General features: G+C 60.3%; 51 protein-coding genes and 3 pseudogenes (2 of these 54 only partly in view). 24 read left to right on the top strand and 30 right to left on the bottom strand.

Annotated elements, in window-relative coordinates:
- The 5 genes from JMV15_RS12820 to JMV15_RS12800 form a co-directional block, all read left to right on the top strand.
- Positions 1–667 carry the 3' portion of a fimbrial biogenesis chaperone gene (locus JMV15_RS12820; RefSeq protein WP_020302375.1) on the top strand. The gene continues 107 nt to the left of window position 1, outside the view, so 667 of the gene's 774 nt are visible here — the last part of the coding sequence; the start codon falls outside the window, past its left edge; the stop codon is at positions 665–667.
- A 6-nt stretch (positions 668–673) separates the two neighbouring features.
- Positions 674–1,432, top strand: a complete 759-nt coding sequence (locus tag JMV15_RS12815; RefSeq protein WP_020302376.1) for a fimbrial biogenesis chaperone — start codon at positions 674–676, stop codon at positions 1,430–1,432.
- Between the two features lie 144 nt (positions 1,433–1,576).
- The gene (locus tag JMV15_RS12810; RefSeq protein ID WP_038448543.1) at positions 1,577–4,141 is read left to right on the top strand and encodes a fimbria/pilus outer membrane usher protein; all 2,565 of its coding nucleotides are present in this window, start codon (positions 1,577–1,579) and stop codon (positions 4,139–4,141) included.
- Positions 4,138–5,094: a fimbrial protein gene (locus tag JMV15_RS12805; protein WP_014716561.1), complete on the top strand. Its 957-nt coding sequence runs from the start codon at positions 4,138–4,140 to the stop codon at positions 5,092–5,094. The genes JMV15_RS12810 and JMV15_RS12805 overlap by 4 nt, the downstream gene beginning before the upstream one ends.
- Positions 5,095–5,111: 17 nt before the next feature.
- Positions 5,112–5,627: a fimbrial protein gene (locus JMV15_RS12800; protein WP_014716560.1), complete on the top strand. Its 516-nt coding sequence runs from the start codon at positions 5,112–5,114 to the stop codon at positions 5,625–5,627.
- Between the two features lie 93 nt (positions 5,628–5,720).
- Here JMV15_RS12800 and JMV15_RS12795 read toward each other — a convergent pair whose 3' ends face one another.
- The 3 genes from JMV15_RS12795 to JMV15_RS12785 all read right to left on the bottom strand — a co-directional run bounded on the left by JMV15_RS12795 (position 5,721) and on the right by JMV15_RS12785 (position 7,477).
- Positions 5,721–6,662 carry a phasin family protein gene (locus JMV15_RS12795; protein WP_014716559.1) on the bottom strand — a complete coding sequence of 314 codons (942 nt, stop codon included), beginning with the start codon at positions 6,660–6,662 and terminating at the stop codon, positions 5,721–5,723.
- Positions 6,663–6,674: 12 nt separating this feature from the next.
- Positions 6,675–7,097, bottom strand: a complete 423-nt coding sequence (locus tag JMV15_RS12790) for a phasin family protein (RefSeq protein WP_014716558.1) — start codon at positions 7,095–7,097, stop codon at positions 6,675–6,677.
- A 104-nt stretch (positions 7,098–7,201) separates the two neighbouring features.
- Positions 7,202–7,477: a polyhydroxyalkanoic acid system family protein gene (locus JMV15_RS12785; protein WP_014716557.1), complete on the bottom strand. Its 276-nt coding sequence runs from the start codon at positions 7,475–7,477 to the stop codon at positions 7,202–7,204.
- A 145-nt stretch (positions 7,478–7,622) separates the two neighbouring features.
- Here JMV15_RS12785 and ubiE point away from each other — a divergent pair, with 145 nt between their 5' ends.
- From ubiE to JMV15_RS12730, 12 genes and pseudogenes are all read left to right on the top strand, one after another.
- A complete protein-coding gene (gene ubiE / locus JMV15_RS12780; RefSeq protein WP_003171186.1) occupies positions 7,623–8,393 on the top strand; it encodes a bifunctional demethylmenaquinone methyltransferase/2-methoxy-6-polyprenyl-1,4-benzoquinol methylase UbiE in 771 nt (256 codons plus the stop codon).
- Positions 8,393–9,016 (top strand): ubiquinone biosynthesis accessory factor UbiJ, encoded by a 624-nt coding sequence (locus tag JMV15_RS12775; RefSeq protein ID WP_014716556.1) that lies wholly within the window; start codon positions 8,393–8,395, stop codon positions 9,014–9,016. Before ubiE ends, JMV15_RS12775 begins: the two co-directional genes overlap by 1 nt.
- The gene (gene ubiB / locus JMV15_RS12770; RefSeq protein WP_019820016.1) at positions 9,013–10,617 is read left to right on the top strand and encodes a ubiquinone biosynthesis regulatory protein kinase UbiB; all 1,605 of its coding nucleotides are present in this window, start codon (positions 9,013–9,015) and stop codon (positions 10,615–10,617) included. Before JMV15_RS12775 ends, ubiB begins: the two co-directional genes overlap by 4 nt.
- A 41-nt stretch (positions 10,618–10,658) precedes the next feature.
- Positions 10,659–11,051, top strand: a complete 393-nt coding sequence (hisI, locus tag JMV15_RS12765; RefSeq protein ID WP_003187884.1) for a phosphoribosyl-AMP cyclohydrolase — start codon at positions 10,659–10,661, stop codon at positions 11,049–11,051.
- Between the two features lie 2 nt (positions 11,052–11,053).
- A complete protein-coding gene (locus JMV15_RS12760; RefSeq protein WP_003187881.1) occupies positions 11,054–11,386 on the top strand; it encodes a phosphoribosyl-ATP diphosphatase in 333 nt (110 codons plus the stop codon).
- 27 nt (positions 11,387–11,413) lie between these two features.
- Positions 11,414–11,692, top strand: coding sequence for a twin-arginine translocase TatA/TatE family subunit (locus JMV15_RS12755; RefSeq protein ID WP_003187877.1), 279 nt, complete (start codon positions 11,414–11,416; stop codon positions 11,690–11,692).
- Positions 11,693–11,702: 10 nt separating this feature from the next.
- Positions 11,703–12,110, top strand: coding sequence for a Sec-independent protein translocase protein TatB (tatB, locus tag JMV15_RS12750; protein WP_003187876.1), 408 nt, complete (start codon positions 11,703–11,705; stop codon positions 12,108–12,110).
- Positions 12,107–12,898: a twin-arginine translocase subunit TatC gene (gene tatC / locus JMV15_RS12745; protein WP_003187874.1), complete on the top strand. Its 792-nt coding sequence runs from the start codon at positions 12,107–12,109 to the stop codon at positions 12,896–12,898. Before tatB ends, tatC begins: the two co-directional genes overlap by 4 nt.
- A complete protein-coding gene (locus JMV15_RS12740; RefSeq protein WP_014716554.1) occupies positions 12,895–13,602 on the top strand; it encodes a 16S rRNA (uracil(1498)-N(3))-methyltransferase in 708 nt (235 codons plus the stop codon). The genes tatC and JMV15_RS12740 overlap by 4 nt, the downstream gene beginning before the upstream one ends.
- 190 nt (positions 13,603–13,792) lie before the next feature.
- Positions 13,793–14,851: pseudogene (locus tag JMV15_RS28685) on the top strand (methyl-accepting chemotaxis protein); the annotation flags it as partial.
- Entirely contained in the window at positions 14,837–15,709 is an 873-nt protein-coding gene (locus JMV15_RS28680) for a methyl-accepting chemotaxis protein (protein ID WP_370694792.1), read from the top strand. The pseudogene JMV15_RS28685 and the gene JMV15_RS28680, both read left to right, overlap by 15 nt.
- Positions 15,710–15,844: 135 nt before the next feature.
- Positions 15,845–17,752 carry a methyl-accepting chemotaxis protein gene (locus JMV15_RS12730; protein ID WP_014716552.1) on the top strand — a complete coding sequence of 636 codons (1,908 nt, stop codon included), beginning with the start codon at positions 15,845–15,847 and terminating at the stop codon, positions 17,750–17,752.
- Positions 17,753–17,865: 113 nt separating this feature from the next.
- On the opposite strand, the gene JMV15_RS12725 is transcribed toward JMV15_RS12730, so the two are convergent.
- From JMV15_RS12725 to hutC, 21 genes and pseudogenes are all read right to left on the bottom strand, one after another.
- Positions 17,866–18,600, bottom strand: a complete 735-nt coding sequence (locus JMV15_RS12725) for an amino acid ABC transporter ATP-binding protein (RefSeq protein ID WP_014716551.1) — start codon at positions 18,598–18,600, stop codon at positions 17,866–17,868.
- A complete protein-coding gene (locus JMV15_RS12720) occupies positions 18,593–19,552 on the bottom strand; it encodes an amino acid ABC transporter permease (protein WP_014716550.1) in 960 nt (319 codons plus the stop codon). Before JMV15_RS12720 ends, JMV15_RS12725 begins: the two co-directional genes overlap by 8 nt.
- Positions 19,553–19,682: 130 nt before the next feature.
- Positions 19,683–20,480: a transporter substrate-binding domain-containing protein gene (locus JMV15_RS12715; RefSeq protein ID WP_014716549.1), complete on the bottom strand. Its 798-nt coding sequence runs from the start codon at positions 20,478–20,480 to the stop codon at positions 19,683–19,685.
- 219 nt (positions 20,481–20,699) lie between these two features.
- On the bottom strand, positions 20,700–21,500 hold the full coding sequence (locus tag JMV15_RS12710) for a transporter substrate-binding domain-containing protein (protein WP_014716548.1): 801 nt from the start codon (positions 21,498–21,500) through the stop codon (positions 20,700–20,702).
- Between the two features lie 179 nt (positions 21,501–21,679).
- A pseudogene (mdoH, locus tag JMV15_RS12705) lies at positions 21,680–24,258 on the bottom strand (glucans biosynthesis glucosyltransferase MdoH); the annotation flags it as partial.
- The gene (locus JMV15_RS12700) at positions 24,251–25,987 is read right to left on the bottom strand and encodes a glucan biosynthesis protein G (RefSeq protein ID WP_014716546.1); all 1,737 of its coding nucleotides are present in this window, start codon (positions 25,985–25,987) and stop codon (positions 24,251–24,253) included. The gene JMV15_RS12700 and the pseudogene mdoH, both read right to left, overlap by 8 nt.
- 267 nt (positions 25,988–26,254) lie before the next feature.
- Positions 26,255–26,692, bottom strand: a complete 438-nt coding sequence (dtd, locus tag JMV15_RS12695; RefSeq protein ID WP_014716545.1) for a D-aminoacyl-tRNA deacylase — start codon at positions 26,690–26,692, stop codon at positions 26,255–26,257.
- On the bottom strand, positions 26,689–27,660 hold the full coding sequence (gene pip / locus JMV15_RS12690; RefSeq protein WP_014716544.1) for a prolyl aminopeptidase: 972 nt from the start codon (positions 27,658–27,660) through the stop codon (positions 26,689–26,691). The genes dtd and pip overlap by 4 nt, the downstream gene beginning before the upstream one ends.
- A 103-nt stretch (positions 27,661–27,763) precedes the next feature.
- Positions 27,764–27,883 (bottom strand): annotated as a pseudogene (locus tag JMV15_RS28370) (alpha/beta hydrolase); the annotation flags it as partial.
- A gap of 146 nt (positions 27,884–28,029) precedes the next feature.
- The gene (hutG, locus tag JMV15_RS12685) at positions 28,030–28,830 is read right to left on the bottom strand and encodes an N-formylglutamate deformylase (RefSeq protein WP_019820006.1); all 801 of its coding nucleotides are present in this window, start codon (positions 28,828–28,830) and stop codon (positions 28,030–28,032) included.
- Positions 28,831–28,842: 12 nt separating this feature from the next.
- Positions 28,843–30,048, bottom strand: a complete 1,206-nt coding sequence (hutI, locus tag JMV15_RS12680) for an imidazolonepropionase (protein WP_014716541.1) — start codon at positions 30,046–30,048, stop codon at positions 28,843–28,845.
- A gap of 15 nt (positions 30,049–30,063) precedes the next feature.
- Entirely contained in the window at positions 30,064–31,473 is a 1,410-nt protein-coding gene (locus JMV15_RS12675) for an amino acid permease (RefSeq protein ID WP_019820004.1), read from the bottom strand.
- 161 nt (positions 31,474–31,634) lie between these two features.
- Positions 31,635–33,173, bottom strand: coding sequence for a histidine ammonia-lyase (gene hutH / locus JMV15_RS12670; protein ID WP_020302387.1), 1,539 nt, complete (start codon positions 33,171–33,173; stop codon positions 31,635–31,637).
- Positions 33,174–33,199: 26 nt separating this feature from the next.
- On the bottom strand, positions 33,200–34,708 hold the full coding sequence (gene hutH / locus JMV15_RS12665) for a histidine ammonia-lyase (RefSeq protein ID WP_014716538.1): 1,509 nt from the start codon (positions 34,706–34,708) through the stop codon (positions 33,200–33,202).
- 121 nt (positions 34,709–34,829) lie between these two features.
- Positions 34,830–35,654 (bottom strand): quaternary amine ABC transporter ATP-binding protein, encoded by an 825-nt coding sequence (locus tag JMV15_RS12660; protein WP_014716537.1) that lies wholly within the window; start codon positions 35,652–35,654, stop codon positions 34,830–34,832.
- Positions 35,651–36,502 carry an ABC transporter permease gene (locus tag JMV15_RS12655; protein ID WP_014716536.1) on the bottom strand — a complete coding sequence of 284 codons (852 nt, stop codon included), beginning with the start codon at positions 36,500–36,502 and terminating at the stop codon, positions 35,651–35,653. The genes JMV15_RS12660 and JMV15_RS12655 overlap by 4 nt, the downstream gene beginning before the upstream one ends.
- A 71-nt stretch (positions 36,503–36,573) precedes the next feature.
- Positions 36,574–37,539, bottom strand: coding sequence for an ABC transporter substrate-binding protein (locus tag JMV15_RS12650; RefSeq protein WP_014716535.1), 966 nt, complete (start codon positions 37,537–37,539; stop codon positions 36,574–36,576).
- A gap of 69 nt (positions 37,540–37,608) precedes the next feature.
- Positions 37,609–39,054 carry a purine-cytosine permease family protein gene (locus JMV15_RS12645; RefSeq protein WP_014716534.1) on the bottom strand — a complete coding sequence of 482 codons (1,446 nt, stop codon included), beginning with the start codon at positions 39,052–39,054 and terminating at the stop codon, positions 37,609–37,611.
- A gap of 148 nt (positions 39,055–39,202) precedes the next feature.
- Positions 39,203–40,873, bottom strand: a complete 1,671-nt coding sequence (gene hutU, locus JMV15_RS12640) for a urocanate hydratase (protein WP_014716533.1) — start codon at positions 40,871–40,873, stop codon at positions 39,203–39,205.
- A 401-nt stretch (positions 40,874–41,274) separates the two neighbouring features.
- The gene (locus JMV15_RS12635) at positions 41,275–41,835 is read right to left on the bottom strand and encodes a HutD/Ves family protein (RefSeq protein ID WP_014716532.1); all 561 of its coding nucleotides are present in this window, start codon (positions 41,833–41,835) and stop codon (positions 41,275–41,277) included.
- Positions 41,832–42,542 carry a histidine utilization repressor gene (hutC, locus tag JMV15_RS12630; RefSeq protein WP_224796965.1) on the bottom strand — a complete coding sequence of 237 codons (711 nt, stop codon included), beginning with the start codon at positions 42,540–42,542 and terminating at the stop codon, positions 41,832–41,834. Before hutC ends, JMV15_RS12635 begins: the two co-directional genes overlap by 4 nt.
- 147 nt (positions 42,543–42,689) lie before the next feature.
- On the opposite strand from hutC, the gene JMV15_RS12625 reads away from it, so the two are divergent.
- Positions 42,690–44,054 carry a formimidoylglutamate deiminase gene (locus JMV15_RS12625; RefSeq protein ID WP_014716530.1) on the top strand — a complete coding sequence of 455 codons (1,365 nt, stop codon included), beginning with the start codon at positions 42,690–42,692 and terminating at the stop codon, positions 44,052–44,054.
- 126 nt (positions 44,055–44,180) lie between these two features.
- On the opposite strand, the gene JMV15_RS12620 is transcribed toward JMV15_RS12625, so the two are convergent.
- Together JMV15_RS12620 and JMV15_RS12615 are read right to left on the bottom strand one after the other, a co-directional pair.
- The gene (locus JMV15_RS12620) at positions 44,181–44,750 is read right to left on the bottom strand and encodes a lipocalin family protein (protein ID WP_014716529.1); all 570 of its coding nucleotides are present in this window, start codon (positions 44,748–44,750) and stop codon (positions 44,181–44,183) included.
- Between the two features lie 30 nt (positions 44,751–44,780).
- Positions 44,781–45,035 carry a hypothetical protein gene (locus JMV15_RS12615; RefSeq protein WP_003187823.1) on the bottom strand — a complete coding sequence of 85 codons (255 nt, stop codon included), beginning with the start codon at positions 45,033–45,035 and terminating at the stop codon, positions 44,781–44,783.
- A 220-nt stretch (positions 45,036–45,255) separates the two neighbouring features.
- Here JMV15_RS12615 and JMV15_RS12610 point away from each other — a divergent pair, with 220 nt between their 5' ends.
- Together JMV15_RS12610 and JMV15_RS12605 are read left to right on the top strand one after the other, a co-directional pair.
- Positions 45,256–45,528 carry a type II toxin-antitoxin system Phd/YefM family antitoxin gene (locus JMV15_RS12610; RefSeq protein WP_003171142.1) on the top strand — a complete coding sequence of 91 codons (273 nt, stop codon included), beginning with the start codon at positions 45,256–45,258 and terminating at the stop codon, positions 45,526–45,528.
- Complete coding sequence (locus tag JMV15_RS12605) at positions 45,525–45,848, top strand: type II toxin-antitoxin system RelE/ParE family toxin (RefSeq protein WP_201491574.1); 324 nt, start codon at positions 45,525–45,527, stop codon at positions 45,846–45,848. The genes JMV15_RS12610 and JMV15_RS12605 overlap by 4 nt, the downstream gene beginning before the upstream one ends.
- A 57-nt stretch (positions 45,849–45,905) precedes the next feature.
- Here the strand turns inward: JMV15_RS12605 and JMV15_RS12600 are convergent, their stop codons facing one another.
- Together JMV15_RS12600 and JMV15_RS12595 are read right to left on the bottom strand one after the other, a co-directional pair.
- Positions 45,906–46,916, bottom strand: a complete 1,011-nt coding sequence (locus JMV15_RS12600; RefSeq protein WP_003187818.1) for a class 1 fructose-bisphosphatase — start codon at positions 46,914–46,916, stop codon at positions 45,906–45,908.
- A gap of 216 nt (positions 46,917–47,132) precedes the next feature.
- A complete protein-coding gene (locus JMV15_RS12595; RefSeq protein WP_020302392.1) occupies positions 47,133–49,583 on the bottom strand; it encodes a glycogen/starch/alpha-glucan phosphorylase in 2,451 nt (816 codons plus the stop codon).
- Between the two features lie 236 nt (positions 49,584–49,819).
- On the opposite strand from JMV15_RS12595, the gene JMV15_RS12590 reads away from it, so the two are divergent.
- Positions 49,820–50,254: a YkgJ family cysteine cluster protein gene (locus JMV15_RS12590; RefSeq protein WP_003187815.1), complete on the top strand. Its 435-nt coding sequence runs from the start codon at positions 49,820–49,822 to the stop codon at positions 50,252–50,254.
- Between the two features lie 221 nt (positions 50,255–50,475).
- Here JMV15_RS12590 and typA read toward each other — a convergent pair whose 3' ends face one another.
- Positions 50,476–52,296, bottom strand: coding sequence for a translational GTPase TypA (typA, locus tag JMV15_RS12585; protein ID WP_014716526.1), 1,821 nt, complete (start codon positions 52,294–52,296; stop codon positions 50,476–50,478).
- A 139-nt stretch (positions 52,297–52,435) separates the two neighbouring features.
- Positions 52,436–53,890, bottom strand: a complete 1,455-nt coding sequence (gene thiI / locus JMV15_RS12580) for a tRNA uracil 4-sulfurtransferase ThiI (protein WP_014716525.1) — start codon at positions 53,888–53,890, stop codon at positions 52,436–52,438.
- A gap of 334 nt (positions 53,891–54,224) precedes the next feature.
- Here thiI and glnA point away from each other — a divergent pair, with 334 nt between their 5' ends.
- From glnA to glnL, 3 genes are all read left to right on the top strand, one after another.
- Entirely contained in the window at positions 54,225–55,631 is a 1,407-nt protein-coding gene (gene glnA / locus JMV15_RS12575; protein ID WP_003187811.1) for a type I glutamate--ammonia ligase, read from the top strand.
- 205 nt (positions 55,632–55,836) lie between these two features.
- Complete coding sequence (locus JMV15_RS12570) at positions 55,837–56,373, top strand: chorismate mutase (protein WP_014716524.1); 537 nt, start codon at positions 55,837–55,839, stop codon at positions 56,371–56,373.
- Positions 56,374–56,736: 363 nt separating this feature from the next.
- On the top strand, positions 56,737–57,377 hold the 5' portion of the coding sequence (glnL, locus tag JMV15_RS12565) for a nitrogen regulation protein NR(II) (RefSeq protein WP_014716523.1). The gene runs 445 nt beyond the window's last position; only the first 641 of its 1,086 coding nucleotides appear in the window; its start codon is at positions 56,737–56,739; the stop codon falls past the right edge of the window.

Here is a 57,377-nt window from a genome sequence, read left to right as displayed (position 1 = left end):
CTACCCTGCCGAACGGCAGGAAGTGATCGTACGCCTGGAAAACAAGGGCAATCGCCCGGCATTGGTGCAAACCTGGCTGGACGACGGCGACCGATACTCAACAGCCGCCACTGCAAAAGCGCCGCTGAGTACGTCCCCCCCAATCTTCCGCATTGAGCCGCACCAGCAACAGGCGTTGCGCCTGCGCTACTCGGGCGAGCCTTTGCCTGCCGATCGTGAAAGCCTGTTTTGGCTCAACGTACTGGAAGTGCCGCCGAGTGCCGCAAAGGGTGACGAGAATAACCAGATCGAATTGGCATTTCGCACCCGCTTGCGCGTATTCCTGCGCCCGCAAGCGTTGCCTTATCCGGTGGCAAACGCAGCCTCGAAACTGCAATGGAAACTGATCGCCCACGATCACGGCTACGCCCTGCAAGCCACTAACCCGACGCCCTATCACGTCTCGCTTGCTTCTATCGAACTGCTCAGCGCCGGCCAGCGTTTTGCCAAAGCGCCGAACCAGAGCGCCAACGACAGCCTGCTGCTGCCGGCCGGCGATGTAAAACGCTTTGCGTTGCCGCTGTTGCGCGAATGTCCGCGTACCCCGGCCAAGGTTGAGTTCACCAGCGTCAGCGATTTCGGTGCCCGCGTACGGCATTCGGCAGCGCTGCCTGGCTGCACGGGATAAACCACCATGAATGTATTTTCGATTTTTGCGCAGACCACCTTGCTGACCTGCACGCTGGTGGGCGCAACGGCGCTGCAGGCGAGCGTGATCATCAACAGCACGCGCGTGGTTTATCCGCAGAACGACAAAGAGGTCACCGTCAGGCTGGAGAGCAAGAACCAGGCACCGGTATTGGTCCAGACCTGGCTGGATAATGGCGATGAGCAGTCGACGCCACAGGTGGGCGGCATTCCTTTTGTGGTGACCCCGCCCATCTTCCGTATGGAACCGGGCAAGCAACAGGTGGTGCGCGTGGCCTATACCGGCGAATCCTTGCCGACCGCACAGGAAAGCCTGTTCTGGTTCAACTTGCTGGAAGTGCCTGCGCAATCTCCAAATGCGCAACAGGGCAACCAACTGCAGCTGGCGTTTCGCTCGCGGATCAAACTGTTCTTCCGTCCGCATAACCTGCTCTACGGAGTCGAAACGGCACCCGGAAAACTGCAATGGCGACGCATCTCAAGCGCACAGGGCCAGGGCCTGGAAGTCTTCAACCCGACGCCCTATCACGTGACCTTTGAAGCCGTCGAGGTGCTGGAGTCCGGGCAACGACATGCGCGTAAAACCGCGTCGTCGGGCAGTGAAAACATGGTACTGCCCGGCGGCCGCCTGCGCTTTGAGCTGCCCACGCTCAAAGCATCGGCCAATACCGAGGCGACCGTAGAGTTCCAGACACTCGATGACTATGGCGTGAAGGCCGTCCATAGCGCCAAGGCCCCGCCATGACAGCCCCCAGAACAGACCTTCCAGCGTAGGGCGCCCTGACTGGCGCTACCACGCCCCTACTTTTTCATGTCGATGCCCACTGACGCGGGTAGGGACGCCCTATGCCGACAGTCGACCGACACCTGTTTTTCGAGAATGCTGAACATGAGTTTCAACACGCCAACCGGCGTAAAAGCACGTCATCGCTTCAAGCGGACCCTGCATAGCCTGCTGTTGATCAGCGGCGCTCAAGCCGTCAGCGCCCATAGTGCCGAACAGGTCGAATTCAATCCGGCTTTCTTTCCGGGTGGCAAGGCGGGCTTGCAGGTCGATATCGCCAAGTTCAACCAAGGCAACGTCGTCCTGCCTGGCAGCTATCGCGCCGATGTGCACCTTAACGGCCAGTGGATCGGGCGTGAAACCCTGTCCTTTTCCAAGATCGCGGGCCATGACACCGCCCAGCTGTGCCTGGAGCCCCAGGCGCTGCTCAGGTTTGGCGTTATCGTCGATAGCGTCGAGGCAGCAGCCCTTTCCAGCTGTGCCGACATCGCCAGCTACCTGCCCGGCGCCAGCAGCCAGTTCGATTCGGGTGAAAGTCGCCTCGACCTGCAAGTTCCGCAGATATACCTGGCGCGCCAGCCACGCGGCTACGTCGACCCGCAACACTGGGATGGCGGCGTGGATGCCGCGTTTGTGCGTTACAACACCAATACCTTCACCACGCGGACCGGCGGGCGCACCCAGGGCTCCAGCTACCTCGGCCTGAACACCGGCCTCAACCTGGGGAACTGGCACTGGCGCCACAACGGCAGCTACAGCCGCACCCATACCGCCTCGGGGTACCAAAGCAGCGCCACCTATGTGCAGCGGGATTTGAGTGCCTTGAAGTCCCAACTGGTGCTTGGCGAAATCTATACCCCCGGCGAACTGTTCGACAGCGTGCGTCTGCGCGGCGCCAGCCTGTCTTCCGATGACCGGATGCTGCCCGATTCACTGACCGGCTTTGCCCCGGTAGTGCGCGGGGTTGCCGAGACCAACGCACGGGTCACTGTGCGCCAACGCGGTGTGTTGCTGGATGAAGTCTCCGTCGCGCCCGGCCCGTTCGTGCTCAAGGACCTGTTCCCCACCGGTTACGGCGGCGACCTGAATGTCACCGTCACCGAAGCCGACGGTCGTACCCGTGAGTTCATCGTACCGTTTGCCGCCAACGCCAACCTGCTGCGCCCCGGCTACAGCCGCTATTCGCTGAGTGCCGGCCTGCTCGATGAAGTCGGCCTGCACCACCCGCCCAGGCTGATGCAAGCGACTTACCAGCATGGCCTGAGTAATCTGCTGACCGGTTATACCGGTGCCGTGATGGGTGAGGATTACCGTTCACAGTTGCTGGGGGCCGCGTTCAACACACCGTTGGGCGCACTTTCTCTGGACTTGACCCAGTCGAACGCGCATCTGCCAGGGCATGGTTCACGCGCGGGTCAAAGCGTACAGCTGCGCTACAGCAAGAACTTCGCGAATACGGGCACCCACTTCGCGCTGGGCGCCTACCGCTACTCCACCGAAGGCTTCTTGAGCGTGAGCGACGCAGCACGCATCCGCGACCTTGCGCTGGACGGGCTCAAGCTCGACACCGTTTCGCGCCTGCGTGACCGAATGGACATCAGCCTCAACCAAAGCGTCGGCGACGGCTCGGTGTACCTGACCGGCTCCTCGCAAAACTATTGGAACCGCAACAATGGCAACCTGACGTTTACCGCCGGCTACAGCAGTACGTGGAAGGGTTTGCATTACACCGTCAGCGCGCAGCGCACCCGGGACTTGCTGAGCGAACGCGTCGACAAGCAATTGGACTTTACCGTCAGCCTGCCACTGGGCAGCGGCGCACGCTCGCCCACACTGACCAACACCGTCTACCGTGGCGATCAAAGCAGCGGCGAGCGCCTGAGCCTGGGCGGTACGCTTGGCGGGCGCAATGAATTGAGCTACGGCCTGAGCAGCAGCCGTGCTCAAGGCAGCGGCTATGCCACTAGCGCCGACATGAAATACCAGACCTCTCAAGGCGTGCTGTCGGCAAGCTACGGCCAAAGCAACGCGTACCAATCGACCTCCCTGGGCATGACCGGTGGCATCGTCGCCCACCGTGGCGGTGTGACCTTCGCCCCAGAGTTGGGCGACACCATCGGCATCGTCCAGGCTCCCGACGCCCTCGGCGCACGGATCAATGGCAACCACAGCGCGCAGATCGGCAAAAGCGGCTTCGCCGTGGTGCCGAATCTCACGCCTTACCGCCAGAACGTGGTCGAGTTGGACCCCAAGGATCTGTCCTCGGATGTCGAGCTCAAGACCGCCGCTCAGAACGTCGCGCCACGAGCCGGCTCGGTGGTGCAGTTGCAATTCGAGACCGTCAGCGGGCAGGCCATGTTGATCACGGCGCTGCGGGAGGATGGCACGCCATTGCCGTTCGGCGCGGATGTGTTCGATGAAAGCGGCGCCAGCGTCGGGATCGTTGGCCAGGGTGGCAAAGCCTTTGCGCGTGTGTCACGCGGGCAGGGGCAGTTGACGGTCAAGTGGGGCCCGGACGCCACGACCCTGTGCACGCTGCGCTATGACGTGAGCACAGGTTTCACTGCCGAGAACACCAACCGCTTGCGCCACCTGAACGCAGGTGCCTGCCAGCATGCGCCGCAAGCGCCTACCGCCAAAAGCCCCATGACAATACGGAGTTCACAATGAAGCCGTCGATCTCGCGCCTCTTGACCCTGCTGGTGCTTGGCCTGCCCATCGCGGCCCAGGCGGAGTGCGATAGCTATATGGACTCCGAGCACGGCCTTTCCCTTCCGGCCACTATTACGGTACCGGCCAACCTGCCCGATGGCAGCATCATCACCCAGCAGCCATTCAGTGGAGTGGTTCCCGGCCGTTTCTTCAATTGCCACAGCTTGACCCTCAGACAGGTCACCTCCCGCAGGTACCCGCAACTATTGCCAAGCCTGATCTATTCCACTGAGGCTCCTGGCATCGGCATCCGCATAAAAATTACCGATGCCCGAGGAGTGACCAACTTCTACGCGCTTGAAAATATTACCAATCAGCTGCCCACTGGACGCCATCCCATCTTCACCAATGCCGAGGCGATCTTCTACAAAACCGGCCCGGTGACCGGAGGGGTAGTGCCGGCGGGAAGCATCTACAAATACACAATGATGACCCGTATAGGCCAGCGCCTGGGCCGCTTTGAGCTCAACCTCAACAACTCGGTCAGGTTCGTAAGCCCTGTTGCTACCTGCAACCTTGAGGCAGGCGACGTCAACCGCTCCATCGCCCTCGACCCGGTGCAGGTCAGTGCTTTCAACAGCAGCCCCTACGCTGGCGCACACAACTTTGAGCTGACGGCCAATTGCAGCGATGCCGCCAACGTCACCTTTCGTTTTTCCGGCCCGCCCTCGCCTGAAAATGACCTGCTCTTCGCCAATACAGGCACCGCTGGAGGCGTGGCGCTGTGGCTGTATTCACGTATCAACGGAACGAATCAAACGATCCCTGCCAATGGCAGCGACAACGAACGCACGCTGGTTGTGAGCGGCAATCGCGCGGTACTGCCACTCGGCGCTGCGTACCACAAAAGCGGCACGGTCGGCCAAGGCACGCTGATCAGTACCGCTACCGTCAACATCACCTACAACTGAAACCCTGAGGATTAACGATGCGTCTCTCAATACTGCCCCTGCTATTGGCGTTCACGGCCAGCCTGGGCGCTCCTGTCGCCTTCGCTGCTACCACCGGCACCCTGACCTTCCAAGGCGTGGTCAACGCGGGCACGTGCAACCTGATCGCCGGCGATGTAAACCGCACCATCACTCTACCGCCCGTCAAAGTGTCGGACTTCGATAGTGCCGACTCCGCTGGAGAACACGATTTCGAGCTTGCCGCTGACTGCGACTCTGACGTCAAGAACGTGATCTTTCAATTCGCTGGCACACCCTCCGCCGGCAACGCAGAGCTCTTTGCCAATACGGGAACTTCGGGCGGCACCGCTCTTTGGCTGGCCAGCGCAGGCATCATCCCCGCCAACGGTACGGAGGCCCAGCGTAGCCGTACGGTTGCAACGAGCAGCAGCAAGGCGGTACTGGCGCTCAAAGCGGCTTACCACAAAACCGGCGCGGCGATTTCCCACGGCACGCTGGCCAGTGCCGTCACCGTTTCTATCACTTATAACTGATGGGCTTGGTGTAGCGCCCGCGACGCCTGATTGCTGTGGCCCATAAAAAATGCCCGACCTTTATAGGCCGGGCATTTTCTGGTCCCGCAAAAATCAGGACTGACTGGATGGCGTCGGGGTTACCGGCGTTGCAGTCGGGGTAGCAGCGGTGGGCGACGGCGCGGACACCGAATTGGCTGCAGAAGCAGTCGGAGCCGGCTTGGCCGCCACGGCAGGCTTTGGCGCTGCTGGCTTTTTCGCCGCGGCAGGTTTTTTGGCCACCGCAGGTTTTACCGCCGGTTTGGCTGCTGCTGGTTTCGCGGCGGATTTTGCCGCAGCTGGCTTGGCAGCGGGTTTGGCGGAAGCTGGCTTGGCAGCGGATTTGGCAGCAGCCGGTTTAGCCGCAGGTTTCGCTGCTGCTTTAGCAGCCGCTGGCTTGGCGGCAGGTTTGCTGGCCGGTTTGGCAGCAGCTGTTTTGGCCGCTGGCTTGGCCGCAGGTTTCGTCGCGGCTTTGGCTGGCGCCTTGGCCGCAGATTTTGCAGCCGGTTTAGCGGCAGCTTTAACCAGAGGCTTGGCAGCGGCTTTGGCTGCTGGTTTTGCAGCTGCAGTTTTGGCCGCTGGTTTTGCCGCAGGTTTTGCCGCGGCAGTCTTGGCTGGAGCCGCTTTGGCGCCAGTGAGTTTTTCGATTTGCCTGGTCAAGGTATCGACCTTGCTGTGCAACGTCTTCAACTCAGCCTTGCTAGGCACGCCCAGTCGCGAAATAGCACTGTTGAGGCGCTTGTCGAAGGTTTCTTCCAACTTGCCCCACGTGTCAGAAATGCTCGACTTGGCGGAACCGGCCGTTGCCTTGGCCGCATCAACTTTTTTCCCCACTGTACTCTTGGTCAACTTCTCGGCTTTCTCGCCGTCCTTGACCAGAGTCTCGAAGTATTTACCGCCGTCACTGCTAACCTTCGAGTACACGCCTAAACCAGCAAGCCAGATTTTGCGGGAATATTTTTCAACTTCCCCGACCCACGAGCTGCCTTCTTTCTGAGTAGTCTTTTTAACAGCCATCCCGATGTCTCCTTAGTGTTTACGCGCGACACGTTCGAGCAATGCCGTCAGCTCTTCGAGCTTAGCAGAGAGTGTCTCCACGTCATGTTTAGACGCAATGCCGATTCGATTCAAGGCACTTGCAACACGCGTGTCAAAAGCTTTTTCAACTTTATCCAGCTGAACTTCAACCAGGCTCCTGACGCCGGAGACATTACTCTTTACCTGGTCAATCTGACTGTTGGCGGCATCAAGTTGTTCAACTACAACTTTTTTACCTTTACTTTCAACATGTTGGCCGCTCTTAACCAGCTCTTTGAAGTACTCGCTGCCCTCACTGCCGACCTTCGCATAGGCACCAAGACCCGCCAGCCAGATCTTGCGGGCATAGCTTTTAACCTCACTCAGGGGAGTGGTTTGAACGTCGATTTTTTTCTTCAAAATAACTTTGGCCATGGTGCACCTCACACAAAAAGGGGGGGAGGACGGCCCGCAGGAGTTGAGGGCTTGGGCACAAAGTAGGGTTTAAAATTAGAATCGGCACCCTAAGAGCAGCCAGGTCAGGCCAACGCTTTATCCAAGGCCTTTTCGATTTCGGACTTTATCGTGCCACTCATGGCCGACATCAACAGGCCGAGTTCGACATCGATGCGCAGTGAGTTGTCGGCCACCGCAACCGTGCCTTTAACCCCGGAGCGCTTGAGCTTCAGGGTGTCGCCAGCCCATGAAGACTCCACCCCATATTTATCCTCGAGTTTGCGCGCCAATTGCTCAGCCTTGGCCCGCGCCTGTTCTTTTCCCAGGGTATGTTCACGCTCAACGGTAATACGGGCCATTGCAATGACTCCTCTATATAACGACTCAGAACACCCGCCATGCGGCAAAAGGTCTCGATGAGCGCCTATCTTACCTGCAGCCTTGCCAAGACAAAGTAGGCCTTGGGGATTATCATGTCCCGCATTCTCTTTTGGTGACAGCGATATGACTGATCAGCGCAAAGGCAGCGATGCCGAACCCACCACTCACTTCGGCTTCAAGAACGTCCCGGAAAGCCAGAAAGCGGAAAAAGTCGCTGAGGTGTTCCACTCCGTGGCGGCCAAGTACGACCTGATGAACGATGTGCTCTCCGGTGGCATGCACCGCCTGTGGAAGCGCTTCACCATCGAGTTGTCGGGCGTACGCACCGGCAACCGGGTGCTGGACATCGCCGGTGGCACGGGCGATTTGGCGGCCAAGTTCTCCAAGCTGGTTGGCCCCACCGGCCAGGTGGTATTGGCCGATATCAACGGTTCGATGCTCAAGGTTGGCCGCGACCGCCTGCTCGACAAAGGCGTGGCCGGCAATATCGAGTTCGTTCAGGCCGATGCCGAGAAGCTGCCCTTCCCCGACAACCATTTCGACTGCGTGACCATCGCGTTCGGCCTGCGTAACGTGACTCACAAAGAAGACGCGATCCGCTCGATGCTGCGCGTACTCAAGCCGGGTGGCCGCCTGCTGGTGCTGGAATTCTCCAAGCCGACCAACGCGCTGATGTCCAAGGTCTACGACACCTATTCGTTCGCCTTCATGCCATTGATGGGCAAGCTGATCACCAACGACGCCGAGAGCTACCGCTACCTGGCCGAGTCGATCCGCATGCACCCGGACCAGGAAACCCTGAAGTCGATGATGGTGGAGGCCGGTTTCGACCGCGTGACCTACCACAACATGACCTCCGGCATCGTCGCCCTGCACCGCGGCATCAAGCCCTGATGCTGCTGCAAGGTCTTCTCGCCAGCGTCGAGCACGGCCTCAACCGTGTACTGCGCCTGGACAGCACCGCCCTGGCGCGGCTCGCGCACCTGACCGGCAAAGTCATTGCCGTCGACTGCCGAAGCCCCGCCTTGCAGCTGTTTATCCTGCCCAGCGATGAAGGCCTGCTGCTCGCCACTCAATGGGCCGCTGAGGCCGATTGCACTCTGCGTGCGCCAGCCTCAAGCCTGTTGCACCTGGCACTGAGCCGCAACAAGACCGCCATCCTCCACGGCCCCGAGGTGGAACTGGAAGGCGACAGTGCGGTGCTGATGGACCTGGCCGCCGTGCTGCAAGACCTGGAGCTGGACTGGGAATACGAACTGTCGCGCTGGATTGGCCCCGTCGCCACCCAGTTGATCAGCGGGCACCTGCGCAGCCGCTCGCGCTGGTACCAGCAAGGGTTCGCCAGCCTCAACCAGAACCTTGCCGAATACCTGAGCGAAGAATCGCGCACCCTGGTCGGGCAACGGGAAGCGCAAGCGCGCTTTCGCGAGCTCGACAAGGCCAAAATCGACCTGGAACGCCTCGAGGCCCGCTTCGAGCGCTTGAGCCGTTCCCTTGATCCAAGCGATAACGCATGAAGCTGCTCGCCGTCCGCCGTTTGTTTCGTATCCAGCGCGTCGTAATCCGCTACCGTCTCGATGACCTGCTGTTTGCCCTGCCTTTGCCATGGTTCCTGCTGGCGGTGCGTTATGTGCTGCCGTGGCGCTGGTTGCCGCGCAAACCGTCACCGTTGAGCCGTGGCGCCAGCCTGCGCCTGGCGTTGCAGGATTTGGGGCCGATCTTCATCAAGTTCGGGCAGATCCTCTCCACCCGCCGCGACCTGTTGCCCGAAGACATCGCCGACGAGCTGATGCTGCTGCAAGACCGCGTGCCGCCGTTCGATTCGCAGCAATCGATGGCGCTGATCGAAGAACAGCTGGGCCAGAAGATCAGCGAGGTGTTCAGCCGCTTCGACGTCGAGCCCCTGGCCTCGGCGTCGGTGGCGCAAGTGCACGCCGCGCAGCTCAAGACCGGCGAAGAAGTGGTGGTGAAAGTCATTCGCCCAGGCCTCAAGCCGATCATCGGCCAGGACCTGGCATGGCTGTTCATCCTGGCCCGCGCGGCCGAACGCTTCTCTGCCGATGCGCGCCTGCTGCACCCGGTGGACGTGGTCGCCGACTACGAAAAAACCATCTACGACGAACTCGACCTGCTGCGCGAAGCGGCCAACGCCAGCCAATTGCGACGCAACTTCGAAGGCTCGCAACTGCTGTACGTGCCGCAGGTGTATTGGGACTGGTGCCGGCCCAAAGTGCTGGTGATGGAGCGCATCTACGGCGTGCAGGTCACCGACCTTGCGACCCTGGCCGACCAACGCACCGACATGAAGATGCTGGCCGAGCGCGGTGTGGAAATCTTCTTCACCCAAGTGTTCCGCGACAGCTTCTTCCACGCCGACATGCACCCGGGCAACATCTTCGTCAGCACCGTCAACCCGTGGAGCCCGCAGTACATCGCCATCGACTGCGGCATCGTCGGCAGCCTCACCCCGGAAGACCAGGATTACCTGGCGCGCAACCTGTTTGCCTTCTTCAAGCGCGACTACCGTCGTGTGGCGCAGCTGCACATTGATTCGGGTTGGGTGCCGGCGGAAACCAAGCTCAACGAATTCGAAGCGGCGATCCGTACCGTCTGCGAGCCGATCTTTGAAAAACCGTTAAAAGATATTTCCTTCGGTCAGGTACTGATGCGTCTGTTCCAGACCGCGCGGCGTTTCAATATGGAAGTACAGCCGCAGTTGGTGTTGTTGCAGAAGACCCTGCTGAACATCGAAGGCCTGGGCCGCCAGCTGTACCCGGACCTCGACTTGTGGAACACCGCGCAACCCTTCCTGGAACGCTGGATGCGCGAGCGCATGAGCCCCAAAACCATGCTGGGCAACCTGCACAGCCAGTTCGAACAGCTGCCGCACCTGGCCAACATGACCCGCGACCTGCTGGAGCGCATGTCCCAGCCCCATGCCAAGGACCCTGAGCCACCGTGGCGCAAGCGCAAGGACGACTGGTTCCTGCGCCTGCTCGGCGCCGCGCACCTGGTGGGCGGTGTGATGCTGGCGATTGGTGGGCCATTGAACCAACTGGGCCACTGGCCAGCCGGCATCATGGTCGCCGTGGGTGTTTATCTGATCGTGCGTCGATAGCCCATCCGGTTATACACTGTCGCAAATTGCCGGAGCCGAACATGAAAGACTGGCTGGATGAGATCAAGTGGGACAGTGACGGCCTGGTGCCGGCCATTGCCCAGGACTACAAGACCGGGCGCGTGCTGATGATGGCCTGGATGAACCGCGAGGCCCTGAGCCTCACCGCCGCCGAGCAGCGCGCCATCTACTGGTCACGTTCGCGTGGCAAACTGTGGCGCAAGGGCGAAGAATCCGGGCACGTGCAGACCCTGCACGAGCTGCGCCTGGACTGCGATGCCGACGTGGTGATCCTCAAGGTCGAGCAGATCGGCGGCATTGCCTGCCACACTGGCCGCCACAGTTGCTTCTATCGCGTGTTCGAGAATGGCGAATGGAAGGTTGTGGAGCCGGTGCTCAAAGACCCGCACGCCATCTACCCAGCAGGACACTGAACATGAGCGATACCCTGAACCGTGTGGCCCAGGTGCTGGAAGACCGCAAAGGCGCGGATGCCGACAGCTCCTACGTCGCCAGCCTGTACCACAAGGGTCTGAACAAGATTCTGGAAAAACTCGGCGAAGAATCCGTCGAGACCATCATTGCGGCCAAGGACGCGCAAATCAGCGGTGATTACAGCGATGTAATCTATGAGACCGCAGACTTGTGGTTCCATAGCCTGGTGATGCTCGCCCAACTGGGGCAGCACCCACAGGCCGTGCTGGATGAACTGGACCGTCGCTTCGGCTTGTCCGGGCACGCCGAGAAGGCCTCGCGCCCGTCCGCCTGAATAACGTAAGACTTGAGGATTTGAAGCATGGGCATTTTTGACTGGAAACACTGGATCGTCATTCTGGTGGTGGTGGTATTGGTGTTCGGCACCAAGAAGCTCAAGAACCTGGGCACCGATGTGGGCGAGTCGATCAAGGGCTTTCGCAAAGCCATGAACGATGATGAAAAGCCAGCCGAGCCAAGCGCCAACCCGGTGCCACCGGCCCAGCCTGTTCACCCGCAGGCCACCCAGCCGATCACCGAGCGCCGTACCTTCGACGTGCAGGCTGAAAAGGTCCAAGAGCCGACCCGCAAAGACTCGTGAGCACTGACTAATGTTTGGTATCAGCTTCTCTGAACTGCTGCTCGTCGGCCTGGTGGCCCTGCTGGTACTGGGGCCGGAACGCCTGCCCGGTGCCGCACGCACCGCCGGCTTGTGGATCGGGCGCCTCAAGCGCAGTTTCAACGCGATCAAACAGGAAGTTGAACGGGAAATCGGTGCCGACGAAATCCGTCGGCAATTGCACAACGAGCACATCCTCTCGTTGGAGCAGGAAGCCCGCAAGATTCTTTCCCCGGTGCAAGAGCCGGCCAAGCCGGTAACGCCGGTGGCCGAGCACAGCATCGCGCCAGCCCCTGTGGCCGACGCCGCACCGGCAGCGCCCGCTCCTACGACGCCCGCGCCGACGCCCGTTGCGTCGCCCGCACCCCATGACCCTACATTGCCGCCGCGAGCCCCATGAGCGCTGATAAACCGGAAAACGACCAGCATATGCCGCTGGTCTCGCACCTCACCGAGCTGCGTACCCGCCTGCTGCGTTGCGTGGCGGCGATCTTCATCATCTTTGCCGGGCTGTTCGCCTTTACCCAGCAGATCTACACCTTCGTCTCGACGCCCCTGCGCCAGTACCTGCCGGCCGGCGCGACGATGATCGCCACCGATGTGTCGTCGCCGTTCCTGACGCCCTTGAAGCTGACCATGATGGTCTCGCTGTTCCTGGCGATCCCGGTGATCCTGCATCAGATCTGGGGTTTTATCGCGCCAGGCCTCTACAAGCATGAGAAGCGCATCGCCGTGCCGTTGCTGGTGTCGAGCATCCTGCTGTTCTACACCGGCATGGCCTTCGCCTATTTCCTGGTGTTCCCACTGATCTTCAAGTTCTTCGCCGCCGCGACTCCAGCCGGTGTGGAAATGATGACCGATATCACCAGCTACCTCGATTTCGTGATGACGCTGTTCTTCGCCTTTGGCGTGGCGTTTGAAATTCCGGTAGCGGTAGTGTTGCTGGTGTGGATCGGCGTGGTCGACGTCAAGTACCTGAAGAAGATCCGCCCGTATGTGATCATCGGCTGCTTCGTGGTCGGCATGATCCTCACGCCACCGGACATCTTCTCCCAGACCTTGTTGGCCGTGCCGATGTGGATGCTGTTCGAAGTGGGCATCCTGTTCAGCGGCTTGATCAGCAAGCGTGGCGAACACCCGGATGACGCGCCTGTCGACGACGACCAGCCGCCTGCGACCCAGCCGTGAACCTGCTGCTGCTCGAAGAGGCCGACTTTATCGCGGCCGACCGCGTAGTGCTGCGCGATCGGCGCCTGGTGCATATGCAGGAGGTTCACCGCGCCGCCGTCGGTGACTCCCTGCGCGTGGGCCGGATTGGCGGGCTGATGGGCAATGCCCAACTGCTGCGCCTGGAAGCCGCTGAAGCCGAACTGCAAGTGAGCTTCGACCAACCGCCACCGAGCAAATTACCCCTGACCTTGCTGCTGGCCCTGCCCCGCCCGAAGATGCTGCGCCGGGTGTTGCAAACCGTGGCGGCCATGGGCGTGCCCAAGGTGGTGCTGGTCAACAGCTACCGCGTGGAAAAAAGCTTCTGGCAAACCCCGTTCCTGGAGCCTGAAGCGGTGCGCGAGCAATTGATCCTCGGCCTGGAACAAGCGCGGGACACGGTGCTGCCCGAGATCATTATCGAGAAACGCTTCAAGCCGTTTGTGGAAGATCGGCTGCCGGCCATGGCGGCTGGCACCCTGGGCCTGATCGGCCATCCGGGCGATTACCCCGCCTGCCCCCGAGCCCTCGAGGAACCGGTGACCCTGGCGATCGGCCCGGAAGGCGGCTGGATTCCCTATGAAGTGGACTTGCTGGCCAAGGCCGGTTTGCAGCCGGTGCAACTGGGTGCACGTATTTTGCGCGTCGAAACCGCCGTAACGGCCCTGCTCGCCCGCCTGTTCTAACCCCCCGACTGATCGTTCCCACGCTCTACGTCAGCCCTTGTGACGCAGAGCGTCACGCCATTCATTCCCACGCAGAGCGTGAGAACGATCAGCAGAGCGTGGGAACGATCATGTGCATAGCTACAGAATCTCGCGCCCGTGCCGATAGCCTTTGAATAAGTCCAAGCCTTGTTCCAGGGGAGTTCGCAGCATGTATCGTTGGTTAGCCGAGAAGTTGGGGAATGTAAGCGTCAACCGCAAGCTGAGCGTCGGCTTTGGCCTGGTATTGGTCCTGACGCTGTTGATCACCTTTACCGGCTGGACCGGCCTGGGGGATGTGATCAGCCGCGGCGACAAGCTGGGCTTCATTTCCAGCCTCAATGGCCTGACCAAAGACCTGCGCCTGGCACGTCTGGACTTCGATATGCGCCGTGGCGAGCAAGGCACGGACAAGGTCGACGGCCTGCTCGCCCACCTCGACAGCGGCCTGAAGACCGCCGCCGAGCTGATCGAGCAACCTGACGACAAAGCCCTGGTCGAGCAACAGCAGGAAGCCTTGAACCAATACAAAAAGGCCTTCGCGGCCATGGTCCAGGCGGGCCTCAAGCGTGAGGGTGCTCGCAGCAAGCTCGGCGACACTGCCGACAATGCTGTCGCCAAGATCAATGAAATCGAAAAAGCCCTGCTGCAAGGTGACAGCGTCACCCAGTTCAACAGCGTGGTGGAGCAGAGCAAGCTGATCCAGCAATCGCGCTTCCAAGTACGCGGCTACACCTACAGCGGCAAGGTCGAAGCCGAGCAACCGGCCCTGGATGCTATCGACAACGCCCTGAAGAAAATCACCGAACTGCAAGGCCAGCTGCCGGCCCAATACCAGGCCAACCTGCAAGAAGCCGGGGCTTCACTGCAAGCCTACCGCGCCGCCGTCAGCCAGTATCGCGATTCCCAGGTCGCCAGCGCGGCTGCGCTGAAAACCATGATCGCCCAAGGCGACATCCTGCTGGGCCACAGCGAAAAACTCACCGTCTCCCAGACCGCCGTGCGTGACGCAGATGCCGCGCAGGCCAAATACCTGTTGCTGCTTGCCACCGTGCTGGCGCTGATCGTCGGCATCTTCGCAGCCTGGGCCATCACCCGCCAGATCGTCATCCCCCTGAACCAGACCCTCAAAGTCGCCGAGCGTGTGGCCTCCGGCGATCTGAGCCACAACCTGGAATCGGGCCGCCAGGACGAACTGGGTCAATTGCAGCGTGCCATGCAAAGCATGACCGTAGGCCTGCGCGAGTTGATCGGCGGGATCAGCGACGGTGTCACCCAGATCGCCAGCGCCGCCGAGCAGTTGTCGGCCGTGACCGAACAAACCAGCGCCGGGGTCAACAGCCAGAAGGTCGAGACCGACCAGGTGGCCACCGCCATGAACGAGATGGCGGCCACCGTGCAGGAAGTGGCGCGCAATGCCGAAGAGGCCTCGGAAGCCGCCGTGGCTGCCGACCAGCAAGCCCGTGAAGGCGATCAGGTGGTGGGTGAAGCCATCGCCCAGATCGAGCGCCTGGCCACCGAGGTGGGTAATTCCACAGTGGCCATGGGTGAACTCAAGCGCGAGAGCGACAAGATCGGCAGTGTGCTCGACGTGATCAAATCCGTAGCCCAGCAAACCAACCTGCTGGCCCTTAACGCCGCCATTGAGGCCGCGCGTGCCGGTGAGGCCGGCCGTGGCTTTGCCGTGGTGGCCGACGAGGTGCGCAGCCTGGCCCAGCGCACGCAGAAGTCCACTGAAGAGATCGAAGAGCTGATCGTCGGCCTGCAAAGTGGTACCCAGCAGGTGGCAACCATCATGGACAACAGCCGCGGGCTGACCGAGAGCAGTGTTGAGCTGACGCGCCGCGCTGGCCACGCGCTGGGCAATATCACCCGCACCGTCTCGACCATTCAGGCCATGAACTCGCAGATCGCCACCGCCGCCGAGCAACAAAGCGCCGTGGCTGAAGAGATCAACCGCAGCGTGTTGAATGTGCGCGACATCTCCGAACAAACCTCGTCGGCCAGCGAAGAAACTGCGTCCTCCAGTGCCGAACTGGCGCGCCTGGGGATCTACCTGCAGACCCTGGTTGGGCGCTTCCGGGTCTGAATTACCCTACACGGCGGCTTACCAAAGCCGCCGTAACTTGTGAAATTTCCTACGCAGTTATCAGCCCTCCACGGCCCCGAATCGAATTAGCGTTTCATGTGTTGCGAAATGCTTTCTCTGATTCGGAGGTTCACCATGTTTTCTCGGCTAACCCGCGTGCTGGTCAATGCCAGCGTCCGCCTCAAGCTCGCCCTGGGTTTTGGCCAAGTGCTGATCCTCAGTTTCCTGATCGCCGCTACGGGCTGGCAAGCCTTGAACGCCGTGCTTTACCGATCCAATAGCCTGACGACCCTGGGTCAATTGGCCGTTGACGCCGAGGCCATGCGCGCCGACCGCATCGTGTACCGCACCCTGACAGACAGCGATAGCCTGAGCAAAATGGCCGCGAAGATTGAACGGATGGACCAGCACTTGGCCGACCTATCAAACCGCCTGAAAGACCCGGCTGACCTGCAGCGACTTGAAGAAGCCAAGAGCCTTGCAAGCCACTTCAAGGCGGCCCTGACGCAACTTCCGCCCTTGGTCGAACAGCGTGAGCGCATCCGCCCGGTGCTGAAAAAAGTCGCCCTGCAAGCCAGCGATACCCTCGCCCAATTTGCCAGTGACCTGCCTGATCAGAACGACGAAAAGGCCCTTGATGCCATTGAGCAACTGCGGCAGGCCATGGAGCTGGCCGAAGATCGCGCCCAGAGCCCCGCCTGGGCCGCGCAATCGCTGGCAATGTATACAGAGGCCATCGGCAAGGCCCTTGACGCCCTGGAGACCGCGCAACTGGCAGTAACAGCGCTGCCCGTGGACTCAGCACTGCTCAAGACCGACCTGGCTAACTATCGCGAGCAGTTGATCGAGCTCAAGGAAGCCCAGCTCAACGTGGAGACCGTGCAAAACCGCTTCGAACAGCAACTCGATGACCTGCGCGACAACAGTAACCAGTTGAGCCAAAGCCAGAACACCAAGCGCAACAGCGAGGCAGACCACACCCGCACATTGCTGATGAGCGTGACAGTGGCCGCCCTGGCCCTGGGCGCGCTGGCCGCCTGGTGGATCGCCCGGCAGATTGCGGTACCACTGCGGGAGATCCTTGGCGCCGCACGCCGCATTGCCGAAGGCGACCTCAGCCACGACATGGCGGTCGACCGTCGCGATGAACTCGGCCAGTTGCAGCAAAGCATCGGGCAAATGACCCGCAGCCTGCGTAGCCTGATCAGCAGTATCGGTGACAGCGCCCGGCAGATCGCCGGAGCGGCCACGCAGTTATCCACCGTCACCGAGCAGACCCGCAGCGGGCTCAACGAGCAGAAAGATGAAACCGACCAGGTGGCGACGGCAATGAATGAAATGCTCGCCACTGCCCAGGAAGTGGCGCGCCACGCCGAACGCGCCTCGCTGGCGGCCCAAGAAGCCGACCATCAGGCCGGCGCCGGTGAGCAGGTGGTCACCCAGGCTATGGAGCAGATTGGCAACCTGGCCAGTGAAATGGCGCTGTCGGGCCGTGCGATGCTCGCGCTGCAACAAGAGAGCCAGAAGATCGCCAGTGTGCTGGATGTGATCAAGTCTGTTTCTCAGCAGACCAACCTGCTGGCCCTGAACGCAGCCATTGAAGCGGCGCGTGCGGGCGCTGCCGGCCAAGGCTTTGCGGTGGTCGCCGACGAAGTGCGCAGCCTGGCCCAACGCACTCAGGAATCGGCCGAGGAGATCGAAGGGCTGATCCTCGGCCTGCATAACGGCACCCAGCAGGTGGCGGATATCATGGACAGCAGCCGTAACCTGACCGATAACAGCGTCACCCTGACCCGCGACGCCGGCGACGCCCTGATCGCCATTGCCCGCACGGTGTCGATCATCCAGGAAATGAACCCGCAGATCGCCGCCGCAGCGGAACAGCAAAGCGCTGTAGCCGAGGAGATCAACCGCAGTGTGCTGAAGGTACGGGACGTGTCGGAACAAACCGCCGCCGCCAGCGAGGAAACGGCGGCGGCGAGTGTTCAGTTGGCGAGGTTGAGCCTGGACTTGCAGACGCTGGTCGACAAATTCAAGCTCTGAAACACCGCCACTGTAGGAGCGAGCTTGCTCGCGATAAACCCAAGGCCGCCGCGTTCATTCAGGGTGCGTGGCGTTCTCGTTGACGTTTTTCGCGAGCAAGCTCGCTCCTACAGTCATAGCACCTGGCGCAGGAAGGCTTGGGCGCGTGGGTCTTTTGGCGCATTGAAGAACTCCGCCGGCGCGGCGTCTTCCAGCAATTTGCCGTGATCGAAAAACAACACCCGGTCTGCCACTTCCCGGGCAAAGCCCATCTCGTGGGTGACGCACACCATGGTCATGCCTTCCAGGGCCAGGGTCTTCATCACGTCCAGCACTTCACCGACCATTTCCGGGTCGAGGGCCGAGGTGGGCTCGTCAAACAGCATCACCTTGGGATCCATGGCCAGGGCCCGAGCAATGGCAACCCGCTGCTGCTGGCCGCCAGACAGGCGCGATGGAAACTCGCGGGCTTTCTGCGCTATACCGACCTTTTCCAGCAGCGCCAGGGCCTTGGCCTCCCGCTCTTGCTTGCCGCGCTTGCGCACGACCTTTTGCGCCAGGCACAGGTTTTCCAGCACGGTCATGTGAGGGAACAGGTTGAAGTGCTGGAACACCATGCCGACTTCACGGCGGTAGGCATTCACGTCGGTCTTCGGGTCGGCCAGTTGCAGGCCGTCGATGCTCACCGAACCCGAGTCGAATTCCTCCAAGCCGTTAAGGCAGCGCAGAAAGGTGGACTTGCCGGAACCCGAGGGACCGATCACCACCAGCACCTCGCCCTTGGCCACTTGGGTGGTGACATGATCCACCGCGCGCACCACCTGCCCACGGGTATCGAAGACCTTTACCAGATCGCGTACTTCAATCACTTTGGGCAAGCCTCCGCTCAAGCCGGCTGGCCATCTTCGACAGCGGCAGGTTGATCAGCAGGTACAAGCCCGCCACACAAAACAGGATTTCAAACGGCGAGAACGAGGTGGTGATCACTTCGCGGCCGCTCTTGAGCAACTCGGTAATCGCGATCACCGACACCAGGGACGTGTCCTTGACCAGGCTGATAAATTGCCCGGCCAGGGGCGGCAGCACGCGCTTGAAGGCCTGCGGCAGCACCACGTGGCGCATCGACTGGCTGGCACTCAAGCCCAGGGAGCGCGCCGCTTCGTCCTGGCCACGGGTGATGGACTGCACGCCGGCGCGCACGATTTCTGCCACGTAGGCACCCGTGAACAACGACAGCGCGGCAATCCCGGCAAACTCCCGGGACAGGTTGAGCACCGTGCCGATAAAGAAATAGAAAATGAAGATCTGCACCAGCAGCGGCGTGCCCCGCACCAGCTCGACGTAGATTGTCGACAGGTCGCGCAAGGTGGGGTTTTTCGACAGCCGGCACAGCCCGGTCGCCAAGCCAATCGCCAAGCCCAGGATGCCGGACACCACCGACAGCCACAGCGTGGTCCACAAGCCCCACATCAACGGCCCCAGTGCCCATTGCCGAGTCACGCCGACCACATCGCCTTCAGCCACATCATCGCCGCGCGCCACTTGCAGGCTGTTATCGGCGACTGTGAGCTTTTGTTCCACTCCGGCGTCGTTGCGCAGGGTGACTTCGGCCATATCGCCTTTGCGCACCAACTCGACCACGGTGGAAATATCCGCGGCGCGCTGGGAGGTTTCGGCTTGATAGGCGAAGTATTGGGGGACGCGGTTCCAGCGCCACTCGTAGGACATCAACGACGTGGCGTAGTACAAGGCACCCGCCAGGCCGACCAGCACCACCACCGTCAGCAGGTGCCAGGGCCATTGGGCTTTTTTATGTTTCATTTCACTTTCCGCATAGGTGTCGCCTGATAGGCCGCCATCGCGGGCAAGCCCGCTCCCACAGGTTGATGTGTGAATACAGTCAAATGTGGGAGCTGGCTTGCCTGCGATGCAGGCAACTCGGTGTCAGGCCTTATTCCATGTCCTTGAGCCACTCGGAGCTCTTGAACCACTTGTCATGGATGCGATCGTAGGTGCCGTCGTTACGGATCTGGTGCAGGAAGTTGTTGATGAAGTTGATGCTGTCGTAATCGCCTTTCTTCAAACCGAACGCCAGAGGTTCAAAGGTGAAGGGTTCTTCCAGGAACACCAGCTTGCCGTTCCCGACCTTCTTTTCGGCCACCACGTTGTACGGTGCGTCGTAGACGAACGCATCAGCCTTGCCGTTGACCACGTCGAGCACGCCTTCCTGCTCGTTGTCGTAGCCGTGGTACTTGGCCTTGGAGATCAGCTTCTTGGCAACCATCTCACCGGTGGTGCCGAGCTTGGAGGTCAGGCGGTATTTCTCGTCGTTCAGGTCTTTGTAGGACTTGATGGTGCCTTCCAGCTCCTTGCGGATCAGCAGCGTCTGGCCGACCACGATGAAGGGTTCGCTGAAGTTCAGGCGCAGGTTGCGTTCCTGGGTCAGGGTCATGCCGCTGCCAATCATGTCGAACTTGCCGGTCAGGAAGGCCGGGATGATGCCGTCGTACCCGGTGGACACCAGCTCCAGCTTGACGCCCATGGACTTGGCCATAGCCTTGAGGATGTCCACTTCGAAACCGATGATTTCGCCGCGCTTGTCGGTCATTTCGAACGGCATGTAGGTGGGGTCCATACCGACTTTCAACGTGCCGCGCTTGACCGCCTCATCAATGGCGCCGGCCTGGGCCGCAGTGGCGGCGACCAGCGCGGTGACACCGAACATCAGCATCGAAAGATACTTTTTCATCATCAAGACCCCTGAACGATTCTTATAAGGTGGGCGCACAGAAGGGCTGCGCCATTTCGGGGTGCGATCCTAACCCACTCGTTGTCCGCCACAAAGGTTTCACCGGTAAATGTTATCGGCGTGTGTCGCAAAACACTGACAGCGAGCCGGCCAGGCACAGAGGCAGACGCTTGCGCGCGACCTCTCGATTAGGGATGGATGTGTAAGCAGTTATGACGATCAGTCGATCTCGGCTATCCAGGCCGTGTCCCTGAACCACTTGTCATGCAGGCGATCGTAGGTGCCGTCCTGGGCGATCTGGTTGAGAAAATGGTTGATCCAATTGAGGCTGTCGTAATCGCCTTTTTTCAGGCCAAACGCCAAAGGCTCAAAGGTGAAGGGTTGCTCCAGTACCAACAATGCACTGTTCTGCGGCCGACTCATCGCGATCAGGTTGTAGGGCGCATCATGGATAAAAGCATCGGCCTTGCCTTCCACCACCTGCCGCACGCCTTCTTCCGGGTTGGCCACACTGTTGAGCCGCGCTGATAGGAGAAAGCGCTGTGCCGCGGCTTCGCCGGTGGTGCCTTGGGTTGCAACGACGCGGTAACTGGGATCGTCCAGCTCTTCAATACTGGACACTTTCCCGCCCAAGCGCGGATGCAGTAGCACAGTCTGGCCCACCACGATAAACGAGTCACTGAAGTTGAGCTTGAGGTTGCGCTCCTGAGTGACCGTCATGCCGCTGCCAATCAGATCAAACTTGTTCGCCATCAGCCCCGACAACAACTCCGTGTAGGGCACCGCTACCAATTCAAGCTCTACGCCCAGCGCGCGGCTCATGGCGTGGAGCAAGTCAATTTCAAAGCCGACGATGCGCCCCTGCTTATCGAGCATTTCGAAGGGCACGTTATTGGGGGTGGTGCCGACCTTAAGCACGCCGCGGTGCACAGCATTGTCCAGCGCGCCGGCGTAAAGCAGGCCTGCCTGTCCCCCCAGGAAAAAGCCCATCAGCAATGCCAAACAATACCTTTTGATCATGAATGCCCCCGCAGCGAGTCCAATTTGGGGGGCGATCCTAACCCAGCCGCAGGCACGGCAATACGCTTCGAACAAAGGTCTTTTGTTTCGAAATAACAAGGAGTTAGCGATAAAAGGAAGAGGCTAAAAACGCTGTAGGACCAACGTTTGAAACACCCCCCGAAGTGAGCCTTCGGGGGTGCCTGAATCAGGCCGGCTGGGCCTGGGGCGACTGTGGTTGCAGGGGCAGCAATGGCGCGTGCGGATCGGCCTTGATCGAGGCACGCCAAGCGCCTAGCCACTCGGCGTGACCTTCGCTCCACACCTGCTCATGCAGACGAGCCAAGGCCACCGGATCGCTGAGCAAGGCCAGGCGTTCGCTGTTGTTGAGGCCAGCCGGGCCGACTTTCAACGCGTGGCGAACACGCTCCATGCGCAGGTACTCGATGGGCTCGGCCTCACGGTGCCGCGAGGTCGCCAAGGCGCAGGCCAGAGCGTTCTGCTGCGGGTCGACCACCGAACGCACGAAGCCGTCGTTGAGGGCGTGCCAACGGTTTTCGTGGGTGTACTTCTCGGTCGACAGCAGGGCCTGCGGCGGGTTGTATTCCTCAGGGATCAGGAACAGGCTCTCGTCGCGGGACTTGAGGCCCAACTTGACCCGGCTGGAAATCACCGACACCGGGATCGACAGCATCAGCGAGCCGACAATCGGCACCAGCCACCACAGGAAGCTCGGGTTCAGCCACACCACCAGCAGCGCCCACAGGAAGCCCAGCACGGTTTGCGGACCGTGGCGCTTAACCGCTTCGCTCCAGGGCGTGGAGTCGTCGTCACGTTGCGGCGAGTTCCAGGTAGCGGCCCAACCGAGGAACGCGGCGAGGACGAAACGGGTGTGGAAAATCATCCGCACCGGCGCCAGCAGCATGGAGAACAACATCTCCAGCAGCATCGACAGGGTTACCTTGAACTTGCCACCGAACTCTTTGGCGCCCTTGGCCCAGATCAAGATGATGCTGAGCAGTTTAGGCAGGAACAGCAGCACGATGGTGGTGGAGAACAGCGCCACCGCCTTGTCCGGGTGCCATTGTGGCCATAGCGGGTACAACTGGCGCGGGGCCATGAAGTACTGCGGCTCCATCAGCGTGTTCACCGCCAGCAAGGCCGTGGACAGCACCAGGAAGAAGAACCACAACGGCGCCGACAGATAAGACATCACGCCGGTCAGGAACACCGCACGGTGCACCGGGTGCATGCCTTTAACCAGGAACAGGCGGAAGTTCATCAGGTTACCGTGGCACCAGCGACGGTCACGCTTGAGTTCGTCCAGCAGGTTCGGCGGCAGTTCTTCGTAGCTGCCCGGCAGGTCGTAGGCAATCCACACGCCCCAGCCGGCACGGCGCATCAGCGCGGCTTCAACGAAGTCGTGGGAGAGGATCGCACCGGCAAACGCGCCTTTACCGGGCAGCGGCGCCAGGGCGCAGTGCTCGATAAACGGCTTCATACGGATAATGGCGTTGTGGCCCCAGTAGTGGGATTCACCCAACTGCCAGAAGTGCAGGCCGGCGGTAAACAGCGGGCCGTACACGCGAGTGGCGAACTGCTGCATGCGCGCATACAGGGTGTCCATGCCCGACGCACGCGGCGCGGTCTGGATAATCCCGGCATCCGGCGTGGCTTCCATCAGGCGCACCAGGCTGGTCAGGCACTCGCCGCTCATCACGGAGTCAGCGTCGAGAACGACCATGTACTTGTAGTCACCACCCCAACGACGGCAGAAGTCGTCGAGGTTGCCGCTCTTGCGCTTAACGCGGCGGCGACGACGGCGGTAGAAGATCTTGCCGAAGCCACCGGCTTCGCGGCATACGTCGAGCCAGGCTTGCTGTTCGGCGATGCAGATGTCGGCGTCGTTACTGTCGCTGAGCACGAAGAAATCGAAGCGATCCAGGTCACCGGTCGCGGCCACCGATTCGAACGTTGCACGCAAGCCGGCGAATACACGCGGCACGTCTTCGTTACAGATCGGCATCACCAGGGCGGTGCGCGCATCTTTCGGAATCGGCTCGTCACCGGCACTTTTACCGGAAATACGGTATTTATCGTGACCGGTCAGCAGCTCCAGGAAGCCCATGAGCGCAGTCCAGAAACCGGCCGACACCCAGCAGAACAGAATCCCGAACATGATCAGGATGCTGGTTTGCAGCGCGTAAGGCAGTACCTGGGTAGCGGTTTGCAGCAGGGTCTGGTTGCGAATCTCGTCGAAGTCGACCAGCGACCAGCCCTGGTACGGCATGATGCCTTTCATGTACCAGCCGGCCACGATGGTCTGGCCCAGCATCAGCACCAGCAGGATGTAACGACGGATCGAGCCCACGGTACGCCAGCGCGCAGCCGGCAATACCCGCTCATCTTTCGGTGGCTTGGGCGGGTTGGTGCGGCCGGTCATCCGGCGCCAACCGCGCACCAGGATGTTGGTGCGCCAAGGCTCGGGCACCACTTTGGTCCGACGAATCGGCGGCGTGGCCTTGAGACACACACGACCGCTGGCATCGAGCGCCAGCATCTCGGCGTCTTGCAGCTCTTCGGCGCTGTTGAGGGTCAAGCGGCGGCCGACCGACGCTTGGGCAGCGTCGGTCGGTGCGTCGAAGGTCTTGGACGACAGACGTTCGTGCAACTCGCTGAAGGACTTGCAGCCCGCCAGCTCGGCGCGCTGCTCAGCCGTCATGGGTAGATGCGCCAGGTACTCGGACAGAGTCTCTGGCTTGACTTGAGAATTACTCATCGGCAGGCAACTGATAGCTCCAGGTTTCGGTCAGGACTTGCTCGGTCTTGATCGGCTCCGGTGTGGCTGGGGCAGCCTCAGGCTGTTTGGCTTCCTTGTCCTTGGCGTCTTTCTTGGCCTGCTTCTCATGCTGCTTGGCCAAGACTTTGTCGGCCTTGAGCACATGGTTGGAAACCGACTCAGGCTCAGGCTGCACGATATCCTGCACCAATGCCGCACGCATTTCGGTCGGTTTGCTTGCGTCCTTGATCTTCATACGCAGGGTCAGGCGCCAGCCTTTGGTGTGTTCGTTGTAGCGCACGCTGTTTTCGACCAGTTCAGCGTTATCACCCACGCTCACCTGGCTACGTACCGGAGCGTCCGGCAGCAGTTTCTTCAGGGACGGGCCCTCGAAATCTACCAGGTAGGCCACGCTGCCATCGGGCTGACGGATCAGGTTCGATTGCTTCACGTCACCGGTAGAACGCAGGGTCTGCTTGACCCAGGCACTGTCCGGCGAATGGAAGGCCGCGTCGTCCAATGTCCAGTGCAGACGGTAAGCCACGTCCAGCGGCTTGCCGACTTCCGGCAGCTCGGCCGGGCTCCAGAAGGCCACGATGTTGTCGTTGGTCTCATCGGCGGTCGGAATCTCGACCAGGTCGACGGAGCCTTTGCCCCAGTCACCTTCAGGCTCGATCCAGGCGCTCGGGCGCTTGTCGTAGTTGTCGTCCAGGTCTTCGTAGTGGCTGAAGTTGCGGCCACGCTGCAGCAGGCCGAACCCACGCGGGTTCTCGACGCTGAAGTTGCTGACCGACAGGTGTTTAGGGTTGTTCAGCGGACGCCAGATCCACTCGCCATTGCCGGCGTGAATCGACAGGCCGCTGGAATCGTGGAGCTCGCGACGGTAGTTGAGGACCTTGGACGGCTGGTTGGCGCCGAACAGGAACATCGAGGTCAACGGCGCAACGCCCAGCTTGCTGACCTTGTCACGCAGGTACATCTGGGATTTGACGTCCACCACGGTGTCGGTGCCAGGGCGCAGGATCAGACGATAAGCGCCAGTGGCGCGTGGCGAATCCAGTAGCGCGAAAATCACCAAATGCTTGTCACCCGGCTTTGGACGCTCGATCCAGAACTCGGTGAAACGCGGGAATTCTTCGCCAGACGGCAACGCGGTGTCGATTGCCATGCCACGGGCAGACAGGCCATACACTTGGTCCTTGCCTACGACGCGGAAATAGCTGGCGCCGAGCATGGTCATGATTTCGTCTTGCTTGTCGGCCTTGTTGATCGGGAAAAGCACACGGAAACCGGCGTAACCCAGCTGTTCGGTGGCTTTAGGATCAAATTTCACGTCGCCGAAATCGAAACGCGTCGGGTCGTACTTGATTTCGTGCACGCTATCGGCGGTGACTTCGTTGATTTTCACCGGGGTATCGAAATGCATCCCCTGGTGATAGAAGGACAGCTTGAACGGGGTGTTCTGATCGGCCCACTCGGCTTTTTCATTGCGGAAACGAATTTTCTGGTAATCCGCAAATTTCATTTCGCGGAATTCGTTCGGCAGATTGCTGCGCGGAGCTTCGTACTTCTGCCCAGCCAGCTCTTTTGCCTTGGCCGACACATCATCCAGACTGAACGCCCACAGTTGACCCGCGCCGAACAGGCAAAACAGGGCAGAGCCCGTCACCAGTGCGTTTCGTAACCGTTTGGCAGACAATTTTGGTGCATTACAGGGACTAACAATCACGAGCAACCCTCGCCGAAAACAGATCAAAAAACCAACGGCCAGCTATCTATATGCCAGGTTGGCGAGCAATGTTCCGACTCCTCTGGGGCAAAATGATTCCCCATGCGGTTGTCGGACAAGGCTCTACCTAAGTCAAAAATGGACCAAACAACGCTGATCCCCGTAGCGCGCGATTATCTAGTAGCCCGCGAGACAACGCATCAGGGACAGTGAAGTATTTGTAGCGAAACCCTGCGTTTTTAGGCATTAACGTCGTTTTTCATACATTCATGTCTGTAAGAGGAAGGTCACAGGGCCATCATTGACCAAGTGCACCTGCATATCCGCGCCAAAACGCCCCGAAGCCACCTTGCCATGCAATTGTTGCGCTTGTAACAACAAGTGCTCAAAAAGCGCCGCTCCCAGGGTCGGAGGAGCCGCTGTGGAGAAGCTGGGCCGTAGCCCGCTTTTGGTATCCGCCGCCAGGGTGAACTGCGACACCAGCAGCAAACCGCCGCCGATGTCCTTGAGGGACAGGTTCATCTTGCCCTCCTCGTCACTGAACACCCGATAGTTAAGCAGCTTGTGCAGCAGTTTGTCGGCGCTTTCGGGCGTATCTGAAGGCTCGACGGCCACCAGCACCAGCAAACCCTGGTCAATCGAGCCTACCACCTCCCCTGCGACCTCAACCCGGGCGCCACGCACCCGCTGCAACAGGCCCTTCATGCTTCTTCAGGCGGCAGGTCGAGCAGGCGCCGGGCCATTTCGCCGGTCGCACGCACCAGCGCGTCGGTAATGCCCGGCTCGGACGCCGCATGCCCGGCTTCGCGGATCACCTGCAACTCGCTGTTGGGCCAGGCCTGATGCAGCTCCCAAGCGTTATCCAGCGTGCAGATCATATCGTAGCGGCCATGGATGATGACGCCAGGCAGATGGGCGATCTTGTGCATATCGCGAATCAGCTGGTTGGGTTCCAGGAAGGAGTTGTTGGTGAAGTAATGGCACTCGATACGTGCGATGGACAAGGCGCGCTGCGGCTCGGAAAACCGTTCCACATGCTGCGGGCTCGGGCACAGGCCCAACATACGGCCTTCCCAGCCCGACCAGGCTTTGGCCGCATGCATCTGGGCGATCTGGTCGTTGCCGGTCAGTCGCTTGTGGTAAGCGGCGATCATGTCGTGGCGCTCTTCCACCGGGATCGGTGCCACGTAGTCCTGCCAGTAATCCGGGAACAGGCGACTCGCGCCCTCCTGGTAGAACCAGCGAATATCCTGGGGGCGGGCAAGGAAGATGCCGCGCACGATCAGGCCGAGCACACGCTCGGGATGGGTTTGCGCGTAGGCCAGGGCCAGGGTTGAGCCCCAGGAGCCGCCGAACAGCACCCACTTGTCGATGCCCAGATGCTCGCGGATGCGTTCAAGGTCGGCGACCAGATCCCAGGTGGTGTTGTTCTCAAGGCTGGCCCTTGGCGTAGAGCGGCCGCAGCCACGCTGGTCGAAGGTGACAATATGGTAGAGGTTCGGGTCGAAATAGCAGCGGCTCTGGGCGTCGCAACCGGAGCCGGGACCTCCATGGATGAACACGACAGGCAAGCCTTCGGGGGAGCCACTTTCATCGACATACAGGGTGTGGGTGTCATCGACAGCCAGATCGTGCCGGGCGTAGGGTTTGATCTGCGGGTACCAAGTCTGCATTGCGTGCTCCGTAGGGTGTCGGGTTCATCCCTGGGGGGACGTCTATTATTTTGCCGTCTGGCATCATAAACCCGAATTGTGCAATGAGCATGTCCTTGAGCACTTAGACCTGTGTCAGCAGTTCGCACCTCAGATAACCGAGCAGATAGTCATACAGCCGATCCACCTCCTGCACCTGGCCGCGTGCCCGCAAACAACCGTGGGCCAGCCCTTTGCCGGGATGGCGGTGTGTCAGTTGATAAACGTGTTGCTGAACCACCGTTATCGCAGGCAAGCCAGCCTCCCACATTTCGAGCGCATTCCATGATGGAGCGCGGTCAAGTGTGGGAGCGGGCTTGCTCGCGAAAGCTATTGCAGCAGCACCAACAATTACCGGTAGTGCTTCTGTCCCCAAGCCAACAGCCCTTCAAGCAACTGCCTCAACACCACCCGAGTCGGCTCGGCCAAATCCGGGCGATAACGGAACGGTTCGAACTCCTCCATATAGGTGCTCTGGCACAACTCCAGCTGCACCGCGTGGATATCCTGCGCGGGGTTGCCATAATGACGGGTAATATGGCCGCCCTTGAAGCGCCCGTTCAGCACATGGGTATATTGCGGATGCTGAGCGCAGATGGCTTCCAGCTGGCTGGCTAGCTGCGGGTCGCACGCAGCGCCGTTGAAGGTACCCAAATTGAAGTCCGGCAATTTGCCGTCAAACAGGTGTGGGATCACCGAGCGGATCGAGTGCGCGTCGAACAGCAGCGCATAGCCAAACTCGGCCTTGAGACGTGCCAGTTCTTCTTGCAGTTGACGGTGGTACGGCCCCCAGATTTTTTGCAGGTAACTGGCCCGCTCCTCCTCGGAGGGCGTTTGCCCTTCCCGGAACAACGGCACGCCATCGAACAGCGTCTCGGGGTACAGGCCCGTCGTAGCGCCGGCATACAGCGGCGTGTTGTCGGAGGGCCGGTTGAGGTCGATGACAAACCGCGAGTACTCCGCAGCCAGGGTGCTGGCGCCCAGTTCTTCGGCAAAGTCATACAACAGGGGGATATGCCAGTCGGTGTCCGGCAGGCTTTGCGCCTCGGGGATCAACCCAGTCTCCACCGCAGGGGTGAGGCGCAGGCCGGCGTGGGGCATGCTGATCAGCAGCGGTACGCGGCCTTGCTTGAATGTCAGAACCTTATCCACAACTGCATCCTCTCAAACAGTGACGTCGGCGCCGTGGCGCACAACGCGTTTATCCAGCTCGCCACCCAGCCAGTAGGCCAGGTCGGCTGGGCGATCGATCTGCCAGGCGACAAAATCCGCGACCTTGCCCACTTCCAGGGAACCATGGGTATCGCCCAGGCCCAACGCGGTGGCTGCGTGTTGCGTGGCGCCAGCCAGGGCTTCTTCCGGGGTCATGCGGAACAGGGTGCAGGCCATGTTCAGCATCAGCCGCACCGACAGCGCCGGTGAAGTACCGGGGTTGAGGTCGCTGGCGATGGCGATCTTCACGCCGTGCTTGCGCAGGGCCTCCATCGGCGGCAGCTGGGTTTCACGCAGAAAGTAGAACGCGCCCGGCAATAGCACAGCGACGGTACCGGCCGCAGCCATGGCGATGGCGTCTTCTTCAGTCATGAATTCCAGGTGGTCGGCCGACAACGCGTGGTAGCGCGCCGCCAGGCTTGAGCCATGCAACGACGAGAGTTGCTCGGCGTGCAGCTTCACCGGCAGGCCAAGTTGCTGGGCGACCTTGAATACCCGCTCAACCTGCTCGGGGGAAAACGCCAGGTATTCACAGAAGGCATCGACCGCATCCACCAACCCCTCAGCCGCCAGGGCCGGCAGCATCTGGCTGCAGATGTGCTCGATGTAATCGTCGGCGCGGTCCTTGTACTCCGGCGGTAACGCGTGGGCGGCCAGGCAGGTGGCGCGCACGCTGACCGGCAGTGCTTCACCCAGGCGCCGGGCCACACGCAGCATCTTGCGTTCGTTGGCCAGGTCCAGGCCGTAGCCGGACTTGATCTCCACCGTGGTCACGCCGTCACGCAGCAAACTGCGCAGGCGCTTTTCAGCGCTTGAGAACAGCTCATCTTCGCTCGCCGCACGGGTTGCGCGCACCGTGCTGGCAATGCCGCCGCCCTTGGCCGCGATCTCGGCGTAGCTGACACCTTCGAGGCGCTGCTCGAATTCGCCACTGCGATTGCCACCAAACACCGTATGGGTGTGACAGTCGATCAGCCCGGGGGTGACCCACGCGCCTTGCAGGTCATGCACCTGGGCGTAATCCGCGGTTGGCGCCTGGCTGCGGGGGCCGACCCACTCGATGAGCGAGCCGGCAGTCACCATGGCGGCATCCTCGATGATCGAGTATTTGCCGTTGGCCATGGTTGCGACGTGGCAGTGTTGCCAAAGCGTTTTCATCAACGCCTCCCTAAGTTATCGATGAGACAAAACCGGGTCGTAATCGACCTTGGCCGTTTGCCCGGCGGCAGGCTTGACCCACAGCCAGTAGGCGATGATCAGCAGCACGATCCACACGGCGCCCACCATCAACGCCGCCTGGGTATCCGGGAAGTAACTGAGTACACCAAACACAAACAGCATGAAAACAATGGCCGCTGCCGGCGCATAGGGCCAGAACGGCACCGGGAATTTCAGTTCGGCGACCTGCGCCTTGGTCATCGAGCGACGCATGGCGACCTGGGTAAACAGGATCATCAGCCATACCCACACCGTGGCGAAGGTGGCAATCGAAGCAATCAGCAGGAACACGTTTTCCGGGATCAGGTAGTTGAGCACCACACCGCCGAGCAAAGCGGCGCCCATGACCACCACGGTCATCCATGGCACGCCTTGTTTGGACAATTGCGCGAAGCCCTTCGGCGCCTGCCCTTGTTGAGCCAGGCCGTACATCATGCGGCCGGCGCCGAAAATGTCGCTGTTAATGGCCGACACCGCCGCCGAGATCACCACAATGTTGAGGATAGTCGCCGCCGAGCCAATCCCCAGGTTGCTGAAGATCTGCACGAACGGGCTGCCCTGGCTGCCGATCTGCGGCCACGGGTAGATGGCCATCAACACGAACAGGGTCAGCACGTAAAACAACAGGATACGCAGCGGCACCGCGTTGATCGCCTTGGGGATCACCCGCTGCGGGTCCTTGGCTTCACCGGCGGTGATGCCGATGATTTCGATGCCACCAAAGGCAAACATCACCACGGCAAACGAGGCGATCAGCCCACCGATGCCGTTGGGCATGAAGCCGCCATGGGCCCACAGGTTACTCAGTCCGCTGGCCTGGGTTTCGCCCGCCGAGTGAATGCCGAACAACATGATGCCAAAGCCGCCGAGGATCATCGCCACAATGGCACCGACCTTGAGCAACGACAGCCAGAACTCCATCTCGCCAAAGACTTTGACGTTGCACAGGTTCAGGCCGCCGATCAAAAACACGATGCCCAGCACCCAGACCCAACGGGCCACTTCGGGAAACCAGAAGCCCATGTAGATGCCGAACGCGGTGACGTCGGCGAGGCAGACGATGATCATTTCAAAGGCGTAGGTCCAGCCGAGGATAAACCCGGCCATGGGCCCCAGGTAGGTGCTGGCATAGTGGCCGAAGGAGCCAGACACTGGGTTGTGCACGGCCATCTCACCGAGGGCGCGCATCACCATGAATACAGCAGCGCCGCCGATCAGGTAGGCCAGCAGCACGGCAGGGCCAGCCATTTGGATGGCGGAGGCGGAGCCATAAAACAGCCCGGTGCCGATCGCGGAACCCAGGGCCATGAAGCGAATATGTCGGGCGTTGAGCCCGCGTTTCAAACCTTTTTCTGGCTGGTGCATTTCTCTTCCCTAGTTATTCTTATCCCGAGAAAATTCAAAGCTGCAAACATTCAAACTGTGGGACCTGGCTTGCCTGCGATAGCTGTCTAGCGGTGAATGCATCGGTGACTGATACACCGCTATCGCAGGCAAGCCAGCTCCCACATGGGTCAATGTCGCTCTTAGAGGCTTGGCAGCAACTTGGCCGGCACCAGCTCATTCAGGCAGCGGCTGGCGAGCAGTTCGCTGGCGGCGTTGATGTCCGGGGCGAAGAAGCGGTCCTTGTCATAGAACGCCACCTTGTCGCGCAGGATGCCACGGGCTTTTTCCAGCTTGGGCGAGGTCTTCAGGCCGTCGCGCAGGTCCAGGCCTTGGCACGCCGCGAGCCATTCCACCGCGAGGATGCCCCGGGTGTTCTCGGCCATTTCCCACAAACGCTTGCCCGCAGCCGGGGCCATGGACACGTGGTCTTCCTGGTTGGCCGAAGTCGGCAAGCTGTCGACGCTATGGGGATGGGCCAGCGCCTTGTTCTCGCTGGCGAGCGCGGCGGCGGTCACCTGGGCGATCATGAAGCCGGAGTTCACCCCGCCATTGCCCACCAGAAACGGCGGCAGTTGCGACATATGCTTGTCCATCATCAACGAGATCCGGCGCTCGCTCAGGGAGCCGATTTCGGCAATGGCCAGCGCCATGTTGTCGGCGGCCATGGCCACGGGTTCGGCATGGAAGTTGCCACCGGAAATCACGTCACCCTCGGCGGCAAAGACCAGCGGGTTATCCGACACTGCGTTGGCTTCTACCACCAGCACCTCGGCGGCCTGGCGCAATTGAGTCAGGCACGCACCCATGACCTGCGGCTGGCAACGCAGGGAATACGGGTCTTGCACCTTGTCGCAGTTCTGGTGCGATTGGGACACCTGGCTGCTCTCACCGAGCAGGTCGCGATAGGCCGCTGCCGAGTCGATCTGGCCACGCTGGCCACGCGCTGCATGAATACGCGCATCGAACGGCGAACGCGAACCCAGTACCGCCTCCACAGTGAGGCCGCCGCAAGCGAGGGCGCCGGCGAACAGGTCTTCGCCTTCGAACAGGCCACGCAGGGCATAGGCCGTGGACACCTGGGTGCCGTTGAGCAGGGCCAGGCCTTCTTTGGCGGCCAGGGTCAGCGGCGTGAGGCCGGCGATTTTCAGCGCCTCGGTGGCTTCCAGCCATTGGCCCTTGTGGCGTGCCTTGCCTTCGCCAAGCAGTACCAGGGACATGTGCGCCAACGGCGCCAGGTCACCGGAAGCACCCACTGACCCCTTGAGTGGGATGTGCGGGTACACCTCGGCGTTGATCAGCGCGATCAACGCGTCGATCACCTGGCGACGAATCCCGGAGAAGCCACGGCTCAGGCTGTTGACCTTGAGCACCATGACCAGTCGCACCAGCGCATCGCTGATCGGCTCACCGACGCCGGCGGCGTGGGACAGCACCAGGGAACGCTGGAGGTTTTCCAGGTCTTCGCTGGCGATGCGCGTCGAGGCCAACAGGCCAAAACCGGTGTTGATGCCATAGGCGGTGCGGTTCTCGGCGAGAATCTGCTCCACGCAGGCAACGCTGGCTTCGATCTGGGCCGAGGCGCTGTCATCCAGGCTGAGGGTTACTGGCTGCTGGTAGATGGCACGCAGTTGGGCGAGGCTCAGTTGGCCTGGAATCAGGTTTAGCGCAGTCACATTCATTCTCCTTGTGAATTGTTCTTAGGTGTTCAGTGCAAATTCGGTAATGCGGTGTCTTTAAGCAGCTGGGCAGCGGCGGCAATATCCGGCGCCAGCCAGCGGTCCTGTTCATAAGCAGGGACCACTTCGCGCAGCAATCGCCAGGCGCGGTCGGTACCGGCACCGAAGCGCTGGTCCTTGAGAAACTCGAAAGCCTGGGCCGCCAGCAGGTACTCGATGGCAAGAATCTGGGTGACGTTGACCAGCACCTGGTGCAGCTTGAGCGCGGCGTTGGTGCCCATGCTCAAGTGGTCTTCCTGCAGGCCCGAGGTGACGAAATTGTCGAGCACCGCGGGTTGCGCCAACTGGCGGTTCTGCCCGCACAAGGACGCGGCGACGTACTGCACGATCATCATCCCGGAGTTGACCCCCGGGTTGCTCACCAGGAAGGCTGGCAGGCCGCTGACATGCGGGTTGACCAGGCGGTCCAGGCGACGCTCGGCCACCGAACCGATCTCGGCGATGGCGATGGCGAGCATGTCGGCCGCCATCGCGACGGACTGCCCGTGGGGGTTGGCCTGGGACACAACGCGGTAGCTGTCTGGCGTGCCCAGCACCAGCGGGTTGTCGGTGGCGCTGTTGAGTTCGGTCTCGATCTGGCGCGTGGCGTGTTCCACCTGATCGCGGGCCGCGCCGTGAATCTGCGGGATCGAGCGAATGCTCAAGGCATCCTGGGTGCGAATACCTTTACTGCTGGCAATCACCTCACTGCCGTCGAGCAAGGCACGCAGGTTGATACCCACTTGCTGCATGCCAGGATGCGGCTTGAGAGCAATGATTTCTTCGTCAAAGGCGTCGATCTGGCCGCGCTGGGCTTCGAAGCTCATGGCACCGATCACGTCGGCCCATTGCAGCAAGTGATGTGCATCGGCCAGGGCCAGGCAGCTCAGGCCGGTCATGCACGGCGTGCCATTGACCAGGCACAGGCCGTCCTTGGCGCCGAGTACCACCGGCTGCAAACCTTCAGCCTGCAACGCGTGTTGCGCCGTGACGATCTGGCCTCGGTAGCTCACATTGCCGACGCCCAGCAGGGCCACGCCGATATGGGCCATGTGGGTCAGGTACCCCACCGAGCCTTGGGACGGCACTTGCGGGGTGATGCCGTGGTTGAGCAACGCCAGCAGCGCGTGCACCACCTGCGGATGCAGGCCGGACTTGCCATGGCTGTAGTTGATGATCGCCGCGCAGATGATCGCGCGGGTTTGCTCATCGCTGAGCACCGGGCCGACACCACAGGCATGGCTCAACAGCGTATTGCGCGACAGTTGGCTCAGTTGCTCGGTCTTGAGCGAGACGTTGCACAGCGCGCCCAGGCCGGTGTTGACACCATAGGCACGCTCGCCGCTGGTGACGATGCGCTGCACGATGGCTTGGGCATTGTCGATGCGCGCCCAGGCGTGGCCCGACAGTTCGAGCATGGCGCCGTGGCGGGCGACGGCGACCACGTCCTGCCAGCGCAGTGGGGTGTCGGCGATGATGATTGTTGTTGCCTGGGACATCGTTGACCTCTTCATAATCTCTACAGCATTGCCGGCGTCATCGCGGGCAAGCCCGGCTCCCACATTTGAACTGTGTGAACCCAATCAAATGTGGGAGCTGGCTTGCCTGCGATGGCGTCCGTCAGACCACCGCCGCCCGCCGCTGAACAAACCGGTCCACATATTCATCCGCCGGCGAATGCAGGATCTCTCGCGGCGTGCCGACCTGGATCAGCTTGCCGTCCTTGAGGATCGCAATGCGATTGCCGATGCGCACGGCCTCGTCGAGGTCGTGGGTGATGAACACGATGGTCTTGTGCAGGGTCTTTTGCAGCTCGAGCAATTGGTCTTGCATCTCGGCGCGGATCAGCGGGTCGAGGGCGCTGAAGGCTTCGTCCATCAGGATGATATCGGTGTCGGCCGCCAAGGCGCGGGCCAGGCCCACGCGCTGGCGCATACCGCCAGAAAGCTGGTGGGGATATTTGTTTTCATAGCCTTTGAGGCCCACTGTTTCGATCCAGTGCAACGCACGTTCGGCGCAGACTTGCTTGGTTTCGCCACGCACTTTCAGGCCGTAGGCAACGTTGTCGAGCACGCTCTTGTGCGGCAGCAGGCCGAAGCTCTGGAACACCATGCTGATCTTGTGCCGACGGAATTGGCGCAGGGCTTCCATGTCCAGTTGCAGGATGTCTTCGCCGTCCACCAGGATCGCGCCACTGGTGGGGTCGATCAGGCGGTTGAAGTGGCGCACCAGGGTGGATTTGCCCGAACCCGACAAGCCCATGATGACAAAGATCTCACCGGTGCCGATGCTCAGGGACAGGTCATTGACGCCGACCACGCAACCGGTCTCGGCCAGTACCTGGTCCTTGGTCTTGCCCTGGCCGACCATGGCCAGCGCATCCTTGGCGCGTGCGCCGAAAATCTTGAAGACGTTTTTGACTTCGATTTTGCTGACAGTCGTCATTTGCTCGCCTCATGCCGTGGGCGGCCATAAGCCTGGGTAATGCGGTCGATGACCACTGCGAGAATCACGATCGCCAGCCCGGCTTCAAGGCCGCGGCCGACGTTGAGGGTCTGGATGCCGACGAGCACGTCTTCACCCAAGCCACGGGCGCCGATCATCGAGGCGATCACCACCATCGACAGCGCCATCATGGTGGTCTGGTTAATCCCGGCCATGATGCTCGGCAACGCCAGCGGCAATTGCACGCCGAACAGTTGCTGCCAGCGGTTGGCGCCGAAGGCGTTGATGGCTTCCATGACTTCGCCATCGACTTGGCGAATACCCAGGTCGGTCAGGCGAATCAGTGGCGGCGCGGCGTAGATCACCGTGGCGAAAATCGCCGGGACCTTGCCCAGGCCGAACAGCATCAGCACCGGGATGAGGTACACGAAGCTGGGCATGGTTTGCATGATGTCCAGCAGCGGCATCAACACTGAACGCAGGCGATTACTGCGCGCCGAGAGGATGCCCAGGGGGATGCCGATCAACACCGAAATCACCGTGGCCACCATCATCAATGCCAGGGTTTGCATCAGCTTGTCCCACAGGCCAACCGCGCCCACCAGGAACAGCAGACCGACAATCACCGCCGTGGTCACCACCTTGCGGGTGGCATGCCAGGCAATACCGCCGACGATGGCCAGCATCAGCCACCAGGGCGCTGCGCGCAGCAGGCCTTCCAGGTTGACGATGGCCCACAGCAGCGTATCGGAGATGTGCCGGAACACATCGCCGTAGTGGGTGACCAGTGCGTCCACCCAACCGTTGACCCAGTCGGCGATGGAAAAGGTAAAGCTCTCAGGAAACATATCGTGCTCTCGATCCAGTGGGTTGTGGCCAGCCGCCCGGCCACCCTTGAGGGTAGCCGCGCACACTTGACCTACAAGGCCGCGTCGATTTTCTTGGCTGCGTCGTCGCTCACCCAGGCGTGCCAGACTTCAGGATGTTCCTTGAGGAAAATTTTCGCCAGTTTCGGCGACTCGATACGCTCCTTGGCCATGCGGCCCAGGTTCTGGTTCAGCAGGTCGATGGGCAGGTTGACCTTTTCGAGCACGGCCACCAGTTCGGGGGCTTGCTCGTGGAAGGTCTTGGACAGACCGACCTTGATGCTCACGGTTTTGTCCACGCCGGGCTTTTCTTCCAGCTTGACCAGATCGACCTGGCCCATCAGCGGTGTCGGTGACCAGTAGTAGAACAGGATCGGCTCGCCACGCTTGTAGCTCGACAGCACCGCTGCATCCAGCGCCGGGCCGGTGCCCGGGCGGAAGTTGGTGTAGGTGCTTTCCAGGCCGTAGCTCTTGAGCATTTCGCTGTTGTCCAGCTCGCAAGTCCAGCCGGCCGGGCAGTTGTAGAAGCGGCCCTTGGACGGCTCTTCCTGGTCCTTGAACACCGAGGCGTACTTGGCCAGGTCGGCGATGTTTTTCAGGTCCGGCGCCTTGGCTTCCAGCTTGCGCTTGGCGTCGCCTTCGATCACATAGCGCGGCACGTACCAGCCTTCGACCGCGCCGACCACCGGAGCACCGACGCCCACGACTTTGCCGGCCTTCTCGGCTTTGTTCCAGACCTCGCTGCGACCTACCCACTCCTCGGCGAACACTTGGATGTCGTTACTGCCCAGGGCGTTTTCCATGGTGATGGAATTGCCCGGCAAGCTGTCGGTTTTGCAGTCGTAGCCTTTTTCCAGCACGGTTTGCAGGATGTCGGTGAGCAACATGCCGCTTTCCCAATTCAGGCCGGCGAATTTCACCGGTTTACCCGACTCGCACCAACCAGCCGCCTGGGCGCCGGCACTTGCCAGCACGCCAGCTGCGAACAAAGTAGCCAGCAAGGTCTTATTCATAGTCATTGTTGTGACGCTCCCAATCATGAAATGGATTACGGCAGTCAGTAGGCGTCCTGCCCTGTCCACGTCCCATCAGGCTTGTGCAGCCAGCCCGTTTGTTGTGGGTGAAGCGCCCTGCTCTTTTGGCAGGATCAGGTGATCGGGTACCGTGCCGTGCCATTTTTTTGCACACACGTAATACAGGGCCGCCGGCAGTACCAGGCCGATGATCCAGGAGATATCCACATCCCCCAGCGCGGCCACCAGGGGGCCGGTGTAGAACTTGGTAGAGATGAACGGCAACTGCACCAGCACGCCGAATACGTAGACGCTGATGCCCAGCAGGTTCCAGCGGCCGTAGCGACCGTTCGGGTCGGCCAGCGCCGGCACGTCATAACGCTCGCGGGTGATGCAGTAGTAATCCACCAGGTTGATCGCGCTCCAGGGCGTAAAGAACGCCAGCAGGAACAGGATGAACGACTTGAATGCACCGAGGAACGAATGCTGGCCGAGCAACGCGATCAGCGTGGCCGTGCCGACGATCATCAGCACAAACACCAGACGCTGCAGACGCGTGACCTCCAGACGCCCACGAAAGCCGCTGATGATAGTGGCGATGCACATGAAGCTGCCGTAGGAGTTGAGCGTCGAGATGGTGACCTTGCCGAACGCGATGCTGAAGTACAGCAACGCAGCGGTAGCCCCCGTGCCGCTCAAGCCAACGATGTACGCCACCTCGTGGCCGGCAAACTGCCCGTTGGACATGGCCGCGGCAAACACGCCGAGGACCATCGCCACTTGGGCACCGATGACCGAACCTGCGCCAGCAGCGAGAAAGGTTTTCACCGATGACGTGTGGCTCGGCAGGTAACGCGAGTAATCCGCCACGTAAGGGCCGAACGCAATCTGCCAGGAGGCCGCCAGCGACACGGCCAGCAGGAAACTGCTCCAGCTGAAGTGGCGGATCTGCAGGAGCGCGCCAACGTCGGTCTGGCTCATCAAGCGGCTGAACAGGTACACAAAGGCAACCACGCCAATCAGGCTGGCGACCCGGCCGATGAAGTGGATCACCCTGTAACCCAGCACCGTGACCAGCACGATGACACTGGCGAAGATCAGGATGCCGACGCTGTCGCTGACCCCGAACAACTGGCCCAGCGCCTGGCCCGACAGCACGGTGCCGGTGGCGGTGAAGCCCAGGTACATCAAGCACACCAACACGATCGGAATGGCCGCGCCGTACACGCCGAACTGCACCCGGCTGGAAATCATCTGCGGCAGGCCAAGCTTGGGCCCTTGCGCCGCATGCAGCGCCATGACGCCACCGCCGATCAGTTGACCGATCAGCAAGCCGATCAACGACCAGAACACATCACCGCCCAGCACCACGGCCAACGCCCCGGTGACAATCGCAGTGATCTGCAGGTTGGCACCCATCCACAGGGTGAATTGACTGAATAGACGACCATGTCTTTCCGCTTCCGGGATGTAGTCGATCGAACGTTTCTCGATCAACGGGGTGGTGTCGTTTGCAGCCATGTTGTTCAACCTCTGATGGATTGTTTTGTATGCATCTTGCTCTTCCGTGGGCGCTGGCTTGCCTGCGATAGCATCACCGCGGTCTTACTGTCAGACCGCGTCGTCTGCATCGCAGGCAAGCCAGCTCCCACAGGTACTGCGCCACCCGTTACTTGATCATCGGCAGGTTCAGGCCTTGTTCCTTGGCGCAGTCGATAGCGATCTGGTAACCCGCATCCGCATGACGCATCACCCCGGTCGCCGGGTCGTTGTGCAGCACGCGGGCAATCCGCTCGGCCGCTTCGTCAGTACCGTCGCAGACAATCACCATCCCCGAGTGCTGGGAGAAGCCCATGCCCACGCCACCACCGTGGTGCAGCGACACCCAGGTCGCGCCGCTCGCGGTATTAAGCAAGGCGTTGAGCAGCGGCCAGTCGGACACAGCATCGGAGCCGTCCTGCATGGCTTCGGTTTCGCGGTTCGGGCTAGCGACCGAGCCGGAGTCCAGGTGGTCACGGCCGATCACGACCGGCGCGGACAGCTCGCCGCTGCGCACCATTTCGTTGAACGCCAGGCCCAACTTGGCACGCTGGCCCAGGCCGACCCAGCAGATACGTGCCGGCAGGCCCTGGAAGCTGATGCGCTCGCGGGCCATGTCCAGCCAGTTGTGCAGGTGGGCATCGTCCGGGATCAGTTCTTTGACTTTGGCGTCGGTCTTGTAGATGTCTTGCGGGTCACCGGACAGCGCCGCCCAACGGAACGGGCCGATGCCACGGCAGAACAGTGGGCGAATGTAGGCCGGTACGAAGCCTGGGAAGTCGAACGCGTTTTCCACGCCCTCTTCCTGGGCCATCTGGCGGATGTTGTTGCCGTAGTCGAAGGTCGGGATGCCTTGCTTCTGGAATTCGAGCATGGCTTTGACGTGGACGGCCATCGACTGCTTGGCGGCCTTGATCACGGCGGCCGGCTCGGTCTTGGCGCGAGCGCGGTATTCGTCCCAGGTCCAGCCGGCCGGCAGGTATCCGTTGAGTGGGTCGTGGGCGCTGGTCTGGTCGGTGACCATGTCCGGGCGCACGCCACGCTTGACCAGTTCCGGCAGGATCTCTGCGGCGTTGCCCAGCAGCGCGATGGAGATGGCCTTGCCTTCCTTGGTGTACTTGGCGATACGCGCCAGGGCGTCGTCGAGGTCGGTAGCCTGCTCGTCGACGTAGCGGCTGTTCAGGCGGAAGTCGATGCTGACTTGCTGGCACTCGATATTCAGCGAGCAGGCGCCGGCCAGCGTCGCGGCCAATGGCTGCGCGCCGCCCATGCCGCCGAGGCCGGCGGTGAGCACCCAACGACCGGTCAGGTCACTGTTGTAATGCTGGCGACCGGCTTCCACGAAGGTTTCGTAGGTGCCTTGGACAATGCCTTGGCTGCCGATGTAGATCCAGCTGCCGGCGGTCATCTGGCCGTACATGGCCAGGCCCTTGGCATCCAGTTCGTTGAAATGCTCCCAACTGGCCCAGTGCGGTACCAGATTGGAGTTGGCAATCAGCACGCGTGGGGCGTTGCTGTGGGTCTTGAACACGCCGACCGGCTTACCGGATTGCACCAGCAGGGTTTCGTCGTCGTTCAGATTAGTAAGGCTCTCGACGATCTGGTCGTAGCACTCCCAGTTGCGCGCCGCGCGGCCGATACCGCCGTACACCACCAGTTCTTTGGGGTTCTCGGCCACTTGTGGGTCGAGGTTGTTCATCAGCATGCGCAGCGGCGCTTCGGTCAGCCAGCTTTTGGCGGTGAGCTTGTTACCGCGGGCGGCGCGGATTTCGACGTCACGGTATTTTGTAGGCTTGGTCACAGCTAGGACTCCTCGGCGATCGATGCGCGAACAGGGATGGTGCAAAGTCTTACGCACACATCTTTACTTGTATGTACAAGCATATGCAATCGAGCGGCCAACTTTAGCCAGGAGTGGTTGGGTTTTTTTTGCACGGGGCGTGCGAGCCTTGTAAATCAAGGCTTCAAAGCTTGATGAAATTTCTTACGGAGGTTTGTTGCAGCGCGGGGAATTTGTCACGGCAGCGAAGCTTTGCGTCACGCTGGGGCATTCGGTAACAAATTGGTGCGCGGAGTGGAAACAGATTTTGTGAACAATGCAAAAACAAAGGTGGGAGCTGGCTTGTCTGCGATAGCGGTGTGCCAGTCAGCGCATCAGCTACTGATATACCGCTATCGCAGGCAAGGCAGCTCCCACAGTTTTTAATCGCGTGCGGTCAGTTCGATGATGCAGCAGCGGCCAGTGACAGAGATATCCAGCAGGCCCGTGTTACCGTCCACTTGCAGGCAATCATGGTGGCCGAGCTTCTCGCCCAGCACCTTCACCTCATCCGCCACGCTGAACACCAGCACCGTCTGCGCGGTGCTGAAAAACTGCTGCACGCCATCCACCCACTGCAAGCGTGCGTGGTAACGCTGTGGCGAGTAGATCAGGTTGAAGTCGCGAATCGGCCCCGTGATCAAACGGCATGACACCTGGCTTTCGCCGTTGAACGCGAACGGCTGCAACGGTAACAACCCGCGCTGCTCCTCACCGTCTACGGTCAACACCATGCCGGCGCCTTTGATCACCGTAATCACGCGCTGGTAGCCGGCGAAGGTGGAAAACCCACCCGATTCGGCGATATCGGCAATCGACAAACGCCAGCCAAAACCCTCCAGGCCGGTGCCGGCGTCGCGACTGATTTCTTCGGTACTGCCGCCGCCGTTCTTCCACGGCATGCGCACGTAGTCGGCGGCACGCCAGACGTTGATCTCACTCATTTACTGAAGCGTCCTTCGAGGCTGTGACGGGAACCGGGGTGGATCAACCGCGCCGCAGTCACCGGCTGGCGACCCGACCAGGTGCGTCGGCGAATCAACAGGCACGGCTCGCTCGGCTCGATCTGCAACAATTTGCACTCGGCGGCATCGGCGAGGATCGCCTCAACCACATGCTCGCCCTCAGTCAACGGCGCGACCTGGTTCAAATAGGCATACGGGGTTTGCTGGGTGAAGTCCTGCTGCAAGTATTCCGGCGCGACCAGGGCGTTGACGAAACGGTCTTCTATTTGCACAGGAATGTCGTTCTCGTAATGCACGATCAACGAGTGGAACACCCGCCCGCCTTCGCGCATTTCCAAGGCAACGGCGCGTTCGGAGCCGGCGGCCTCTTCGCCCAGGGTGATCACCTGGCAAGTGTGCCGATGCCCGCGGGAGGCGATTTCATCGGCGATGTTATGCACTTCAAACAGGGCTGACTGGCTTTTCGGCTCGGCAACAAACGTACCCACCCCCTGCATACGCACTAGCAGGCCTTCGGCGGTCAGCTCGCGCAGGGCGCGGTTGATGGTCATGCGGCTGAAGCCCAACTGGCTGACCAGCTCGCTTTCCGACGGCACGCGGTAATGGGGCGGCCAGTTGCCGTTGAGGATCTGCTGGCTGATCATCTGTTTGACGCGGGCATACAAGGGCGCCGGACTTTCGTCCATGTGGGCAGCCAGCGAAGACTTGGCGGGCGGAGTCGGCACAGGGAATCCTTGCAGGGGAAAAAGATGCATAGATTGCCGGAGTTTACCGAGCAGGCAAACGTCTGTATATGTATATACAAATAAACACACGACCGGGGTGCCTTGATCATGTCCGCTTTCTTTGCCGAACGCGCACTGCTGCCTAATGGATGGGCCAATGATGTACGTCTTGAAGTCAGCACCGATGGCCTGCTGACAAAGGTTGAGCCCAACGCCAGTGCAGAAGGTGCGGAGCGGCTCAGGGGCCCGGTGTTGGCGGGCATGCCGAACCTGCATTCCCATGCCTTCCAGCGCGCCATGGCGGGCTTGGCCGAAGTGGCCGGCAACCCCAATGACAGCTTCTGGACCTGGCGCGACTTGATGTACCGCATGGTCGGCAAGATCAACCCCGAGCAGTTACAGATCATCGCCCGCCAGCTGTATATCGAAATGCTCAAGGCCGGCTACACCTCGGTGGCCGAGTTCCATTACGTGCACCACGATCTCAGCGGCCAACCCTATGCCGACTGTACGGAACTGTCCCGCCAGATCAGCCAGGCGGCCGCCAGCAGCGGGATCGGCCTGACCTTGCTGCCAGTGCTCTACACCCACGCGGGCTTTGGTGGCCAAGCGCCGAATGAAGGCCAGCGACGGTTTATCAACAGCACGGAACACTACCTGGACTTGCAAGCGCGCCTGCAGCCCATTCTGGCGGCACAACCGGCGCAGCAACTGGGTCTGTGCTTCCACTCCCTGCGCGCCGTCACCCCCGAACAAATCCATACCGTGCTGGCCGCCAGTGACAAGAGCTGCCCGGTGCATATCCACATCGCCGAACAGCAAAAAGAAGTCGACGACTGCTTGGCCTGGAGCGGCAAGCGCCCGTTGCAATGGCTGTATGACAATGTCGAGGTGGATGAGCGCTGGTGCCTGGTGCACGCCACCCATGCCGATGCCGACGAAGTGACACGCATGGCCAACAGCCGAGCGATTGCAGGTTTGTGCCTGACCACGGAGGCCAACCTGGGCGATGGGATTTTTCCTGCGGTGGACTTCCTCGCCCAGGGCGGCCGCATGGGCATTGGTTCCGACAGCCATGTGTCACTGAGCGTGGTGGAAGAACTGCGTTGGCTGGAATACGGCCAGCGCCTGCGCGATCAACGGCGTAATCGGTTGTATCGCAGTGACCAACCGATGGTGGGTCGCACGCTGTTCGATGCTGCGCTGGACGGTGGCGCACAAGCGCTGGGCCAGCCGATTGGTCGACTGCAAGTGGGCAAGCGTGCGGACTGGATAATGCTGGACGGTAGCGACCCGTACCTGGCGACGGCCAGTGAGGATGGGATTCTCAACCGCTGGCTATTTGCCGGTGGTGATCGGCAAGTGCGCGATGTACTGGTCAATGGCAAGTGGGTGGTGCGAGATGGGCATCATGCTGGCGAAGAAGACAGCAGCCGGGCATTCACCCAAGTGCTGAAGGACTTGCTGAACTAACGGCCAACCCATGACAACTGTGGGAGCTGGCTTGCCTGCGATAGCATCAACCCGGTGCAACTGATGCACCGAGGTGCCTGTATCGCAGGCAAGCCAGCTCCCACATTGGGTTGAGGGTACTCAGGATTACTGAGAGGACTTTGCCATCTGCTTGTCCGACGTACGCCAGATCAGCCGCGTGGTGTCATACCCTTGCTGTCGCGCCCTGCTCAGCAGGTCTTCGCGGGTATCGGCACTCACCGTCGGCGTGCGCGACAGGATCCACATATAGCGCCGGCTCGGGCTGCCGACGATGGCGGTCTTGTAGTCATCGCTGACATACAGCACCCAGTAGTCGCCCTTGGCAACGCCCGGCAACAGTGATGTAAACCAGTTATTGAATTCCACCCACAGCTTGTCGGTCTTGCCTGGTACCTGCGGCGTAGCCGTGCCTTTGGCCTCTTGCCACTTCCACTCAGGCGTCAGGCAGCGGTTGAACACCGACATGTCACCATCAGGCAGCAAGGTATAGCGGGCTTCGGATTGCGCACAGTTGCGCTGAAAGTACATCGGCAACCGGGCCAACTCATACCAGGTGCCCTGGTAACGCTTGAGGTTGACGTTGCTCGCAGTCTTGGGTTGCAGATCATCGCCAGAATGGCTGGCGCAGCCCGCCAAAAACAGGCTGGCGCAAAGGAACAAAACAAAACGCATCATTCTTCTTCTCCCGCAGGCTCGCGCCCCGGTTTACTTCAGGCCTTGCCCGGAAAACATCAGAACTTTGTCACCGGCGTACTGCACGCTGATAAAGCTGTTTTTATCGCCCCAGGTGCAGCTGGACATGCCCAGTGCGCCGGAACAATCGGTTGGCTTGCCCAGCAACGACTCCACCTCGGCCTTGGCCATGCCGGCTGAGAGCTTTTGGTAGTTTTCTTGGGTGACCTTGCTGCAAGCGGCTAAGAGCACGCAAAAAGCCAGCAGGGCGAGACGGCGTATAGACATGGAAAAGCTCCTGGAGAGACAAAGCAGCTGGGGTATCTGCCAGAAGCTTAGAAGGGAAAAGGGGTGTCTGGTTCCCGATGGGGGGTGCTATTTATTTTTTATGTGAACTGGCCCCTTGAACCGTGTTTTCGAGTGAAAAATCACCGCCTTTCATCAGTTGCTGTCTAGCAAAGACCAAATTAAGACTAAAATCAGTCACACCTTGAGCAGGGGTCATCCCATGAAATTTTCTTCGCAGATAAAGCCGATCAGCTACTTGAAAAGTCATACCGCCGAGATCGTCAAAACACTCACGGAAAGCCGCGAACCCCTGGTCATCACCCAAAATGGCGAAGCGAAGCTGGTGGTGATGGATGTTAAGAGTTTTGAGGAGCAGGCAGAAACCATGGCCTTGTTAAAGCTATTGGCCCTGGGCAACCGGCAGATTGAATTGGGGCAGTTTCAAGACATGGAGGACGTGTTCGCCGAGCTGGACAAGGACGACGCTCAATGACATTCAAGGTTGTGATTCTTCACTCGGCAAAACGCGACCTTAAAGATATCAAGTCATACCTCATCCGGCAGTTCTCGACATCGACCTGGCAGCAGTCCTACGACGCGATGAAACAGGCCATGCGACTGCTTGAGTCTCAACCCTATGCTGGCTCGATACCGCAAGAGATCGAGAAGTTGAATCTCAGCCAATATCGACAGGTTGTCTGTGGCATGAATCGGATCATCTACGAAATTCGAGACCCGATCATTTACGTCCACATCATCGCCGACACTCGGAAAAGCCTGCAGGCGTTGCTGCTGAAAAACCTTATTCAATAAAAACAAAAGCCCCGAAGCGCTGAGCGCATTTCGGGGCTTTTTTGTTACCGCAAGCTCTTACTTCTTGTGATAAGCCGTCACGCGCTCAACTTCTTCCTTCGAACCCAGGAACACCGCCACACGCTGGTGCAGGCCTTCAGGCTGGATGTCGAGGATGCGCTGGTGGCCGTCGGTAGACGCACCGCCTGCCTGTTCAACCAAAAACGACATCGGGTTGGCTTCGTACATCAGGCGCAGCTTGCCTGGCTTGGACGGCTCGCGGCTGTCGCGTGGGTACATGAACAGGCCACCACGGGTCAGGATGCGGTGCACGTCGGCAACCATCGCGGCTACCCAGCGCATGTTGAAGTTCTTCTTCAACGGGCCTTCTTCGCCTTCCATCAGCTCGTTGACGTAGCGCTTCACCGGTTCTTCCCAGTGGCGCTGGTTGGACATGTTGATGGCAAATTCCTGGGTAGAAGCAGGAATCGAAATGTCTTCGTGGGTGAGTACGAAGCTGCCCATTTCACGGTCCAGGGTGAAGCCTTTGACGCCGTCGCCCAGGGTCAGCACCAGCATGGTCTGTGGGCCGTAGATCGCGTAGCCGGCAGCAACCTGCTCGGTGCCTGGTTGCAGGAAGGCCTTTTCGTTCAGGGCTTCGTTCTGGCTCAGGTATTCGTTGGGGCAACGCAGCACCGAGAAGATGGTGCCGACCGGTGCGTTAATGTCGATGTTGGACGAACCGTCCAGTGGGTCGAATACCAGCAGGTATGCGCCCTTCGGGTATTTGCCTGGGATCTGGTAGGCATTGTCCATTTCTTCGGACGCCATGCCGGCCAGGTGGCCACCCCATTCGTTGGCTTCGAGCAGGATTTCGTTGGACAGAACGTCCAGTTTCTTCTGCACTTCGCCCTGCACGTTTTCAGTGCCCATGCTGCCCAGGACACCGCCCAGTGCGCCTTTGGAAACGGCGTGGCTGATTTCCTTGCAAGCACGCGCCACCACTTCGATAAGGAAGCGCAGATCGGCAGGCGTGTTGTTGCTGCGGGTCTGCTCGATCAAATAGCGACTCAAGGTAACGCGGGACATGGACGGCTCCGGAGAATGGGGGGCTGAAAACCCGCGCAGTTTAGCGCGAGTCGAGGCTGATTTCCTCTAATCAGAGGATTTAACGCCAATAGAGTTCACGACCAGGCTTGATGTGGGAGGGGGCTTGCCCCCGATTGCGGTCATTCAGTCAATGCATGAGTGACTGATCAACCGCTATCGGGGGCAAGCCCCCTCCCACATTTTTAACCGCGGCCGTCAGTCGAGGGCTTTCCAGATCTCGGTGGCATATTCGCGGATGGTGCGGTCCGAGCTGAACCAGCCCATGCGCGCTGTGTTGAGCACGGCCGAGCGCCACCAGGCCTTGGAGTCGTGCCAATGCGCCTCGACCCGCGCCTGGGCGTCCCAGTAGGCGTCAAAGTCGGCACACACCAGGAAGCGGTCGTAGTCGATCAGCCCATCGATCAGGCCCACATAGCGGCCCGGGTCGTCCGGCGAAAACACCCCGCCACGGATCGCTTGCAGCACATCATTCAAACGATGGGAGGCAGCGATATCCGGCCCGGCGTTGAACTCGCCGGCGTGTTTGCGGGCCTCCACCTGCTGGGCACTGAGGCCAAAGATAAACATGTGCTCGGCGCCGACACGCTCGTGCATCTCCACGTTGGCGCCGTCCATGGTGCCGATGGTCAGCGCGCCGTTGAGGCCGAACTTCATGTTGCTGGTGCCGGACGCTTCGAAACCGGCGGTGGAAATCTGCTCCGACAAATCCGCTGCCGGAATGATGCTTTCCGCCAAGCTGACGTTGTAGTTGGGCAGGAACACCACCTTGAGCAGGCCGCGCACGGTCGGGTCGTTGTTGACGGTGCGGGCGATGTCGTTGGTCAGCTTGATGATCAGCTTGGCCTGGTGATAGCTGGCTGCCGCCTTGCCGGCAAAGATCTTGACCCGAGGCACCCAGTCGATGCCCGGCTCGGCACGGATCGCCTGGTACAGCGCCACGGTGTGCAGCAGGTTGAGCAGTTGGCGCTTGTATTCGTGGATGCGCTTGACCTGCACGTCGAACATCGCCGCCGGGTTGATCGCAATGCCCAGGCGCTCATGGATGATCTGCGCCAGTGCGCGCTTGCTGTGCAGGCGCTGCTCAGCGAACGCTTTGCGGAAGGCCGGTTTCTCGGCAAAGGGTTCCAACTCGATAAGACGCTGCTCGGGCTGGTCGAGAATATCCGGGCCCAGCGCTTCCACCAACATATCGGTCAACTTGGGGTTGGCCTGGTACAGCCAGCGACGGAAGGTAATGCCGTTGGTTTTGTTATTGATGCGTTCGGGGTAGAGCTTGTGCAGTTCGGAGAACACCGTGCTGCGCATCAGTTGGGTATGCAAACCGGACACGCCGTTGACGCTATGGGAGCCCAGGAACGCCAGGTTGCCCATGCGCACGCGGCGACCGTTGTCTTCTTCGATCAGCGACACAGCGCGCAAGACGTCGAAGTCGTGGATGCCCTTGGCACGCAGCGAGTCGATATGCTGGGCGTTGATCAGGTAGATGATCTGCATGTGCCGGGGCAGCATGCGTTCCATCAAACCTACCGGCCAGGTTTCCAGCGCTTCGGGCAGCAGGGTGTGGTTGGTATACGAAAGGGTCTCGACGGTGACATCCCACGCGGCTTCCCAGGGAATGTCATGCAAATCGACCAGCTGGCGCATCAACTCGGCCACGGCGATGGACGGGTGGGTGTCGTTGAGTTGGATGGCGGCGTGCTCGCCCAGGCTCAATACCGAACCGTGCATGTTCTTGTGGCGGCGCAGCAAATCCTGCAGGGACGCGGAGACGAAGAAATATTCCTGGCGCAGGCGCAGTTCCTGCCCTGCTTCGGTGCTGTCGGCCGGGTAAAGCACTCGGGAGATGCTTTCGGCGCGGGCCACTTCGGCGACGGCGCCCAAATGGTCACCGGCATTAAAGCGCTCCAGGTGCAGGTCTTCTACGGCCCGTGCACGCCAGAGGCGCAGGGTGTTGACGCTGGCCCCGCGCCAACCGACGACCGGCGTGTCATAGGCCACGGCACGTACGGTTTCGTTGGGCGACCACACCTGGATCATCTTGCCGGAGGCGTCCGCAATGGTTTCAACGCTCCCGCCAAACCCGATCGGGTAAATCACCTCGGCGCGCTCGAATTCCCAAGGGTTGCCGAAATCCAGCCAGCGTTCGGTCTGCTCCTGCTGCCAACCGTCGACAATGGCCTGGCGGAACAAGCCGTGTTCATAACGAATGCCGTAACCGTGGCCCGCAATGCCCAGCGTCGACATGCTTTCCATAAAGCACGCCGCCAGACGGCCCAGACCACCGTTGCCGAGCGCCGCGTCGGGCTCCAGCAGGCGGATGCGCTCCAGATCCACGCCCAGCTCCGACAGCGCTTCGCGAGCGATCTCCAGCACACCCAGGTTGCTCAGGCTGTCGTAGAGCAAGCGGCCGATGAGAAATTCCAGGGACAGGTAATAAACACGCTTCTGGCCTTTGCGATAAATACGCCGCGTGTGGTCCATCCAGTGGTCGACCATCTGGTCGCGGGCGGCCAGGGCAATGGCTTCGAACCAGTCATGGTCGAAGGCGTGATCCGGGTCCTTGCCCACCGCGTAGGTGAGTTTGGTCAAGACAGCATCGCGGAATGCGGCTACCTCTGCTTCTCGTGCAAGCGGTTCCTGAGACATCGGTGCGACCTCGGGCGAGATTGAAGGAGTTGCTAGAGCCTAGTCGGTCTGACAGACGGTAGACGTGCTGGTTCGGCAGTTTTTTAACTCATTCGCCATGGACTGAATTTGATGCAGGGGTCGTGCCGATCAGGCAGTGGCCAAACCTTTGAGCTGAAACCTGCAAAATATTGTTCAAAAAACCACCAATCCCGGTATGATCCCGCGCCCGTATACCGCCCCACCCTGGAACCCTGATGAAGCCTCAACTGATCGCCGCCGCGGAACTCGACCGTTTAGAGACCTGGCAGAAATATTCCGCCCACATGTGCGGCGGCTGCGTGTCCAGCTGCTGCACCCTGCCGGTTGAGGTGAAGATCAAGGACCTGATCCGCATTGGCATCGTCGATGAGTTCGAGCGCGGCGATCCGCCGAAGAACATCGCCAAGCGTTTGCAGAAAGAAGGCATCGTCGAGCGGTACAACAACAAGTCCGAAATTTTTACCCTGCAGCGCATGAGCAACAACGACTGCCTGTACCTGGATCGTAAGACGCGCTTTTGCACTATTTATGACAAGCGCCCGGATACGTGCCGCAACCACCCGAAAATCGGGCCGCGGCCGGGGTATTGCGCGTATAAGCCCAAGGAAGTGGTGCGCGAGACTAACTTCAAGACCCTCGACAAGTTCTAAGTTTTTGATCGTTCCCACGCTCTGCGTGGGAATGCAGCTGTGGACGCTCTGCGTCCGCTCTTGAAAGCAGGACGCGGAGCGTCCCACGCGGCGTTCCCACGCGGCGTTCCCACGCGGAGCGTGGGAACGATCACAACGGCACAGTCACCACAAAACCTGCAGGCATAAAAAAACGCCCCCGCCTTTCGACCGGGGGCGTTTTTCATTCAGCCTGAGTTAACTCAGTTCTTGGCTTTCTTGGCAGCGCGGGTACGCTCGCCTTCGTCCAGGATCTTCTTACGCAGGCGGATCGACTTAGGCGTGACTTCGCACAGCTCGTCGTCCTGGATGAATTCCAGGGCCTGTTCCAGGGTGAAGCGAACAGGTGGAACCAGAGCGATGGTTTCGTCTTTGCCCGAAGCACGCATGTTGTCGAGCTTCTTGCCTTTGGTTGGGTTGACGCCCATGTCGTTGTCACGGCTGTTCAGACCAACGATCTGGCCGTTGTAGATCTCTTGACCGTGTTCAACGAACAGCTTGCCACGCGCCTGGAGGGTTTCCAGGGAGTAGGTCAGCGCCTTGCCGGTTTCTACCGATACCAGAACACCGTTCTGACGGCCGGACATGTCGCCGGACTTCATGGTGTCGTAGCGATCGAAGATCGAGGTCAGGATGCCAGCACCGTTGGTCAGGGTCAGGAACTGGTTACGGAAACCGATCAGACCACGAGCAGGGATGTTGTATTCCAGACGCACACGGCCTTTGCCATCCGGCACCATGTTGGTCAGGTCGCCCTTACGCAGGCCCATCTCTTCCATGACCTTGCCCTGGGATTCTTCAGGGGTGTCGATGGTGACGTTTTCGAACGGTTCCTGCTTCACGCCGTCAACCTGACGGATGATCACTTCCGGACGACCAACACCCATTTCGAAGCCTTCGCGACGCATGGTTTCGATCAGTACCGAGAGGTGCAGCTCACCACGGCCGGAGACCTTGAACTTGTCAGCCGAGTCGCCTTCTTCAACGCGCAGAGCAACGTTGTACAGCAGCTCTTTGTCCAGACGCTCCTTGATGTTACGGGAGGTCACGAACTTGCCTTCTTTACCGCAGAAAGGCGAGTCGTTTACCTGGAAGGTCATGGAAACGGTTGGCTCGTCAACGGTCAGAGGCTTCATCGCCTCGACGTTGTCCGGCTGGCACAGGGTGTCGGAGATGAACAGCGAGTCCATACCGCTCACGCATACGATGTCGCCAGCGAAAGCTTCTTCAACGTCGATGCGGTGCAGGCCGTGGTGACCCATCAGCTTCAGGATACGACCGTTACGCTTCTTGCCGTCAGCGCCGATAGCAACAACCGGGGTGTTCGGCTTGACGCTACCACGAGCGATACGGCCAACGCCGATAACACCCAGGAAGCTGTTGTAGTCCAGTGCCGAGATTTGCATCTGGAACGGGCCTTCACGGTCGACTTTCGGTGCTGGTACGTTGTCGACGATCGACTGGTACAGCGGGGTCATGTCTTCAGCCATGTCGGTGTGGTCAAGACCAGCAATACCGTTCAGGGCCGAGGCGTAGATGACTTGGAAGTCCAGCTGTTCTTCGGTAGCACCCAGGTTGTCGAACAGGTCGAAGATCTGGTCCAGAACCCAGTCCGGACGCGCGCCTGGACGGTCAACCTTGTTGATGCACACGATCGGACGCAGGCCGGCTTCGAAAGCCTTCTTGGTCACGAAACGAGTTTGCGGCATAGGGCCGTCTTGAGCGTCAACCAGCAGCAGAACGGAGTCAACCATCGACATTACGCGTTCTACTTCGCCGCCGAAGTCGGCGTGGCCCGGGGTATCCACGATGTTGATGTGGTAGCCGTTCCAGTTGATAGCGGTGTTTTTAGCCAGGATGGTAATACCGCGCTCTTTTTCCTGGTCGTTGGAGTCCATCACGCGCTCGTCGTTGAGCTCGTTGCGCTCCAGGGTGCCGGATTGACGCAGGAGTTTGTCTACCAGGGTGGTTTTACCATGGTCAACGTGAGCAATGATGGCGATGTTACGTAGATTTTCGATCACTTGTGTATCTCGATCAGAGGATTCGGTGTGCTGACAGGTCGTGGCAGCGATTAACAGTAGAGTCAGGCCTTGCCGTTACAGCTTGACGGCAGAGTCGGGGGGCCGGTGACGCAGGCCACAGGCAAACAGCCCCGGGCTCTTAGCTCGGTCGATAAACGCGCACATTGGCATGCCCCTCACTGAGCAAATGGTGGGCATGCAGGCGACTCATCACGCCTTTGTCGCAATACAGCAGGTACTGACGGCTGTCATCCAGTTCCTTGAAACGCGCGTTCAATGCATAGAACGGCAGCGTTTGTACGTCGATGCCAGGAATCTCCAGCGGCTCGTCGTCGGCGGCATCCGGGTGACGGATGTCGATGATGATCTGGCCGGCCAGGGCTTCGCTGACTTCTTCGATCTGCACATCCTGGCCCAATTCGTCGATCACTCGATCGATTGGCACCAGCTTGGCGTTCTCGAGCGCACGCTCCAGAATCGCCATGTCGAATTCTTTTTCTTCATGCTCCACGCGGTGACGCTTGGCGTGGGTCTTGGGGTTCACCGAAATGACCCCGCAGTATTCAGGCATATGCTTGGCAAAGTCGGCGGTGCCGATTTGCTCGGCCAGGTCGATGATGTCCTGCTTGTGGCTGGCGATCAGCGGGCGCAGCACCAGCTTCTCGGTCACGCAATCAATGATCGACAGGTTCGGCAGCGTCTGGCTGGAAACCTGGGAAATCGCTTCGCCGGTCACCAGGGCGTCGATCTGCAATTGATCGGCGATTCGGGACGCAGCGCGCAACATCATACGCTTCAATACTACGCCCATATGACTGTTATCGACTTTGCCGAGAATTTCGCCCAGCACTTCCTCGAACGGCACGCTTACAAATAGCACGCGCTGGGAGCTGCCGTACTTCTTCCAGATAAAGTGCGCGACTTCCATCACGCCCAATTCGTGTGCACGCCCGCCCAGGTTGAAGAAGCAGAAATGGCTCATCAGGCCGCGACGCATGATCTGGTAGGCCGCCACCGTGGAATCGAAACCGCCGGACATCAATACCAGGGTCTGTTCCAAGGCACCCAGCGGGTAGCCGCCGATGCTGTTGTGCTGGCTGTGGATCACGAACAACCGTTGGTCGCGAATTTCCATGCGCACTTCAATTTGCGGCGCTTTGAGGGAAATTCCAGCGGCACCGCACTCGCGACGCAGCTTGCTGCCGACGTATTTCTCGACATCCATGGAGCTGAACGGGTGCTTGCCGGCACGCTTGCAACGCACCGAAAAAATCTTGCCTTCAAGCGCATTACCGTAGTGCTGCTTGCACTTTTCGGTGATGTCGTCGAAGTCGCCCAGCGGGTACTCATCCACCTGCAGGAAATGCGCGATGCCCGGCATGCAGCTCAGGCGCTCGGTCATGTCCTTCAAGGCTTTGGCGTCGGTAATGCGGGTTTCCAGCTCGAGGTTGTCCCACACGCCGTTCACCACCACAGCCGGGTCCAGATCACGGAGCACGGCACGGATGTTCTTGGCCAACTGACGGATGAAACGCGTCCGTACCGGTCGGCTTTTGATGGTGATCTCGGGGAAGACTTTAACGATTAATTTCATGGAAACAGCGCGCGCCGGGCCTGCTGAAAAAGGGGGGCGCGGATTATAGCGGAAATCGCTCAAGGTTTAACCAGTTAATATGCATTGCCTACGCAATGCACCAAAACGGGTCATTTACACAAATAAACGCTACATTGCAGTGCGCGATTTATGCCGTTTTTGCCGATTGCACCGTTATAGGGGCTATTTTGAGGCAAAACGGCCATGTTGGCGCACTGGCATGCAATTTGCTCTCTTGTGAGGCAGGTTGCCTTGGCGGAGTATCCGCGCCGGCATCACCCAAATTCTAAGGGCTAACTCCACTACCCAAGCCCGAAGCCACCCGGAGGACACCATGTCGAAGTCGGTTCAACTCATCAAAGATCATGACGTTAAATGGATTGATCTGCGCTTCACGGACACAAAAGGCACTCAGCACCACGTGACCATGCCGGCTCGCGATGCGCTGGAAGATGACTTCTTCGAAGTCGGCAAGATGTTCGACGGTTCCTCCATCGCCGGCTGGAAAGGCATCGAAGCCTCCGACATGATCCTGCTGCCAGACGACAGCACCGCCGTACTCGACCCGTTCACCGAAGAGCCAACCCTGATCCTGGTGTGCGACATCATCGAGCCTTCGACCATGCAAGGCTATGACCGCGACCCACGCGCCATCGCCCACCGTGCCGAGGAATACCTGAAGTCCACCGGTATCGGCGACACCGCATTCTTCGGCCCTGAGCCAGAGTTCTTCATCTTCGACTCGGTGAAGTTCAAATCCGACATCTCCGGCTCCATGTTCAAGATTTTCTCCGAGCAAGGTTCGTGGATGTCCGACCAGGACGTGGAAGGCGGCAACAAAGGCCACCGTCCAGGCGTGAAAGGCGGCTACTTCCCAGTACCACCGTTCGACTTCGACCATGAAATCCGTACCTCCATGTGCAACGCACTGGAAGAAATGGGCCAGACCGTTGAAGTTCACCACCACGAAGTGGCGACTGCCGGCCAGAACGAAATCGGCGTGAAATTCAACACGCTGGTGAAGAAGGCTGACGAAGTTCAAACTCTGAAATACTGCGTGCACAACGTTGCCGATGCCTATGGCCGCACCGCTACCTTCATGCCTAAGCCGCTGTACGGCGATAACGGCTCAGGCATGCACGTTCACGTATCGATTTCCAAAGACGGCAAGAACACCTTCGCTGGCGAAGGCTATGCCGGCCTGTCCGATACCGCCCTGTACTTCATCGGCGGCATCATCAAGCACGGCAAGGCCCTGAACGGCTTCACCAACCCGTCGACCAACTCCTACAAGCGTCTGGTCCCAGGTTTTGAAGCGCCGGTGATGCTGGCCTACTCGGCACGCAACCGCTCCGCCTCGATCCGTATTCCTTACGTCAACAGCCCTAAAGGCCGTCGTATCGAAGCGCGCTTCCCAGACCCGGCTGCCAACCCTTACCTGGCCTTCGCCGCCCTGATGATGGCCGGCCTGGACGGTATCCAGAACAAGATCCACCCTGGCGACGCCGCCGACAAAAACTTGTACGACCTGCCGCCTGAAGAGGCCAAAGAGATCCCACAAGTGTGCGGCAGCCTGAAAGAAGCCCTGGAAGAGCTGGACAAGGGCCGTGCGTTCCTGACCAAAGGCGGCGTTTTCAGCGACGACTTCATCGACGCTTACATCGCCCTGAAAAGCGAAGAAGAAATCAAAGTACGCACCTTCGTACACCCACTGGAATACGAGCTGTACTACAGCTGCTGATCCGGTAGCGCTGCTTGAGGCAGCGTGATGAAAAAGACCTCTTTCGGGAGGTCTTTTTTTTTGCCTGGGCGTTACGCTACGCCAACTCTGCAAACCCAATCAAAGTGTGGGAGCTGGCTTGCCTGCGATAGCGCACTGCCGGCCACCTGCTGTATCACTGACACACCGCCATCGCGGGCAAGCCCGCTCCCACAGGAGATCACCTTTGAGATATCGACTTGTATTTGCCCTGCTGTTCATCAGTGCCAGTGCGAGCGCTGCGCCGCCTACGCTCGAACCCCTGCTCAACAGCATCGCCGAACGCCTTGAGATTGCCGACCAGGTAGCACTGAGCAAGTGGGACAGCCACAAGCCCGTGGAGGACAAGAAGCGCGAACAAGAGGTGATCGCCAGCGTCACTGCCCAGGCGCCGAGCTACAAGCTGGACCCGGCCGCTGCCGAGCAGTTCTTCGCCGCCCAGATCGAAGCCAACAAACTGGTGCAATATACCCACCTGTCCGACTGGCAGTTCCAGGGCAAAGCGCCCGACGACCCGCGCCCGGACCTGGTCCAGCAGATTCGCCCGCAATTGGACGCGCTGCAAAAAAGGCTGCTGCAGCAGCTGGCTGACTTCACGCCCCTGCGCACAGACCCCAAATGCCCCCAATGGCTGGCCGAGGCCGTGCACGAACCGCTGAATGATCCGCTGCGCCAGCTGGCGATGATCCGCGCCACCGCCGAGCTTTGCATCTATAAAGGTTAAAAGGACTGCAAATCCAATTAAAAATGTGGGAGCTGGCTTGCCTGCGATAACCGTGTTGAATGCACCACAGCTATCGCAGGCAAGCCAGCTCCCACACTGACTGCGATTTGCCTTCAATCTTCAGTGGCTGAACAACCTTCACAAAACCGCACTATATTGGTGCGATAGCCTGCACCCTTCTCAATTGCCCAGCCCATTTTGGTTCGAAACTTCCCGTTGAGGCTGGCAGAACGCCACAGTTTCGCGCCTGAACCCCTTATTTCAGGGCATTAGCGCTTCTTTTCGGAGCCTTGGTTTGGTTTTTGCATTTTCCTTGTATCAGCGTGTGCCTCAAGCCCACGCCTTGCTCCAAAAGAGGTCCCGATGACCATCAGCGATGCACTGCACCGTTTGTTACTCGACAACCTGACCACCGCGACCATCCTGCTCAATGCCGACCTGCGCCTTGAGTACATGAACCCGGCGGCGGAGATGCTCCTGGCGATCAGCGGCCAGCGCAGCCATGGGCAGTTCATCAGCGAATTGTTCACCGAGTCGGCCGAAGCCTTGAGCTCGTTGCGCCAGGCCGTGGAGCAGGCACACCCGTTCACCAAGCGCGAAGCGATGCTCACCGCGCTGACCGGGCAAACGTTGACCGTCGACTACGCCGTAACCCCAATCCTGAGCAATGGCGCGACCCTGTTGCTGCTCGAAGTCCACCCCCGCGACCGCCTGCTGCGTATCACCAAGGAGGAAGCACAGCTGTCCAAGCAAGAAACCAGCAAGATGCTGGTGCGCGGCCTCGCCCATGAGATCAAGAACCCGTTGGGCGGCATTCGCGGCGCGGCACAGTTGTTGTCCCGCGAGCTGCCGGACGAGCACCTCAAGGACTACACCAACGTCATCATCGAAGAAGCCGACCGTCTGCGTAACCTGGTAGACCGTATGCTCGGCTCCAACAAGCTGCCGTCCCTGGCGATGACCAACGTGCATGAGGTGCTGGAGCGCGTCTGCCAATTGGTCGA

The sequence above is a fragment of the Pseudomonas paracarnis genome, assembly GCF_904063055.1.
Lineage (GTDB): Bacteria > Pseudomonadota > Gammaproteobacteria > Pseudomonadales > Pseudomonadaceae > Aquipseudomonas > Aquipseudomonas paracarnis.
The sequence above is the reverse complement of the archived record's forward strand: the minus strand, read 5'-3'. Positions and strand labels throughout refer to the sequence as shown.

What these genes read in the sequence shown, in the direction of transcription:
- JMV15_RS12675 (WP_019820004.1), bottom strand. Translation starts at nt 31,473, where the DNA reads ATGCACCAGCCAGAAAAAGGTTTGAAACGCGGGCTCAACGCCCGACAT.
- hutI (WP_014716541.1), bottom strand. Translation starts at nt 30,048, where the DNA reads ATGAAAACGCTTTGGCAACACTGCCACGTCGCAACCATGGCCAACGGC.
- JMV15_RS12800 (WP_014716560.1), top strand. Translation starts at nt 5,112, where the DNA reads ATGCGTCTCTCAATACTGCCCCTGCTATTGGCGTTCACGGCCAGCCTG.
- tatB (WP_003187876.1), top strand. Translation starts at nt 11,703, where the DNA reads ATGTTTGGTATCAGCTTCTCTGAACTGCTGCTCGTCGGCCTGGTGGCC.
- JMV15_RS12805 (WP_014716561.1), top strand. Translation starts at nt 4,138, where the DNA reads ATGAAGCCGTCGATCTCGCGCCTCTTGACCCTGCTGGTGCTTGGCCTG.
- JMV15_RS12730 (WP_014716552.1), top strand. Translation starts at nt 15,845, where the DNA reads ATGTTTTCTCGGCTAACCCGCGTGCTGGTCAATGCCAGCGTCCGCCTC.
- hutH (WP_020302387.1), bottom strand. Translation starts at nt 33,173, where the DNA reads ATGAATGTGACTGCGCTAAACCTGATTCCAGGCCAACTGAGCCTCGCC.
- JMV15_RS12715 (WP_014716549.1), bottom strand. Translation starts at nt 20,480, where the DNA reads ATGAAAAAGTATCTTTCGATGCTGATGTTCGGTGTCACCGCGCTGGTC.
- glnA (WP_003187811.1), top strand. Translation starts at nt 54,225, where the DNA reads ATGTCGAAGTCGGTTCAACTCATCAAAGATCATGACGTTAAATGGATT.
- JMV15_RS12610 (WP_003171142.1), top strand. Translation starts at nt 45,256, where the DNA reads ATGAAATTTTCTTCGCAGATAAAGCCGATCAGCTACTTGAAAAGTCAT.
- hutC (WP_224796965.1), bottom strand. Translation starts at nt 42,542, where the DNA reads ATGGACGAAAGTCCGGCGCCCTTGTATGCCCGCGTCAAACAGATGATC.
- JMV15_RS12620 (WP_014716529.1), bottom strand. Translation starts at nt 44,750, where the DNA reads ATGATGCGTTTTGTTTTGTTCCTTTGCGCCAGCCTGTTTTTGGCGGGC.
- JMV15_RS12645 (WP_014716534.1), bottom strand. Translation starts at nt 39,054, where the DNA reads ATGGCTGCAAACGACACCACCCCGTTGATCGAGAAACGTTCGATCGAC.
- hutH (WP_014716538.1), bottom strand. Translation starts at nt 34,708, where the DNA reads ATGTCCCAGGCAACAACAATCATCATCGCCGACACCCCACTGCGCTGG.
- JMV15_RS12775 (WP_014716556.1), top strand. Translation starts at nt 8,393, where the DNA reads ATGCTGCTGCAAGGTCTTCTCGCCAGCGTCGAGCACGGCCTCAACCGT.
- JMV15_RS28680 (WP_370694792.1), top strand. Translation starts at nt 14,837, where the DNA reads ATGCAAAGCATGACCGTAGGCCTGCGCGAGTTGATCGGCGGGATCAGC.
- JMV15_RS12795 (WP_014716559.1), bottom strand. Translation starts at nt 6,662, where the DNA reads ATGGCTGTTAAAAAGACTACTCAGAAAGAAGGCAGCTCGTGGGTCGGG.
- tatC (WP_003187874.1), top strand. Translation starts at nt 12,107, where the DNA reads ATGAGCGCTGATAAACCGGAAAACGACCAGCATATGCCGCTGGTCTCG.
- ubiE (WP_003171186.1), top strand. Translation starts at nt 7,623, where the DNA reads ATGACTGATCAGCGCAAAGGCAGCGATGCCGAACCCACCACTCACTTC.
- JMV15_RS12650 (WP_014716535.1), bottom strand. Translation starts at nt 37,539, where the DNA reads ATGACTATGAATAAGACCTTGCTGGCTACTTTGTTCGCAGCTGGCGTG.
- JMV15_RS12625 (WP_014716530.1), top strand. Translation starts at nt 42,690, where the DNA reads ATGTCCGCTTTCTTTGCCGAACGCGCACTGCTGCCTAATGGATGGGCC.
- ubiB (WP_019820016.1), top strand. Translation starts at nt 9,013, where the DNA reads ATGAAGCTGCTCGCCGTCCGCCGTTTGTTTCGTATCCAGCGCGTCGTA.
- JMV15_RS12790 (WP_014716558.1), bottom strand. Translation starts at nt 7,097, where the DNA reads ATGGCCAAAGTTATTTTGAAGAAAAAAATCGACGTTCAAACCACTCCC.
- JMV15_RS12600 (WP_003187818.1), bottom strand. Translation starts at nt 46,916, where the DNA reads ATGTCCCGCGTTACCTTGAGTCGCTATTTGATCGAGCAGACCCGCAGC.
- pip (WP_014716544.1), bottom strand. Translation starts at nt 27,660, where the DNA reads ATGCAGACTTGGTACCCGCAGATCAAACCCTACGCCCGGCACGATCTG.
- JMV15_RS12760 (WP_003187881.1), top strand. Translation starts at nt 11,054, where the DNA reads ATGAGCGATACCCTGAACCGTGTGGCCCAGGTGCTGGAAGACCGCAAA.
- JMV15_RS12590 (WP_003187815.1), top strand. Translation starts at nt 49,820, where the DNA reads ATGAAGCCTCAACTGATCGCCGCCGCGGAACTCGACCGTTTAGAGACC.
- JMV15_RS12810 (WP_038448543.1), top strand. Translation starts at nt 1,577, where the DNA reads ATGAGTTTCAACACGCCAACCGGCGTAAAAGCACGTCATCGCTTCAAG.
- JMV15_RS12655 (WP_014716536.1), bottom strand. Translation starts at nt 36,502, where the DNA reads ATGTTTCCTGAGAGCTTTACCTTTTCCATCGCCGACTGGGTCAACGGT.
- JMV15_RS12615 (WP_003187823.1), bottom strand. Translation starts at nt 45,035, where the DNA reads ATGTCTATACGCCGTCTCGCCCTGCTGGCTTTTTGCGTGCTCTTAGCC.
- JMV15_RS12755 (WP_003187877.1), top strand. Translation starts at nt 11,414, where the DNA reads ATGGGCATTTTTGACTGGAAACACTGGATCGTCATTCTGGTGGTGGTG.
- hisI (WP_003187884.1), top strand. Translation starts at nt 10,659, where the DNA reads ATGAAAGACTGGCTGGATGAGATCAAGTGGGACAGTGACGGCCTGGTG.
- JMV15_RS12785 (WP_014716557.1), bottom strand. Translation starts at nt 7,477, where the DNA reads ATGGCCCGTATTACCGTTGAGCGTGAACATACCCTGGGAAAAGAACAG.
- JMV15_RS12710 (WP_014716548.1), bottom strand. Translation starts at nt 21,500, where the DNA reads ATGATCAAAAGGTATTGTTTGGCATTGCTGATGGGCTTTTTCCTGGGG.
- JMV15_RS12815 (WP_020302376.1), top strand. Translation starts at nt 674, where the DNA reads ATGAATGTATTTTCGATTTTTGCGCAGACCACCTTGCTGACCTGCACG.
- dtd (WP_014716545.1), bottom strand. Translation starts at nt 26,692, where the DNA reads ATGAAGGGCCTGTTGCAGCGGGTGCGTGGCGCCCGGGTTGAGGTCGCA.
- JMV15_RS12635 (WP_014716532.1), bottom strand. Translation starts at nt 41,835, where the DNA reads ATGAGTGAGATCAACGTCTGGCGTGCCGCCGACTACGTGCGCATGCCG.
- JMV15_RS12660 (WP_014716537.1), bottom strand. Translation starts at nt 35,654, where the DNA reads ATGACGACTGTCAGCAAAATCGAAGTCAAAAACGTCTTCAAGATTTTC.
- JMV15_RS12605 (WP_201491574.1), top strand. Translation starts at nt 45,525, where the DNA reads ATGACATTCAAGGTTGTGATTCTTCACTCGGCAAAACGCGACCTTAAA.
- thiI (WP_014716525.1), bottom strand. Translation starts at nt 53,890, where the DNA reads ATGAAATTAATCGTTAAAGTCTTCCCCGAGATCACCATCAAAAGCCGA.
- JMV15_RS12595 (WP_020302392.1), bottom strand. Translation starts at nt 49,583, where the DNA reads ATGTCTCAGGAACCGCTTGCACGAGAAGCAGAGGTAGCCGCATTCCGC.
- JMV15_RS12720 (WP_014716550.1), bottom strand. Translation starts at nt 19,552, where the DNA reads ATGAAACATAAAAAAGCCCAATGGCCCTGGCACCTGCTGACGGTGGTG.